The 45,336-nt window shown below is 74.6% G+C and carries 39 protein-coding genes; 19 read left to right on the plus strand and 20 right to left on the minus strand.

What is annotated here, in order from left to right; all coding sequences use genetic code 11:
* Nucleotides 1-281: 281 nt before the first annotated feature.
* The 3 genes from ACZ407_RS33965 to ACZ407_RS33975 all read right to left on the minus strand — a co-directional run bounded on the left by ACZ407_RS33965 (nt 282) and on the right by ACZ407_RS33975 (nt 3,488).
* Nucleotides 282-1,892, minus strand: coding sequence for a transporter (locus ACZ407_RS33965; protein ID WP_468135215.1), 1,611 nt, complete (start codon nt 1,890-1,892; stop codon nt 282-284).
* Entirely contained in the window at nt 1,889-2,710 is an 822-nt protein-coding gene (locus ACZ407_RS33970; RefSeq protein WP_468135217.1) for an ABC transporter ATP-binding protein, read from the minus strand. Before ACZ407_RS33970 ends, ACZ407_RS33965 begins: the two co-directional genes overlap by 4 nt.
* A gap of 112 nt (nt 2,711-2,822) precedes the next feature.
* Nucleotides 2,823-3,488: a bifunctional DNA primase/polymerase gene (locus ACZ407_RS33975; RefSeq protein ID WP_468135219.1), complete on the minus strand. Its 666-nt coding sequence runs from the start codon at nt 3,486-3,488 to the stop codon at nt 2,823-2,825.
* A 314-nt stretch (nt 3,489-3,802) separates the two neighbouring features.
* On the opposite strand from ACZ407_RS33975, the gene ACZ407_RS33980 reads away from it, so the two are divergent.
* On the plus strand, nt 3,803-5,185 hold the full coding sequence (locus ACZ407_RS33980) for a transcriptional regulator (protein ID WP_468135220.1): 1,383 nt from the start codon (nt 3,803-3,805) through the stop codon (nt 5,183-5,185).
* A 604-nt stretch (nt 5,186-5,789) separates the two neighbouring features.
* On the plus strand, nt 5,790-7,592 hold the full coding sequence (locus ACZ407_RS33985) for a hypothetical protein (protein WP_468135221.1): 1,803 nt from the start codon (nt 5,790-5,792) through the stop codon (nt 7,590-7,592).
* 55 nt (nt 7,593-7,647) lie between these two features.
* Here ACZ407_RS33985 and ACZ407_RS33990 read toward each other — a convergent pair whose 3' ends face one another.
* A complete protein-coding gene (locus ACZ407_RS33990; protein WP_468135223.1) occupies nt 7,648-8,991 on the minus strand; it encodes an ABC transporter substrate-binding protein in 1,344 nt (447 codons plus the stop codon).
* 179 nt (nt 8,992-9,170) lie between these two features.
* Here ACZ407_RS33990 and ACZ407_RS33995 point away from each other — a divergent pair, with 179 nt between their 5' ends.
* Nucleotides 9,171-9,614 (plus strand): SCO4402 family protein, encoded by a 444-nt coding sequence (locus ACZ407_RS33995; protein WP_468135285.1) that lies wholly within the window; start codon nt 9,171-9,173, stop codon nt 9,612-9,614.
* A 191-nt stretch (nt 9,615-9,805) separates the two neighbouring features.
* The gene (purU, locus tag ACZ407_RS34000) at nt 9,806-10,681 is read left to right on the plus strand and encodes a formyltetrahydrofolate deformylase (RefSeq protein WP_468135225.1); all 876 of its coding nucleotides are present in this window, start codon (nt 9,806-9,808) and stop codon (nt 10,679-10,681) included.
* A gap of 54 nt (nt 10,682-10,735) precedes the next feature.
* On the opposite strand, the gene ACZ407_RS34005 is transcribed toward purU, so the two are convergent.
* Nucleotides 10,736-12,115: a maleylpyruvate isomerase N-terminal domain-containing protein gene (locus ACZ407_RS34005; protein WP_468135227.1), complete on the minus strand. Its 1,380-nt coding sequence runs from the start codon at nt 12,113-12,115 to the stop codon at nt 10,736-10,738.
* Nucleotides 12,112-12,675 (minus strand): sigma-70 family RNA polymerase sigma factor, encoded by a 564-nt coding sequence (locus tag ACZ407_RS34010; protein WP_468135229.1) that lies wholly within the window; start codon nt 12,673-12,675, stop codon nt 12,112-12,114. The genes ACZ407_RS34005 and ACZ407_RS34010 overlap by 4 nt, the downstream gene beginning before the upstream one ends.
* Nucleotides 12,676-12,957: 282 nt before the next feature.
* On the opposite strand from ACZ407_RS34010, the gene ACZ407_RS34015 reads away from it, so the two are divergent.
* The gene (locus ACZ407_RS34015; RefSeq protein WP_468135231.1) at nt 12,958-13,482 is read left to right on the plus strand and encodes an EF-hand domain-containing protein; all 525 of its coding nucleotides are present in this window, start codon (nt 12,958-12,960) and stop codon (nt 13,480-13,482) included.
* A gap of 54 nt (nt 13,483-13,536) precedes the next feature.
* Here ACZ407_RS34015 and ACZ407_RS34020 read toward each other — a convergent pair whose 3' ends face one another.
* Nucleotides 13,537-15,084, minus strand: a complete 1,548-nt coding sequence (locus ACZ407_RS34020) for a class I adenylate-forming enzyme family protein (protein WP_468135233.1) — start codon at nt 15,082-15,084, stop codon at nt 13,537-13,539.
* A 147-nt stretch (nt 15,085-15,231) separates the two neighbouring features.
* On the opposite strand from ACZ407_RS34020, the gene ACZ407_RS34025 reads away from it, so the two are divergent.
* The 4 genes from ACZ407_RS34025 to ACZ407_RS34040 all read left to right on the plus strand — a co-directional run bounded on the left by ACZ407_RS34025 (nt 15,232) and on the right by ACZ407_RS34040 (nt 19,350).
* Nucleotides 15,232-16,446, plus strand: a complete 1,215-nt coding sequence (locus ACZ407_RS34025; protein WP_468135235.1) for an amidohydrolase family protein — start codon at nt 15,232-15,234, stop codon at nt 16,444-16,446.
* Nucleotides 16,446-17,606, plus strand: a complete 1,161-nt coding sequence (locus tag ACZ407_RS34030; protein ID WP_468135237.1) for an acyl-CoA dehydrogenase — start codon at nt 16,446-16,448, stop codon at nt 17,604-17,606. Before ACZ407_RS34025 ends, ACZ407_RS34030 begins: the two co-directional genes overlap by 1 nt.
* Before the next feature lies 1 nt (nt 17,607).
* Nucleotides 17,608-18,612, plus strand: coding sequence for an acyl-CoA dehydrogenase family protein (locus ACZ407_RS34035; RefSeq protein WP_468135239.1), 1,005 nt, complete (start codon nt 17,608-17,610; stop codon nt 18,610-18,612).
* A 309-nt stretch (nt 18,613-18,921) separates the two neighbouring features.
* A complete protein-coding gene (locus ACZ407_RS34040) occupies nt 18,922-19,350 on the plus strand; it encodes an ATP-binding protein (RefSeq protein ID WP_468135241.1) in 429 nt (142 codons plus the stop codon).
* A 165-nt stretch (nt 19,351-19,515) separates the two neighbouring features.
* On the opposite strand, the gene ACZ407_RS34045 is transcribed toward ACZ407_RS34040, so the two are convergent.
* The 4 genes from ACZ407_RS34045 to ACZ407_RS34060 form a co-directional block, all read right to left on the minus strand.
* Nucleotides 19,516-19,953, minus strand: a complete 438-nt coding sequence (locus tag ACZ407_RS34045) for a PIN domain-containing protein (protein ID WP_468135243.1) — start codon at nt 19,951-19,953, stop codon at nt 19,516-19,518.
* Nucleotides 19,950-20,219, minus strand: a complete 270-nt coding sequence (locus ACZ407_RS34050) for a ribbon-helix-helix domain-containing protein (protein WP_468135245.1) — start codon at nt 20,217-20,219, stop codon at nt 19,950-19,952. Before ACZ407_RS34050 ends, ACZ407_RS34045 begins: the two co-directional genes overlap by 4 nt.
* Nucleotides 20,220-20,303: 84 nt before the next feature.
* Nucleotides 20,304-21,149, minus strand: a complete 846-nt coding sequence (locus ACZ407_RS34055) for a MerR family transcriptional regulator (protein ID WP_468135247.1) — start codon at nt 21,147-21,149, stop codon at nt 20,304-20,306.
* A 56-nt stretch (nt 21,150-21,205) separates the two neighbouring features.
* A complete protein-coding gene (locus tag ACZ407_RS34060) occupies nt 21,206-22,135 on the minus strand; it encodes a cyclase family protein (RefSeq protein ID WP_468135249.1) in 930 nt (309 codons plus the stop codon).
* A gap of 84 nt (nt 22,136-22,219) precedes the next feature.
* On the opposite strand from ACZ407_RS34060, the gene ACZ407_RS34065 reads away from it, so the two are divergent.
* From ACZ407_RS34065 to ACZ407_RS34075, 3 genes are read left to right on the plus strand one after another with little or no spacing between them, the layout of a single operon-like run.
* A complete protein-coding gene (locus ACZ407_RS34065) occupies nt 22,220-23,131 on the plus strand; it encodes an SDR family oxidoreductase (protein ID WP_468135251.1) in 912 nt (303 codons plus the stop codon).
* Between the two features lie 29 nt (nt 23,132-23,160).
* Nucleotides 23,161-24,495: an acyl-CoA dehydrogenase family protein gene (locus ACZ407_RS34070; protein WP_468135253.1), complete on the plus strand. Its 1,335-nt coding sequence runs from the start codon at nt 23,161-23,163 to the stop codon at nt 24,493-24,495.
* On the plus strand, nt 24,492-25,559 hold the full coding sequence (locus tag ACZ407_RS34075; protein ID WP_468135255.1) for a Zn-dependent alcohol dehydrogenase: 1,068 nt from the start codon (nt 24,492-24,494) through the stop codon (nt 25,557-25,559). Before ACZ407_RS34070 ends, ACZ407_RS34075 begins: the two co-directional genes overlap by 4 nt.
* A 60-nt stretch (nt 25,560-25,619) precedes the next feature.
* Here the strand turns inward: ACZ407_RS34075 and ACZ407_RS34080 are convergent, their stop codons facing one another.
* Both ACZ407_RS34080 and ACZ407_RS34085 read right to left on the minus strand, forming a co-directional pair.
* Entirely contained in the window at nt 25,620-26,225 is a 606-nt protein-coding gene (locus ACZ407_RS34080; protein WP_468135257.1) for a GNAT family N-acetyltransferase, read from the minus strand.
* 62 nt (nt 26,226-26,287) lie between these two features.
* Entirely contained in the window at nt 26,288-26,917 is a 630-nt protein-coding gene (locus ACZ407_RS34085) for a flavin reductase family protein (RefSeq protein WP_468135259.1), read from the minus strand.
* Nucleotides 26,918-27,021: 104 nt separating this feature from the next.
* Here ACZ407_RS34085 and ACZ407_RS34090 point away from each other — a divergent pair, with 104 nt between their 5' ends.
* Nucleotides 27,022-27,990 carry a hypothetical protein gene (locus ACZ407_RS34090; RefSeq protein WP_468135261.1) on the plus strand — a complete coding sequence of 323 codons (969 nt, stop codon included), beginning with the start codon at nt 27,022-27,024 and terminating at the stop codon, nt 27,988-27,990.
* Between the two features lie 41 nt (nt 27,991-28,031).
* Here the strand turns inward: ACZ407_RS34090 and ACZ407_RS34095 are convergent, their stop codons facing one another.
* From ACZ407_RS34095 to ACZ407_RS34110, 4 genes are all read right to left on the minus strand, one after another.
* Nucleotides 28,032-28,925, minus strand: a complete 894-nt coding sequence (locus ACZ407_RS34095; RefSeq protein WP_468135263.1) for an enoyl-CoA hydratase/isomerase family protein — start codon at nt 28,923-28,925, stop codon at nt 28,032-28,034.
* A gap of 392 nt (nt 28,926-29,317) precedes the next feature.
* Complete coding sequence (locus ACZ407_RS34100; protein WP_468135265.1) at nt 29,318-31,555, minus strand: acetate--CoA ligase family protein; 2,238 nt, start codon at nt 31,553-31,555, stop codon at nt 29,318-29,320.
* Between the two features lie 182 nt (nt 31,556-31,737).
* Complete coding sequence (locus ACZ407_RS34105) at nt 31,738-32,802, minus strand: cobalamin-independent methionine synthase II family protein (RefSeq protein ID WP_468135267.1); 1,065 nt, start codon at nt 32,800-32,802, stop codon at nt 31,738-31,740.
* Nucleotides 32,803-33,438: 636 nt separating this feature from the next.
* Nucleotides 33,439-34,617 (minus strand): flavin-containing monooxygenase, encoded by a 1,179-nt coding sequence (locus ACZ407_RS34110; protein ID WP_468135287.1) that lies wholly within the window; start codon nt 34,615-34,617, stop codon nt 33,439-33,441.
* Between the two features lie 256 nt (nt 34,618-34,873).
* Between ACZ407_RS34110 and ACZ407_RS34115 the strand changes: the two genes are divergently transcribed.
* Nucleotides 34,874-35,326, plus strand: coding sequence for a DoxX family protein (locus ACZ407_RS34115; protein ID WP_468135269.1), 453 nt, complete (start codon nt 34,874-34,876; stop codon nt 35,324-35,326).
* 53 nt (nt 35,327-35,379) lie between these two features.
* Nucleotides 35,380-35,826, plus strand: coding sequence for a Zn-ribbon domain-containing OB-fold protein (locus tag ACZ407_RS34120; RefSeq protein ID WP_468135289.1), 447 nt, complete (start codon nt 35,380-35,382; stop codon nt 35,824-35,826).
* Between the two features lie 304 nt (nt 35,827-36,130).
* Here ACZ407_RS34120 and ACZ407_RS34125 read toward each other — a convergent pair whose 3' ends face one another.
* Together ACZ407_RS34125 and ACZ407_RS34130 are read right to left on the minus strand one after the other, a co-directional pair.
* Entirely contained in the window at nt 36,131-36,802 is a 672-nt protein-coding gene (locus tag ACZ407_RS34125; protein WP_468135271.1) for a pyridoxine/pyridoxamine 5'-phosphate oxidase, read from the minus strand.
* A gap of 102 nt (nt 36,803-36,904) precedes the next feature.
* The gene (locus ACZ407_RS34130) at nt 36,905-38,143 is read right to left on the minus strand and encodes a thiolase C-terminal domain-containing protein (protein WP_468135273.1); all 1,239 of its coding nucleotides are present in this window, start codon (nt 38,141-38,143) and stop codon (nt 36,905-36,907) included.
* 144 nt (nt 38,144-38,287) lie between these two features.
* On the opposite strand from ACZ407_RS34130, the gene ACZ407_RS34135 reads away from it, so the two are divergent.
* The gene (locus ACZ407_RS34135; protein WP_468135275.1) at nt 38,288-39,514 is read left to right on the plus strand and encodes an acyl-CoA dehydrogenase family protein; all 1,227 of its coding nucleotides are present in this window, start codon (nt 38,288-38,290) and stop codon (nt 39,512-39,514) included.
* A complete protein-coding gene (locus ACZ407_RS34140) occupies nt 39,514-39,987 on the plus strand; it encodes a nitroreductase family deazaflavin-dependent oxidoreductase (RefSeq protein ID WP_468135277.1) in 474 nt (157 codons plus the stop codon). Before ACZ407_RS34135 ends, ACZ407_RS34140 begins: the two co-directional genes overlap by 1 nt.
* 162 nt (nt 39,988-40,149) lie before the next feature.
* Here the strand turns inward: ACZ407_RS34140 and ACZ407_RS34145 are convergent, their stop codons facing one another.
* A complete protein-coding gene (locus ACZ407_RS34145) occupies nt 40,150-40,797 on the minus strand; it encodes a TetR family transcriptional regulator (protein WP_468135279.1) in 648 nt (215 codons plus the stop codon).
* A gap of 796 nt (nt 40,798-41,593) precedes the next feature.
* Between ACZ407_RS34145 and kbpA the strand changes: the two genes are divergently transcribed.
* Together kbpA and afsK are read left to right on the plus strand one after the other, a co-directional pair.
* Nucleotides 41,594-42,373, plus strand: a complete 780-nt coding sequence (gene kbpA / locus ACZ407_RS34150) for an AfsK-binding protein KbpA (RefSeq protein ID WP_468135281.1) — start codon at nt 41,594-41,596, stop codon at nt 42,371-42,373.
* Nucleotides 42,374-42,713: 340 nt separating this feature from the next.
* Nucleotides 42,714-45,224 carry a protein serine/threonine kinase AfsK gene (gene afsK / locus ACZ407_RS34155; protein ID WP_468135283.1) on the plus strand — a complete coding sequence of 837 codons (2,511 nt, stop codon included), beginning with the start codon at nt 42,714-42,716 and terminating at the stop codon, nt 45,222-45,224.
* Nucleotides 45,225-45,336 lie beyond the last annotated feature (112 nt).

Raw genomic sequence — 45,336 nt, forward strand, 5'->3', positions numbered from 1 at the left:
ACTACTCTCTTCCAACCTCGCAGGGATCCGGGCTGGGCCCTTCGGGGGCTCCGCCCCCGCACCCCCGCGCCTCAAACGCCGGCGAGGCTGGAATGTGCCCCCGCGGCTCAAGCGTCGGCGGGGCTTGGGTTGGGGGCTCCGCCCCCGGGCCCCCGCGCCTCAAACGCCGGCGGGGCTGGAATGTGCCCCCCGGCCCCCGCGCCTCAAGCGCCGGCGGGGGTGGAGTGGGGGGACTGCCCCCGGGCCCCGGGCCCCCGCGCCGTTGGGGCGGGGGCCGGGTGTCAGCCCTTGCTGACGGCGGTCAGGATTTCGGGGAGGCGCCGGGCCACGGCCGGGGCCGCCAGTCGTACGCCCGCCCATGCGACGAGCAGGCCCCAGCCGATGCCCAGCGGCAGGACCAGCCACAGCAGTGCATGATGCCCCGCCACGTGCATCCAGACCGTCAGGACGATCAGCGGAGCGCTCAGTGCGGCCGAGGCCACCATGCCGCCGAAGATGCTCAGCCAGGCCAGCCCGCCCTGCCCGGCCGCCACGTTCTTGAACGCGCCGTCCTGCGGGATCGAGTACGGGAACCGCGCCGAGGCGACCGCACCCGTGCACAGCATCCCGCCGAGCAGCCCCAGGGACAGTCCGACGGTCTCCGGCAGCGCCGCCCAGTTGCCGACCAGCGCCGCCGTGACCACCGTGACCACGACCGTGTAGGGGACGGTGATCACGGCCAGGGCCAGGGCCCGCGCCCGCAGCTCCAGGTAGGCGTCCCGCGTGCCGGAGATCGTCTGCGCGACCATCCAGAACGCCGAGGTGTCCTGCCCGAACTGGTTGTACATCTGCACGCCGAGCATCCCCGCACCCATGCACGCCAGGTACACCGACCCGGTGCCCTGGAGGGCGTTGAACACCGGCACGATCGCGCCCACGGCCAGCGAGGTCACCCAGGCCGCCTTCGTCTTCGGGTCCCGCCACACGTACCGCAGGGTCCGGTGCATCGCCGCGCCCGTCCGCCCGCCGGGCAGCAGCCGGGCCCAGCCGGAGTCCTGCCGCTCCTGCGCCGAGCGCGCCTCCTCGGCGGCGGCGATCGTGGACCCGTCCGGGGTCACCATCAGCTTCGTCAGCGACCGCTGCCAGGCCCACAGCAGCCCCGCCACGCCGAGCCCCGTCAGCAGCAGCTGCGCGGCCGCCGTCCCGTACGCACCCCGGCCCGCCGAGTCCACGGCCCCGAGCGCGGTGGCCGGCGGCAGCCAGCGCACCACGGCCGCGGCCGGTTCCAGGGACTCCAGGCCGCCCTCGCGGGCCAACTGCTGCCAGCCGAAGTTCACGAACTGCGCGCCGACCGCGATCAGCAGCCCGCTCAGCACGGCCAGATCGCGGCCCTTGCGGCTGGACAGCAGCCGGACGTTGGCGGTGGCCACCGCCCGCGCCAGGGCCACGCAGCCCGCCATCAGCAGCGGCACCGCCAGCACCCCGGCAGCGATGCCCGCGGGCCCGTGCGCGACCGCCACCACCGCGCCCACGGCGAGGCACAGGGTGAAGAACGGCCCGATGCCGATCAGCGAGGAGGTGAGCAGCGCGCCGACCAGCGGCCTCGGCCGCAGCGGCAGCATCACCAGCCGCGAGGGGTCGAGGGTCTCGTCCCCGGCGGCGAAGAACAGCGGCATGACCGCCCAGCCCAGGGCCAGCACCCCGGCCAGCAGGACCGTGACGGTGCCCGCGTGCGCGTTCCCGCGCAGCAGGACCAGTCCGAGCAGCTGGAGCAGCGCGAACAGGCCCACGAAGACAAGGGTGGCGACGAACGCCGCCCGCCGCTTCGAGGACTGCTTCAGCCCGTTGCGCAGCAGGGACAGCTTGAGGCGGACGAAGACCGGCGTCAGCTGCGCCGTGGTCGGGGAGCTCACCGGGCCGCCCCGCCGCCCAGCCAGTCCAGCGCCTCGCCCGCGTTGCGGCCCTGGGCGCCGACGAGTTCCAGGAAGGCGTCCTGCAGGGAGGGGGCCTCGCCGCGGACCTCGTCCAGCGGACCCGCGGCCCGGATCCGGCCGCCGGCCAGCACGGCCACCCAGTCGCAGAGCGACTCCACGAGCTCCATCACGTGCGAGGAGAAGACGACCGTGGCCCCCGACGCGGTGTAACGTTCCAGCACCCCGCGGATGGTCTGCGCCGACACCGGGTCCACGCCCTCGAACGGCTCGTCCAGGAACAGCACTTCGGGATTGTGCAGCAGGGCCGCCGCCAGCCCGATCTTCTTGCGCATGCCCGTCGAGTAGTCCACGACCAGCTTGTGCTGGGAGCCGGCCAGGTCGAGCACGTCCAGCAGCTGGGTGGCCCGCTTGTCGGTCTCCTCGCCCGGAAGCCCCCGCAAGCGGCCCATGTAGCCGAGGAGTTCGCGCCCCGACAGCCGCTCGAAGAGGCGCAGCCCCTCCGGCAGCACTCCGATCCGCGCCTTCACGTTCACCGGATCGGTCCACACGTCGTGACCGGCCACCTCGATCGTCCCCTGATCGGGCCGCAGAAGGCCGGTCACCATCGACAGGGTGGTGGTCTTCCCCGCGCCGTTCGGGCCGACCAGGCCGATGAACTTGCCCGCGGGCAGCTCCAGATCGATTCCGGCCACGGCCACCTGCTCGCCGAACCGCTTCCAGAGCCCCGCTATCCGTACGGCTGCGGGCGGCGCCGGTCGCGCCCCGCCCGCTTCGGCCGCAAATACCTGGTCAGGCACTGTGCGCCCACCTCTCGTGCGTTTCCCCGTTGGTCCCGCCCACCCTACGAGGGACCACGCGGTGCGCAGAAGGAGCGAACGGTCCCGGCCGCGCGCCGGGGCGCCCGCGCCCTCAGGCGCGCCGGGCCCGGGCCGCCACGGCCTCCCTGCCGCACGCGTACGCAAGGGGGTTGATGAGTTCCTCCGCGTCCGGCAGCCAGCGGTTCGCGGGGGTGGGCCGCCGCGCCCACTGCACCGCGCCCCGGCCCCCGAACCGGGTGGGCGGAGCCGGCACCCAGTCGCCCTCGCCGCGCGCCTTCAGGTCGATGGCCGAGGGCACCCAGCCGAGCTTGCGCACCAGGTCCGGGACCTTCGCCCCGGCCCCCGGCAGGACGAAGAACAGCATCCGGCGGTCCGGGGTGAGGGCGACCGGGCCGAGCGTCAGCTCCATCCGCTCCATCCGGGCCAGCGCCAGGAACCCGGCCGACTCGGGCACGTCGATGACGTCGAAGGTGCGGCCGGTGGGCAGCAGGATCGACGACTTGGGCTGCCGCTGCCAGGCCCGCCTGACCTGCACCGCGCTGCCCGTCGCCTGGGCCGCCCAGTCGTCGCGCGCCGGGTGGGCGCCGGGAGCCGCGCACTCCGGCTTCCCGCAGGAGCACAGCTCCCTGCCGTCGCCGGGCTCCAGCCAGGTGCCGGGGAACACGTCCCAGTGCCGCTCTTCCGCATACCGCACGGCTTGGTCCAGCAGCTGCTCGCCGCGCTGCTTGGGGATGGGTGCGGCTTCCGTGACTCCCATGGTCTCTTCCACGCCCTTCACAACTCCCCCCGCCACCTGGGGTTACGGGGACGGCGCCAGGCGGGGCGCACGACCACCGCTGCATCGATCCTGCACGCGGGGCGCACCGGTGCACGGGCGGGGGCGCGCGGGCGAGGAGGCTCCGGGGAGTGGGTAGCGAGACCCGTGAATGCACGGCTGAAACCCGACAACATCCCACAACCCCAGGCAAGCGAGCGCAAGAGCGCCACGTTCCGGGCAACTTCCGCATTCTCCGCATTCAGCCGGGCAGTGATCCTTCGAACGATCACCCGTGGCCTCAGGGGGTTTCTTCCATGGCAGCCAGGCCTCTCGTCGCCCGCCAGCCGAACGAACGGCTGCAGGCACTCATCCAGGAAGCCGGGTGCTCCAACGCCGGACTCGCCCGCCGCGTGAACATGTGCGGCGCCGAACACGGCCTGGATCTCCGCTACGACAAGACGTCCGTGGCCCGCTGGCTCCGCGGCCAGCAGCCGCGCGGCCGGGCCCCCGGCATCATCGCCGAGGCCCTCGGCCGCAAACTCGGCCGCACCGTCACCATCGACGAGATCGGCATGGCCAACGGCAAGAACCTGGCCTCCGGGGTCGGACTCCAGTTCTCCCCGACCGTGCTGGGCGCCATCGAGCAGGTCTGCGAGCTGTGGCGCAGCGACGTGGGCCGCCGCGACTTCCTCACCGGCTCCACCGTCGCCGCCTCCGCGCTGGTCGAGCCCAGCCGGGACTGGCTGATCACCCAGGCCGACGCGCAGGTGGCGCGGACCGCCGGCTCCCGGGTCGGGCTCTCCGACGTGGAGGCGGTACGGGCCACCACGGACGCCCTCACCGACCTCGACCACCGCTTCGGCAGCGGGCACGTGCGGCCGGTGGTCGTCCACTACCTCAACAGCGTGGTGTCGGGGCTGCTCGGCGGCTCGTACCGGGAGCCGGTCGGGAGAGCGCTGTTCGCGGCCGTGGCCCGGCTCACCGAGCTCGCCGGGTACATGGCGGTGGACACCGGGCAGCCCGGGCTCGCCCAGCGCTACTACATCCAGGCGCTGCGGCTGGCCCAGGCCGCGGGGGACCGGGCGTACGGGGGGTACGTGCTCGCCGCGTCGATGAGCCACCTCGCGGCCGAGCTGGGCAATCCGCGCGAGATCGCACAGCTGGCGCGGGCCGCGCAGGAGGGGGCCCGCGGGCAGGTCACCCCGCGGGTGCAGGCGATGTTCTTCGCGGCCGAGGCGCGCGGGCACGCGCTGCTGGGGGACGCGCGGGCCACGCAGGTGCTGGCCGGGCGGGCGCTGTCGGCGCTGGAGCGGGCCGAGCCGGAGTCCGGGGACGACCCGGTGTGGATCCGGCACTTCGACACGGCGTACCTGGCGGACGAGCTGGCGCACTGCCACCGGGACCTCGGGCAGGCGGAGGCGGCCGGGAAGCGGGCCCAGGAGGCGTTGCGGGCGCTGCCCGAGACGAAGGCGCGGCGGCGGGCCATCGGGCTGCTGCTGCTGGCGGCCTCGCAGGTGCAGCAGCGGGAGGTGGAGGAGGCGTGCCAGACGGGGGCGCGGGCGGTGGAGCTGCTCGGGACGCTGCGGACGAACCGGGGGGCGGAGTATCTGGACGACTTCCGGCAGCGGCTGGCTCCCTACCGGGAGGAGGCGGCCGTGCGGGAGTTCACGGCCCGGCTGGACCTGCAACCGGCCTGACCTCCCCGGGGCTCCGCCCCGTGGACCCCGCGCCTCAATCGCCGGCGGGGCTGGGTTTGTCCGGGGCGGGGCTCTGCGCTCCAGCGTCGGGGGCTGGGCTTGCCCGGTGGGCGGGTGCGGGGGTCGGTGGTTTTCGGGGCTCCGCCCCGGACCCCGCGCCTCAATCGCCGGCGGGGCTGGATTGGCCCGGGGCGGGGCTCTGCGCTCCAGTGTCGGCGGGCTGGATTTGCCCGGTGGGCGGGTGCGGGGGTCGGTGGTTTTCGGGGCTCCGCCCCGGACCCCGCGCCTCAAACGCCGGCGGGGCTGGATTGGCCCGGCCCTGGGTCCTGCGCCCCGGCGTCGGCGGGGCTGGATTTGCCCGGTCCTGGGTCCCGCCCCGGCGTCGGCGGGGCTGGATTTGCCCGGTCCTGGGTCCCGCCCCGGCGCCGGCGGGGCGGGATGGGCCCGGCTGGGGCCCTGCGCTGCAGCGACGTATCGGGGCGTATGTCGGTTCATCGGAAATGTTCCGGCGCGCCTGCTTGAGTTTGATCATGGGTGCGTGGTTCCCCCGCAGGGGGACCCGGTAGCGTGAACCGACGATTCCCCAGGCGGAGAAGGAGTCCCGGTGACGCAGAGCGGACAGGGGGGCGAACCGCAGTATCCGGCGGCGCAGCCCCCGCGCGAGGGCATCGTGCTGCCCGCCGACGGGTCCGGTCCCTGGACTCCGGGTGCGCCGGATGCGCAGCCTGCGGCACCCGCGGGCGGGCAGCCGTGGGGCGGCGAGTGGGGGCCGGGCCGGCCGCCGGAGCCGGCGCCCGGCTACGGGTACCCGCAGGAGCCGGCCCCCGGCTACGGATATCCGCCGCAGGCGCCCGGCGTGCCCCCGCAGCCCGGTTACGGGTACCCGCCGCAGCCCGAGTACCTCCAGGCGCCCTCCGGCACCCCCGGCTACCAGGACCCGTACGCGCAGCAGGCCGACCCGTACGCGCAGCCGCACGGCGGCGGGTACGCGGGGGCGCCGGCCGACCCGTACGCACCGCAGCAGGCGGAGCGGTACGGGCAGCAGCCGTTCCCCGGCCCGGGAGGCGCCGCCGAGGCCGTCCCGCCCGTCCCGCCGTACCCGGGCGCGGGTGGGGATGCCGAGGCGACGGCCTACATACCGCCGTTCCCGGCGCAGGCGGCGGGCACCGACGCGGAGGCGACCGCGCTGATCCCGCCGTACCAGGGCGCGGGTGCGGATGCCGAGGCGACCGCGTACATACCGCCGTTCCCGGCGCAGGCGGCGGGTGCGGACGCGGAGGCGACCGCGCTCATTCCGCCGTACCCGAGCACGGGTCCGGGTCCGGGTCCGGGTCCGGGCGCGGGTGCGGATGCCGAGGCGACGGCCTTCATCCCGCCGGTGCCGCACGGGCCCGGCGCGGGCCCCGATGCCGAGGCCACCGCCTTCATTCCGCCGGTGCCGGCCGGCCCGGGGGCGGGGGCGGGGGCGGACAGTGAGCCGACCGCCTTCATTCCGCCGGTGCCCGCCGGGCCCGCGGGCCCCCCGCGGCCGCCGGCCGACTTCGACGGGCTGTTCCGCAACGACGACGCGGCCGGATCCACCGCCCCGCTCCCGAAGATCGAGGAGCCGGTCGCCCCGCCGCGGCCGCAGCCCGGCCGCAGACAGGGCCCGCCGGCCGGGTTCGCCCCGCAGCCGGCGCCGCCCGGTTTCCACCAGCAGCCTCCCGGCCCGCCCGGGCACCCGCAGCACCCCGTGCAGCAGCAGCCGTACCCCGAGCCCGAGCCGCGCCGCACCTCCACCGGGCTGATCATCGCCGGAGTGGTGGGCCTGGCCGTGGTGGGCCTGGGCGTGGGTGCGCTGCTCGGCGGGGAGAAGGGCTCGAACAGCCCCACCCAGTCCTCGGTGGTCTCCGAGTCCTCCACCCCGACCACCGGCGGCTCCGAACCGGCCGGGGAGAAGCCCGTGGACCCGGCGAAGGGCCAGGCCGAGCAGCTCGACAAGCTGCTCGCCGACAGCAACGACAGCCGGGCCGCGGTGATCCGCTCGGTCGAGGACATCAAGGGCTGCGACAACCTGGAGCAGGCCGCGGACGACCTGCGCGACGCCGCCCGCCAGCGCGAGGAGATGGTCACCCGCCTCGACGAGCTCCAGATCGACAAGCTCCCCGACCACGACCGGCTGTCGGGCCACCTGAAGAAGGCCTGGCAGGCCTCCGCCGAGGCCGACAACCACTACGCGGAGTGGGCCGAGCAGCTCGACGGCCGCAAGAAGCTCTGCAAGGGCGGCAAGGCCCGGAGCACCGACCACGCGGTCCAGGGCAACAAGGCGAGCGGCGAGGCCAGCCAGGCCAAGCAGTCCGCCTCCGTGCTGTGGAACCGGATCGCGACCAAGTACGACCTGACCAAGCGCGACCGCAGCCAGCTCTGAAGCCCTCGGGGCCGCGGCGCGCGCCGCGGCCCCGAGGAGTCCGCAGGGCCGGGCCTCAGCTGGAGGTCGGGGCCGACTCCAGGGTGGCCGTCATGTCCATCGCGCCCTCGCCCTGCGCGACCAGCACCCCGCCCTGCACCTGCTGGAAGGTCACCCGGCCGTTGACGATGCGCGGGAAGCCGCCCACCGCCCGCATGTCCTGGTAGCGCCACCGCAGGTCGGGGGTGAGGCCCCCGGTCTTGATCCCGTCGGCGCGGTCCAGGGCGCGCGCCACCTTCCGGGCGGTGATCTCCTCGTCGCCCAGCGCCTTCACGATCTCCGCGAAGACGGTGTACGCGATCCAGGTGGTCTGGGTGCCGGTGTCGGACGGGTCCACCCGGTCGTCGCCGAACGCCTCCTTGCTGATCACCTTCCGCATGGGCTCCCACAGCGGGTCCGAGGCGACCGGGTACCAGCCGGTGACGTACGCGCCCTCGAAGGGGCCGTCCTTGCCGCCGGTGCGGTTGACCAGGCCCTGGCTGATGCTTCCGAGCACGGAGGCGATCTTCACCCGGGTGCCGTCGTCCTCCACGCGCCGGAAGGAGTCGAAGAAGGTCTCGGTGTGCTCGCCCAGGGCGGCCGTCACACAGCTCCGGCCGCTGCCGGCCCCGGCCCCGCCGGCCGAGGCGAGCCGGCCCGCCGCGTGCCCGCCGGCGCCCGCCGCCGCGAGGGCCCGGCGGGCCGCCTCGCTGTAGTCGGTCGCGTCGTCGGCGGCCCGTACGTCGGCGGCCTGCACGTCCTCGCGGCCCTTGGCGGACTTCAGCCCGGCGTTGATCAGCAGCGGGAGGGTGTCCCCGGGCAGGGTGTCGGGGCGGACCAGCGCGACCTTCGCGCAGATCCGGCCCAGCTGGTGGCCGGTGCCGGCGAGCAGCGCGGGCTGGCCGCCGTTGACGGGGTAGGACAGGGAGCTCTGGAACTCCTCGGCGGAGGCCCCGTAGCCGCCGATGAAGGGGATGCCCGCGGTCTCCAGCGGGGCGAAGTAGGCGCGGCCGTGCTGGCTGTACGAGCCGACGACCGCGACCGCGTCCTCCTCGACCGCCTTGCGGGCGCAGTCGGCGGCCCCCTTGGGGGTGTTCTCCTCGTTGCAGGTCAGCACCCGCAGCTTGTGGCCGTTGATCCCGCCGCGCGCGTTCACCCAGCGGGCGTACGCCTTGGCCATGGCGGGCATGCCGGGCATGTTGGTGGCCTTGGTGCCTTCCGGCGCCCAGGTCATGACGGTGAGGGGCTCCCCGGATCCCCCCGCGTTCCCGGGGAGCGCCCCGCATCCCCCGATCAGGGACGCGCCCACCGCCGTACACAGGGCCAAGCGGGCCGCGGATGCGATCGAGCGAGAGGGAAGCGTGCGTCGCCTGTCGGTCATGTGCATGCACAATTCCGCCCCCTCGGTAACACCGCAGTGATGTCCACTCAACGTTCGGTGACATCAAGGTGAACTACGGGGGTGTCAAGATCCCCGTATGGGGGAACGTACGATCGTCAACCGTGACATTCGTCCAAGCTTCGAAGAACTCTTCCCGTCGCGGCCGCCGCTCCTCCACCATGGGCGGCATGCCGCTCAACGACATGCCCTGGTGGCGCTGGCGCTCCAACGTGCGCTCGGCGCTCCACATGCTTTCCGACCCGGTCTTCCACGAGGAGTGCTGGCTGGCGGGCCTCGAAGGCTACGGGGACGTCACCGACGCGGTGTACCGCCTCGTCGAGGACACCTGGCTGGACAGCTGGTCCGCCGAGAAGTACGTCGGCACGATATTCCGCGACTCGCAGGAGGCCGCGCTCGTCGACGTGGCCGTCCTGCGGGTGCTGCGGATCCTGCACCAGGTCGGCCCGGACGCCCCCGTCTCCGCCTACCTCGACCACCACGGCTGGCCCGAGGCGGTCCGCGCCGCCCGCGACGCCCACGTCCGCCTGTCGGTGGCCGACGGCGAGGACCCGGACACCCGGCCCTGCTCCCTCGCCGACCTCCGGACGCTGACCTCCGCCTAGCCTCCGTCCGGCTTCCGGGCATCCGTCCGGCCTCCGTCCGGCATCCCGACGGCGATCCGGCATCCGTCCCGCCTCCGTCCCGCCATCGGACGGCTACCGCCCGGCCGCCGGCCGTCCACGGTGCGAGACGGTGCCCGCTCAGGCGGCGCACGGCTCCGAGGGGGCCGTGCAGTGTGCAAGTCTGTGGTGTCATGAGCGATGCCCAAGCCACCAGTGCGCCCCAGCAGTACGTCCTGACCCTGTCCTGCCCGGACAAGGCGGGGATCGTGCACGCCGTGTCCAGCTACCTGTTCATGACCGGGTGCAACATCGAGGACAGCCAGCAGTTCGGAGACCGTGACACGGGTCTCTTCTTCATGCGGGTGCACTTCGAGGCCGAGCCGCCGGTGACCGTCGAGAAGCTGCGCGCCAGCTTCGCCGCGATCGGCGACTCCTTCCGGATGGACTGGCAGATCCACCGCTCCGACGAGCGCATGCGGATCGTGCTGATGGTGTCCAAGTTCGGGCACTGCCTCAACGACCTGCTGTTCCGCTCGCGGATCGGGGCCCTGCCGGTGGAGATCGCCGCGGTGGTCTCCAACCACACGGACTTCGCCGAGCTGGTCGGCTCGTACGACATCCCCTTCCACCACATCCCGGTGACGAAGGACAACAAGCCCGAGGCGGAGGCGCAGCTCCTGGAGCTGGTGCGTGCCGAGAACATCGAACTGGTCGTGCTCGCCCGCTACATGCAGGTGCTCTCCGACGACCTGTGCAAGGAGCTGAGCGGCCGGATCATCAACATCCACCACTCCTTCCTGCCGAGCTTCAAGGGCGCGAAGCCGTACCACCAGGCGCATGCCCGCGGGGTGAAGCTGATCGGCGCCACCGCGCACTACGTGACCGCCGACCTCGACGAGGGCCCGATCATCGAGCAGGAGGTCGAGCGGGTCGGCCACGAGGTCACCCCCGACCAGCTGGTGGCCATCGGCCGGGACGTGGAGTGCCAGGCGCTGGCCCGCGCGGTGAAGTGGCACAGCGAGCACCGGGTGCTGCTCAACGGCTCCCGCACGGTCGTCTTCGCCTGATTCCCGGGCCGGACGCGGCCGGACGCGGCGGGCGGGGGCCCGGGCGGGCCCCGCTCACAGCCGGCTGAGGGAGGCCGCCGCGAACAGCACCTCGCGGATGGCCTCCCGGTCCCCGTGCTGTCCGGCCGCGGCCTCCTCCGGGGCGATGTGCCCGGCGGCGAGCCGGCAGAACTCCGCGGCGTCGAGCGCGATCTCCGCCACGGTGTGCTCGGCCGAGGTGGCGGCTCCCGGGGAGTCCAGGGCGATGTCCCAGGACCCGCGGCCGGCCCCCTCGATCTCCAGGCGCAGGGTGCGGCCCGGGGCGCCCGCCACGGCCAGCCCCTGCACGGGGGCCGCGAGCCCGGCCCGCCGCCGTCCGGCCAGCACGCCCGGGAGCAGCCGTGCCGCGAGGTCGATCATGCTGTGCATGTGGGCGCCCGAGGGCGGGTCGTACGGGTAGTCCACCGCGTCGGCGATGTCCACGGCGTGCACCCAGCACTCGAAGGCCCGCTCCAGGAAGGCGTCCGCGAGCGGCAGGGCGACCGCCCCGTAGTCCACGGCCAGTGCGTCCGCGCCGCCGCCCGCGAAGGACACCGTGCGCAGCAGGGTGTGGCCCTGCTCCCGCCACGGCTCGCGGACCCGGCGCCCGGCCGGGTGGGGCGCGGCGGCCCAGTACCGCTCGGTGCGCGCCTCCGGTCCCACGGCCCCGTGGTCCGGGCCCAGCGGGTCGTCCAGTCCGAGGGCGGCGGCGATCATGCCGTCCACGGCGAGCAGGTGGCCGATCACCCCGGCCACGGTGGTCCGGCGGCTCTGCGGCCCCTCGTCGGCGAACCACTTGAGCCGCACCGGCGCCTGCCACTCGGCGTCGCCGAAGTCCTGGAGCAGGGCGTCCAGGCGCGCGGTCTCCGCGTCGTACGGGGCCGCCCACGTCGGCACCGGGATCCGGGCGGGCCGCCGTACGAGGCAGCCCTCCAGCACGCGGGAGCGCAGCAGCGGGTCCAGGTCGAGGTTCTCGTCCGGGTGCAGCAGGGCCACCGCCTCCCGCAGCCGCAGGGCCTCCTCGGCGCAGGGGGCGCACTCGGTGAGGTGGTCCTCGACGGCCCGGGTCTCCTCCGCCGAGCACGCCGCCAGCGCCCACGCGCCGAGCAGGGACTTCAGCACGGCGTGCGAGCGCGGGGCGGCGGGCTCCGGGGCGTCCCCGGGCGGGGTGGCACCGGACTCCGGGTCCGGGGTGGCCGGGCCGGCGGCGTACGGGTCCGGGGCGTACGGGTCCTGCGGCCCGGGCCCCGCCGCCGGCGGGAGGTACGGGTCCGGCTCCGCGTCCGGCTCCAGGGTGGGCGGGTCGTACAGGTCGAGGTCGTCCGCCGCCCCGCGCTGTCCCGGTATCCGCGGGGCCACCGGGTCGCCGCGGTCCTCGCCCTCGCCGGGACGCCGTGCGCCGCCGGAGCCGTTCATCGGGCGGTTCCGTACCCGGGCGGGGAGCCGCCCTCGCCGGCGGGCGCGTACGCCGTGGACAGCAGCTGGAGGCCGAGCCGCAGCCGGCGCCGCGCCTCGTCCTCCGTCACGCCGAGGTCGGCCGCGGTCTGCCGGTAGTCGCGCCGCTGGAAGTACGCGAGATCGAGCGCGGCCCGCAGCGGGGCCGGCATGGACGTGACGATGTAGTCCGCGCGGGCGGCCGCCGAGGCCATGCGCACCTTCTGCTCCAGTTCCTCGCGGGAGCCGCGGCCGTACTCGGTCTGCCGCAGCCGGGCCACTGCCTGCCCCTGCGTTATCCGGGCCACCCACGAACGCAGGGAGCCCTGTTTGGGGTCGTAGGCGTCGGGGTGCTCCCAGATGTACCCGAAAACCTCGCGGGTGATCCGGTCCGCGGCCCGTTCGTCGCTCAGCACCCGGTAGGCCAGCCCGTGCACGAGCGAGGCGAAGCGGTCGTACAGCTCGCCGAGCGCGGCCGCCTCGCCGCGGGCGAGCCGCTGCTGCATGCGGCGGTCCCAGCGCGGTGGTGCGTCCTTCGCCATGGCGGCCCCCAGCCCTGTGTCGACCACTCGAATGTAATGGCCAACTGCCTTTTGGGGCCGAGTTTGTCCGAACCGGCCCCGGACCGGAGGCTTCCGTGTTAAAGCCCCCGCGTGCGCGCGGAACCGCAGGTCGGAGCGACGCGCCCCGGCGCGCGCCCCGTGCGCGGGTCGGGTGCGGCCACTTGCCCGCACCCTTCGCTTAACGTCCAGGCCATCGAGGCCGTACGCTGCCGCCTGTCTTGAACTGCACCCCACCGCACATGTGAAGGCGGAACGCCGAATATGGACAGCGCAGAGTACGAGCGCAAGATCGCCGCCCGATTCGCCACCTTCGACCAGGACGGCAACGGCTATATCGACCGGGAGGACTTCAGTGCGGCCGCCCGTGCCGTGCTGGCCGAATTCGGTACCACCGCGCGCTCCGACAAGGGCCAGGCCGTGTTCATCGGCGCCGAGGCCTTCTGGCAGGGAATGGCCGGGATCGCGGACGTGGACGGCGACCAGCGCGTCACCCGCGAGGAGTTCGTGACCGGGGCCGTCAAGCGGCTGCGGGACAACCCGGTGCGCTTCGCCGAGATCGCCCGCCCCTTCCTGCACGCCGTGCTCGCCGTCGCCGACGAGGACGGGGCCGGGGCGGCCACCCCGGCGGCCGCGGCCCGGGTGCTGCGCGTGCTGGGCACCCCGGAGGAGCTGGCGGTCCGGGTGGCCGCCGGGCTCGACGCCGACGGGGACGGCCGGATCTCCGAGGAGGAGATCCTGACCGCCTTCGCCGGGTACTGCGGGGTGGAGCCGCCGGACTCCGTCTGAGCCGGTCACGGCCCGGACCGGGGCAGGCCTCCCGGCCCGGGCCCGGCCGTGCGCTCAGGCATAGCGCTCGCGCAGCTTGTACTTGAGCACCTTGCGCAGGGTCTCGTTGCGCGGGAGGGCCTCGACCAGCTCCAGCTGCTCCGGCAGCTTGTGGGTGGCGAGGCCCGCCGCGCGCAGGTGCGCGGTGACCGCGGGCAGGGTCAGGGGCTCGGCCCCCGGGGGCTGTTCGACCACCGCGCAGACCCGTTCCCCGCGGTCGGGGTCGGGCAGTCCGATGACGGCGGCGTCGCCCACCCCGGGCAGCCGGTGCAGCAGGTCCTCGATCTCCTTCGCGGAGACGTTCTCGCCCTTGCGGATGATGACGTCCTTGCTGCGGCCGGTCAGCACCAGGTGCCCGTCGGCGGTGAGGTGCCCGAGGTCGCCGGTGATCAGGTAGCCCTCGGCGTCGAAGGCCTCCGCGGTCTGCGCGGGGTCGAGGTAGCCCCGGCAGACGGCCTCCCCGCGCAGCCGCACCTCCCCGTCGGTGCCGGGGGGCAGCGGGCTGCCGTCGGGGGCGGTGATGCGCACGGACATTCCGGCGGGCGGGCGGCCCTCGGTGGTGGCGAGCTGCTCCGGGGTGTCGTCCGGGGAGCCCATGGTGATCATCGGGACCTCGGTCATGCCGTAGCCGTGGGTCAGCGCGCAGCCCAGTTCGCGGACCACGGCGTGGTAGACCTCCGGCGGTTTGGGCGCGCCGCCGCCCGCGAGCAGCCGCAGGGTGGGGATCAGGGGGCGCTGCGGGTCCTTGCGCTGTTCGGCGAGGAACATCGAGTAGAAGGCGGTGGACCCGCCGGCGACGGTGACCCCGTGCCGCCGGTAGCCCTCCAGGGCCGCGGGCAGGGCGAACTTCTCGAACAGGACCGCAGGGAACCCGTAGAGCAGCAGCATCACGAGGTAGTCCGGCCCGCCTATGTGCGCGTACGGGAAGGCGATCGAGCCCACGTCGGCGGCGGTCAGGTGCAGGGCGTGGGCGAGGCAGGAGCCGCCGGCGATGAGCGAGCGGTCGGTGTGCAGGACGCCCTTGGGGTCGGACGTGGTCCCCGAGGTCCAGTAGATCCACCGGACGGCGGTGCCGTCGGCGGGGGGCGGGGGCAGCAGTCCCGGGTCGCCCTCGGGCAGGTCCTCGTACGCCTCGAAGACCCCGCGGGCGCCGAGCCGGCGGGCCATCGCGGTGTGGTCGAAGCCGCGCCACTCGCCGGGCACGGCGAAGTGCTCCGCCTTGGACTCGCGCAGGGCGAAGCCGGTCTCGCGGTCCCGGTAGAAGGGGATCACCGGGGACTGCACGGCCCCGAGCCGGGCCAGGGCCAGGGAGAGCAGCACGGTCTCGATGCGGGTGGGCAGCTGCCAGGCGACGACCGTGCCGGGCCGCACGCCCCGGGCGTACAGCCCGGCGGCGGTCCGTTCGGAGCGCTCGGCCAGCTGCCCGAAGGAGAGGGTGCGGCCGGTGCCGTCCTCGATGAGCACGGGGGCGTCCGGGGTCAGTGCGGCCCGGCGCGCGACCAGGTCCCAGAGGGTGCGGGACCGGCCCAGTTCCTTCGCGGTGTCCGTCGCGGTGTCCGCCATGCCCAGCCTCCAGAGCCGCCCTCGACCGAGATGTCTGACGGGTAGTCAGATCAACTGGAGAGGGTAGGGCGCGGGCGCTTGTCGGTCCAGGGGTCCCGGGGCTAGCTTGTTTCTGACGATCCATCAGAAACGGTGTGAGGGGACCTCATGGAACTGCCTCGGATCATCAGCGTCGACGACCACGTGATCGAACCGGCGCACCTCTTCGAGACCTGGCTCCCCGCGAAGTACCGCGACCGGGGACCGCAGCCGCTCACCGCCGGCATCGGAGAGCTCGCGTACACCGGCGGCAAGTACCGGATCACGATGGACCCGGACGGCCCGCCCGCCGACTGGTGGATCTACGAGGACCTCAGGTTCCCGTACAAGCGCAACATCGCCGCCGTCGGCTTCGACCGCGACGACATGACCCTGGAGGGCATCACCCGCGCCGAGATGCGGCGCGGCTGCTGGGACCCGGCGGCGCGGCTGGCCGACATGGACCTCAACCACGTCGAGGCCTCCCTGTGCTTCCCGACCTTCCCCCGCTTCTGCGGCCAGACCTTCGCCGAGGCCAAGGACAAGGAGGTCGCCCTCGCCTGCGTGCGCGCGTACAACGACTGGATGGTCGAGGAGTGGTGCGGGGACAGCGGGGGCCGGCTCATCCCGCTGTGCATCGTCCCGCTCTGGGACATCGGCCTCGCGGTCGCCGAGATCCGGCGCAACGCGGAGCGCGGGGTGCGCGCGGTCACCTTCTCGGAGATCCCCACCCACCTCGGGCTGCCCTCGATCCACTCCGGCTACTGGGACCCGTTCTTCGCGGCCTGCCAGGAGACCGGAACCGTCGTGAACATGCACATCGGGTCCTCCTCCCAGATGCCCGCGGCCTCCCCGGACGCCCCGCCCGCCGTGCAGGCCTCGCTGAGCTTCAACAACGCCATGGCCTCGATGATGGACTTCCTCTTCAGCGGGGTGCTGGTGAAGTTCCCGCAGCTCAAGCTGGCCTACAGCGAGGGCCAGATGGGGTGGATCCCGTACGCCCTGGAGCGCGCGGACGACGTGTGGGAGGAGCACCGGGCCTGGGGCGGGGTCCGCGGGCTGATCCCCGAGCCCCCGTCCACGTACTACTACCGGCAGATCTTCTGCTGCTTCTTCCGCGACAAGCACGGCATCGCCTCGCTCGACGTGGTCGGCCGCGACAACGCCACCTTCGAGACCGACTACCCGCACGTGGACTCGACCTTCCCGCACACCAAGGAGGTCGCCCTCGACCACGTGAAGGGCCTCGACGAGGAGACCGTCTACAAGCTGATGCGCGGCAACGCCATCCGCATGCTCGGCCTGGACCTCGACCGGGACCGCCGGGCCGGCGGGGCGCGCTAGTGGACCTCGCCCCCACCGAAGAGGAGCAGGAGTTCCGGGCCCGGCTGCGCGCCTGGCTCGGCAAGGTGCTGCCCGAGCTGCCGCCCCGGCCCTCCCCGGACGACTGGCCGGGCCGCCGCGCGTACGACCTCGGCTGGCAGCGCCGGCTGTACGAGGCCGGGTACGCGGGGCTGCACTGGCCCGTGCACGCGGGCGGGCAGGGTGCCACCCCCGCGCGGCACCTGATCTTCCTGGAGGAGACCGAGCGGGCCGGGGCCCCGTACGTGGGCGCGAACTTCGTCGGCCTGCTGCACGCCGGGCCCACCATCGCCGCCGAGGGCACCGCGGAGCAGCGGGCCCGCTGGCTGCCGCCCGTCCTGCGCGGGGAGGAGGTCTGGTGCCAGGGCTTCAGCGAACCCGGCGCCGGCTCCGACCTCGCCGCCCTGCGCACCCGCGCGGTCCGCGACGGGGACGACTACGTGGTCAGCGGCTCGAAGATCTGGACCTCGCACGCGGAGGTCGCCGACTGGTGCGAACTGCTCGTGCGGACCGATCCGCAGGCCCCCAAGCACCGCGGGATCAGCTGGCTGGCCCTGCCCATGGACGCGCCCGGGGTGACCGTGCGGCCGCTGCGGACGCTGGCCGGGTCGGCGGAGTTCGCCGAGGTGTTCCTCGACGAGGTGCGGGTGCCCGCGGCCAACCGGGTGGGCGCCGAGAACGACGGCTGGCGGGTCACCATGGTCACCCTCTCCTTCGAACGCGGCACCGCCTTCGTCGGCGAGGTCGTCGCCTGCCGCCGCACCCTGCGCGAACTCGCCCGGGAGGCCCGGCGCAACGGCCGCTGGGACGATCCCGTGCTGCGCCGCCGGCTGGGCAGGCTGCACGGGGAGTTCGGGGCGCTGTGGCGGCTCACCCAGTGGAACGTCAGCGAGGCCCAGGCCTCGTCCGGCGGCGTCCCCGGCACCGGCGGCTCGGTCTTCAAACTGCGCTACTCCCACGCCCGGCAGGAGCTGTACGACACGGCGGCCGAGGTGCTGGGCGCGGGGGCGCTGGAGGCGGACCGGGAGTGGGTGGCCGACCGGCTCTCCTCGCTCTCCTACACGATCGCGGCGGGCACCTCGCAAATCCAGCAGAACATCGTGGCCGAGCGGATACTCGGCCTGCCGAAGGGCGGGCGGTGACGTGGACTTCCGGATGACACAGGACCAGCGGGACCTGCGCGCGGGGATGCGGGAGCTGCTCGCGGCCCGGTACGGGCGGGAGGAGCTGCGGGCCTCGGTGACCTCGGCGGAGTCCGGGTCCGGGCCGGTCGTGGACCGGGCGCTGTGGCGGGAGCTGGGCGAGGCCGGGTTCTTCGCGCTGCGGCTGCCGGAGGCGCAGGGCGGGGTCGGGCTGGGGCTCGCCGAGGCCGTGCTCGTCTTCGAGGAGGCCGGGCGGGCCCTGCTGCCGGGCCCGCTGGTGGCCACCCACCTGGCGGCCGGGACGGTGCCGGGGGCGGCGGCGGGCGAGGCGGTGGTGACGGCCGCGGACCTCGGCGGCGGGCTGGTGCCGTACCTGGCGGAGGCGGACGCGGTGCTGGGGGCGGGGGAGGGGCCGGGTGCGGGTGCGGGTGCCGTCGCCGGGGGTGCCGGGGAGCCGGTGCGGTCGGTGGATCCGCTGACCCCGCTGTACCGGGCCGCGCCGGGGGCCGCCGTACCGCCCGCGGCGGGGTCGGCGCACCGGGCGGAGGGGGAGCTGCTGACGGCCGCCCTCCAGGCCGGGAGCGCGGCGCGGACCTGCGAACTGGCCGTGCGGTACGCGAAGGAGCGCGAGCAGTTCGGGCAGCCCGTGGGGGCCTTCCAGGCGGTCAAGCACCTGTGCGCGCAGATGCTGGTCCGCGCGGAGCTGGCCCGCACGGCGGTCTACGCGGCGGCGGTGACCGCGGACCCGCACGAGACCGCCGCGGCCAAGCTGCTGGCGGACGAGGCGGCGGAACGCAACGCCCGGGACTGCCTCCAGGTGCACGGCGGCATGGGCTTCACCTGGGAGGCGGACGTCCACCTGCACCTCAAGCGGGCCTGGCTGCGCGCCGGGCAGTGGCGCACGGCGGCCGGGGCGGAGGAACTGCTCGCCGAGGGGCTGCTCGCGGAGGCGGAGGCGGAAGCGGGGGCGCGGGCGGCAGCGGGGACCGGGATGGGCGGGCGCTGAGGGAGTCACGGGTGGGACGCCGCGGGACGCGTGTCCGATTACAGAGAGTTGATATATGTTTGTGTCCTTCGTCCGACTCGTTACACACGGGAGTCGGGTGCCGGCTCCGGTACGCTCCGAGGGATGCGAGCGGTCGAGCGGCGAGGGCGTCGCACAGTATGCACCACGCCCACGGCTTCGCGCTGGAATATGCCCGAAGCGCTTGTTGTGGTGACTGTATGTCAACCATGCTGCTCCGCAAGGGGATCACGGTCCGTGATCCCGTTCCGTCGTGAGGCGAAGTGTCCGCCGGTTCGGATGGTGTGAGCGGTGCAGGTGCTTCAGGTTCAGCTGGAGGTCGGTCCGGATCCCGCCGAAGTGGGCCGGGCACGCAGATGGGCGCGTTCCCGGCTGGCCGGCTGCGGCATAGGAGCGGACGAGCCGCTCACCGACACGCTGATCCTGCTCATCTCGGAACTCGTCACCAACGCCGTCGTGCACACCGGCTGCCCGGCGGTGCTCCGCATGCTGTTCGGCGGACCCGGGGTGCGGGTCGAGGTGATGGACGCGAGCGACTGCCCGCCGTCCCGCCGGCACGCGGAGGACTCCGAGACGAGCGGCCGCGGCCTGGAGCTGGTGGACGGCCTGGCGGACCGCTGGGGTTGGCAGCGCGAGGGCGCCGGCAAGCGGATCTGGTGCGAGATCGACCGCGACGAGAAGGCCGCGGAACCGGCCCCGCCCGCCCGCATGTACCTCTAACGAGGAGTTGACGGACCGTCATGCGTTGATCACCCTGGAGTGGAGCGACGCGTCGCGAGGGGACGCCAAGGGTTGACCTTGACGAGTGCGGGTCGTGGGGTGGCGGCTGCCGTGCCGTGCTCGGGGCGCGCACGAACGCACGCCGCCACCCGCAGGTTCAGGGGCTCAGAGGTCGTCGGGCAGCAGGCGGAACGCCTTGTGCATGCTCAGCGGGGAAATGGCGCGGAAGTCCCGCCGGTCGAGGGTCAGGATCGCGGCGGTGTCGTAGTCGCGCGCCAGGACGACGTTCACGGCGTCTGTGAGGTCCAGGTTCAGGTCTGCGTAGTGGGCCCGGACGATCTGGGCTTCTTCGAGCGTGGACACCGTCACCGGGGCGACTTCGGCCCGGCCCGCGCGCATCCGGCGGCACAGGTCGTCGACGGCCTCCACCGCGGCCCCGCGGCCGAGCTGCCGGGTTGCCAGGTGGTCGAGTTCACTGAGGATCACCGGTGAAACGATCAGGACGCTCGCACGGTCCAGCGCCTCGCGTGCGCCGGGCCCGCAGGGATGGCCGTCCTCCAGGGCCGCGAGCAGTCCCGAGGTGTCGGCGACCAGGACGATCACGCGGCGTCGCCCTTCGTCGCCCTGTACCGGCTCGCCTTCTCCTCCCACATGTCGTGGCGCGCCTTCGCGGTATCGGTGGCTTCACCGGTGAGCGGGGGGTACGTCCGGCTGAAGAACGGTTCGTTCCACACCCGGCGCGCGAGGGCTGCCCGGTGGATGGCCTGGCGGATGATCTCTGCCTCGGAGACGCCTTCCCTGGCGGCCGCCTCCTTGATGACCTGGAGGTCCTCCGCGTCGACGTAGACCGTCGTGCGCTTGAGAGTCATGCACATATGGTACCGCATATGTCATTGCTGCCAGTGATCAATCGGTTACGTGCCGGAGCGGTGCCCCGCCGGGCGGTGCCGGGGTCAGGTGGTCAGGGGGACCGTGACGTCGCAGGCCGGGTCGTGGGGGCCGACGGTGGACCAGTCGGCGAAGTAGACCTCGCGGGGGGCCGCGGTGGGGGTGCGGCCCTGCTGCCGGGCCCATTGGTAGACCGCCTCGTAGGCCGAGAGGATCTGCGGGTGGCCGACCTCCGCCTTGGTGAGACGCGCGTACGCCTCCGTACGGGACGGCTCGCGGCGGGCCGGTACGGGCAGGGCGGACGGGTCGAGGGCGGGGTCGACCGGGACGCACATCTCGACCGGGCCGTCCCCGTCCTCGTCCACCTCGCCGTGGTAGACGACGAACGGGTGTCCGTACGGCCCGCCGTGGGCGTCGGCGACGGCCGAGAGCCGGGCCCAGGCGGCCGGGATCCAGACCGGGAGTTCCTCCGGGGTGATGTGCCGCTGTTCGGTGAGCACCAGCTGCTCGGGCTGCCCCCGCTCGTGGATCTCGTACATGTCCAGGCTCCCTTCGCCGTCCGTCAGTTGGTTGCGGAGGTGGGCCGCCAGGGCGCGCTGGGCCGCGATGCGCCGTTCCACGCCTTCCCAGTACGCGGCGACCAGCGCGGCCGCCTCGGGGGCCGGTGCGGCGAGCACCGCCGCGACCTCGGCCAGCGGCATGTCCAGCGCGCGCAGCCGTGCGATCAGGCGGGCCGGTGCGAGCCGTCCCTCGGCGTAGAAGCGGTAGCCGGTGACCGGGTCCACGTGGTCCGGGGGCAGCAGGCCCTGGCGGTCGTACAGCCGCAGGGCCTTCTGCGAGAGCCGGGCCCGCCGGGCGAACACGCCGATGGCGAGCAGGTCCGGCGCCTCCGTCGGTGCGGTTTCCTCCATGGCCGACACGCTCCCGTCTTCCCCAGGGGGAAGGTCAACCCGCCGGCGGCGGCCGCTTACAGGACCGCCACCGGGGCCACCGGGGTGCCCGTGCCGCCCACGAAGGGTTCGGGCATGGCCGAGAGGAGGAAGCTGTAGCGGGAATCTTCTGCACAGGCTGTGGACAACATTTCCAGGTTCCAGTTCTGGCCCTGGTGCATGCCCATCTCCACCAGGTCGAGGGCGTGGACGGGCAGCCACAGATTCTCGATCTCCGGCGGGAAGATCTCAAACGTCAGCGTGTCGTTCGCGACCGCCGCCACGTCGCGGGCGTGGAACCACTCGGGCGCGTGCACCGACAGGCCCGGGGAGGGGAAGCCGTAGCCGTGCCGGTCGCCCGCCAGGTAGACCTGGACCTGGCCGGTGCGGACCAGCACCACGTCCCCGGCGCGCACCCGCACCCGTCCGAACTCCTCCGCCTCGGCCAGGTCCGCCGGGGTCACCGCGTGCCCGCCGGGCAGCCGGTCGAGGCCCTTCGCGCGGGCCACGTCGAGCAGCACCCCGCGGGAGACGATCGGCGCCGCCTTGTCGATGCCGCTGAACTCGGCGCGGCCGTGCGGGGTGATCGAGGAGGCGGGGCGGCCGTTGTAGATGCGGCCCGAGTGGGAGACGTGGGTGAGGGCGTCCCAATGGGTGCCCGCCTGCAGGCCCATGGTCACCGCGTCGTCGCTGCAGGCCACCGTGCCCGGGCCGAACAGCTCCTGGTTGATCTGCACCATCGTGTGCAGCGGGTTGATCCGGCCCGGGATCAGGCCCGCCTGCACCCCGTCCTCCTTGAGCGGGAGCGCGAGGGGGATGCGGCGCCCGGTGCGGACCTCCGCGGCGGCCGCCCGTACGACGTCCCCGGTGATCAGGTTGAGGGTGCCGATCTCGTCCTCGGCGCCCCAGCGCCCCCAGTTGTTCACGCGCTTGGCGATCTCGTGGAACTCGGCCGGCAGTGCGGACACGGTGCCTCCTGAGGTCTTGTGCTCGCGGACCCGATGGGCCATAAAATCTAACGGTCCGTCAGAAACCGCGGGAAGGGGCCGGACGTGGGGAACTTCTTGGCAGGCAAGGTCGTCGCCGTCACCGGCGCGGGCCGGGGCATCGGCCGTGCCGTCGCGCTCGCCGCCGCCGCCGAGGGCGCCAGGGTCGTCGTCAACGACTACGGCGTGGGCATCGAGGGCGGCGCACCCACGAGCGAGGTGGCCGAGGCCGTGGTCAAGGAGATCGCCGCGGCCGGCGGACAGGCCGTGGCCGTCGCCGACGACATCTCCACCATGGCGGCCGGCCGGCGCATCGTGGACACCGCGCTCGCCGAGTACGGGCGCATCGACGGGGTGGTCTGCGTGGCCGGCATCCTGCGCGAGCGGATGCTGTTCAACATGTCCGAGGAGGAGTGGGACCCGGTGGTCGCCACCCACCTCAAGGGCACCTTCACCGTCTTCCGCGCCGCCTCGGCCGTCATGCGCAAGCAGGGCTCCGGCACCCTCATCGGCTTCACCAGCGGCAACCACCAGGGCTCGGTGGCCCAGGCCAACTACAGCGCCGCCAAGGGCGGGATCATCTCGCTCGTCCGCAGCGCGGCCCTCGGCCTGCACAAGTACGGGGTCACGGCCAACGCCGTCGCCCCCGTGGCCCGTACCCGGATGTCCGCCAACGTGCCCATGGAGCTCAAGGAGATCGGCGAGCCCGAGGACGTGGCCGCGCTGGTCACGTACCTGCTCAGCGACCGCGCGAAGGCCGAGGGCATCACCGGGCAGGTCTACACCGTCGCCGGCCCCAAGATCGCCGTCTGGGCCCAGCCGCGCGAGCTGCGCGCCGGGTACGCGGAGGGCCCCTGGACCCCCGAGAAGATCGCCGACTTCCTGCCGGGGACGGTCGGCACCGACCCGATGCCGATGCTCGTGCAGCTGGAGGCCATGGCGAAGGCGGCGGCCGCCAAGGACCGGCCCAACGCCTGACGGCGGACGCGCAGGGGGAGGGGGAACGCGTGGACTTCAGGTTCGGCGACGCGGACGAGGAGTTCCGGCGGCGGGCGCGCGACTGGCTGACCGGGCACCTGGCCGGCCCGTACGCGGCGGCCGCCGGACTCGGCGGCCCCGGCAGCGAGCACGAGGGCGTCGCGGAACGGCGCGACTGGGAACGCGAACTGGGCCGCGGCGGCTGGATCGGCCTGGGCTGGGACGCGCCGCCGGGTGCGTACGGGCAGCAGGCCGCCTCGCTGACGCAGCAGGTGGTGTGGGCGGAGGAGTACGCGCGGATCCGCGCCCCCGGCCGGGTCGGGCACATCGGCGAGAACCTGCTCGCGCCCACCCTGCTCGCGTACGGCACCCAGGAGCAGCGGGACCGCTTCCTGCCGCCGATCGCGCGCGGGGAGGAGCTGTGGTGCCAGGGGTACAGCGAGCCGGGGGCCGGCTCGGACCTGGCGGGGGTGCGGACGGTCGCGGTGCGGGAGGCGGCGGGCGGTGGTGGCGCCGGACGCGGTGCGGGCGGGCCCGGGGGAGGCTCCGGCGGGGGTGCGGGCCGGACCGCGGGCCGGGGTGCAGGCCGGGGCCGGTGGCGGGTCACCGGGCAGAAGATCTGGACCTCCCTGGCCCGCGAGGCCGACTGGTGCTTCGTCCTCGCCCGCACCGCACCCGGCTCCCGCCGGCACCACGGGCTGTCCTTCCTCCTGGTCCCCATGGACCAGCCCGGCGGGCGGGTGGAGGTCCGGCCGATCCGGCAGATGTCCGGGACGAGCGAGTTCAACGAGGTCTTCTTCGACGGGGCGGTGGCCGAGGAGCTCGTCGGCGGCGAGGGCAACGGCTGGCAGGTGGCCATGGGACTGCTCGCCCTGGAGCGCGGCGTGTCCACCCTCGTCCAGCAGATCGGCTTCGCGGCCGAGCTGGAGCGCGTCATCGCCTCGTACGTGCAGCAGTCCGCGCGGCGGTCGCCCGCCGCGGGCCGGGACCCGGGCCCCGGCCCGGACCCGGACGGCGTGCTGCGCGAGCGGCTGGTCCGGCAGTGGGCCGAGCTGCACACCATGCGCTGGAACGCCCTGCGCACCCTGGGCAGCGCCGGGGACCCGGGCGCGCCCAGCGTGGCCAAGCTGCTCTGGGGCGGCTGGCACCGGCGGCTCGGCGAGCTCGCGGTGGCCGTCCGCGGGGCGGCCGCGGCCGCCGGGGTGCGGGACTGGGCGCCGGACCTGCCGTACGAGCAGGGGCTGGCGGAGGACCAGCGGCTGTTCCTGTTCACCCGCGCCGACACGATCTACGGCGGCTCGGACGAGATCCAGCGGAACATCATCGCCGAGCGGGTGCTCGGCCTGCCGAAGGAGTCGCGGTGAGAGGTGTCGTGTTCGACGGAAAGCAGGCCCGGGTGGTCGACGACCTGGAGGTGCGCGATCCCGGACCGGGCGAGGTGCTGGTCGCGATCGCCGCGGCCGGGCTGTGCCACAGCGACCTGTCGGTGATCGACGGGACCATCCCGTTCCCGCCGCCGGTGGTGCTCGGGCACGAGGGTGCGGGCGTGGTGGAGGCGGTGGGCGACGGGGTGACGCACGTGGCGCCCGGGGACCACGTGGCCCTGTCCACCCTGGCCAACTGCGGGGCCTGCGCGGAGTGCGACCGGGGGCGGCCGACGATGTGCCGCAAGGCCATCGGGATGCCGGGGCAGCCGTTCCGGCGGGGCGGGCAGCCGGTGTTCCAGTTCGCGTCGAACTCGGCCTTCGCGGAGAAGACCGTGGTCAAGGCCGTGCAGGCGGTGAAGATCCCTGCGGACATCCCGCTCACCAGCGCCGCGCTCATCGGCTGCGGGGTGCTGACCGGGGTGGGTGCCGTACTCAACCGGGCGCGGGTGGACCGCGGGGAGTCGGTCGTGGTCATCGGCACCGGAGGCATCGGCCTCAACGTGCTCCAGGGCGCGCGGATCGCCGGCGCCACGAGGATCGTGGCCGTGGACGCGAACCCGGCGAAGGAGGCGGTGGCGCGGCGGTTCGGGGCCACGCACTTCGTGGACGCCTCGGCGGTGGCCGACACCGCGGCGGCGGTCCGGGAGGTCCTGCCGACGGGCGCGGACCACGCCTTCGAGTGCGTGGGCAACGTCAAGCTCATCCGCCAGGCCGTCGACCTGCTGGACCGGCACGGCCAGGCGGTGCTGCTGGGCGTGCCGGGCTTCCAGGAGGAGGCGAGCTTCCAGGTCTCGTCGATGTACCTCGACAAGTCCATCCTCGGCTGCCGGTACGGGTCCTCCCGGCCGCAGCGGGACATCGCCCTGTACGCGGAGCTGTACCGGGAGGGCCGGCTCCTGCTCGACGAACTCGTCACGGAGACCTACCCGGTCGAGGACTTCGCCAAGGCGGCGGACGACGCGCACCAGGGGAGGGTGGCGCGGGGGGTGCTGACGTTCTGACCGTCCGCGCCCGGATCGCCCTCCGCGCCTGCCCGGTGGCGCCGGGGCGGTCCGGGCCGGCTACGGGTGGCCGCGGTGCCGGGACCACTCCGGTGCGAGGACGGACATGACCGTGGCGTCGATCCGTTCGCCCTCCCAGAGCAGGGCGTCCCGGAGCGTGCCCTCCGCGCGGAACCCGGCCTTCTCGTAGACGCGGCGGGCCCGCGGGTTGAAGGCGTACACCTCCAGCGAGATGCGGTGCAGCCGCGCCGTCTCGAAGCCGTGGCCGACGATCAGCCGGGTGGCCTCGGTGCCCAGGCCGCGGCCGTGCGCGGCCGGGACGAAGACGATGCGGAAGCTGCAGCTCTCGTTGTCGGGGTCCCACTCGTTGAGCACGGCCTCCCCGACGACCTCGCCGGTGGCCCGCTCCACCACGGCGAGGTCGAGGCGGTCGTCGTGGTCCGCCCGCGAGCCGTACCAGGCGCGCAGTGCGGCCTCGTCGTACGCCTCGCCGGGGTGGCTGCCGGTCAGCCGCGAGACCTCGGCATCGTGGAAGAGGGGCAGCAGGGCGGGCACGTCGTCCGCCGTGACCGGCCGCAGCAGGACCCGGTCCCCGTGCAGGGTGGGCTTGTGCCGGAACGGGGGGACGGGGGGACCGCTGTCGTGCGGGTGGTCGTGATCAGCCATGCCTGAAGTGTGTCGGCCGCGCTGACCTGCTGTCTTGTGGATATACGGGGGTGTCCCGCCGGTCAGTCGGTGGTGAAGCGGCCGAACCTGCCGCGGTGGAAGAGGAGCGGCTCGCCCTCGCCCGTGGCGCCCATGGCCTCGACCCGGCCGACCACGATCAGGTGGTCGCCGCCGGTGTGCACGGCGTGGATGCGGCAGTCGATCCAGGCGGGGACCGCGGCGAGCTGCGGGGAGCCGGTCGCGGGGGACGGGGTGTGGGACACCCCGGCGAACTTGTCGGCCCCGCTGACGGCGAAGGAGCGGCACAGTTCGCCCTGGTCGGCGCCGAGCACGTTCACGCAGAAGACCCCGGCCCGGGCGATGCGCGGCCAGGTGGTCGAGGTGCGGGCGACCATGAACGTCACCAGGGGCGGGGCGAGGGAGAGGGAGGCGAACGACTGGCAGGCGAAGCCCGCCGGTCCCTCGTCCGGAGCGGCCCCGGGGGCGGTGATGACCGTGACCCCGCTCGCGAAGTTGCCCAGCACGGCCCGGAACTCGGCGGGCCCGACCGGCGCCCGCTCGTCCTCGCCCACGGCCCGCAGATGCGGCCGGGGCAGTGGCTCCACCGGACCCGCGGAGGTGGGGGAGCCGGCGGACCTGAGGTATCGGACGACGGTGGCCGCCATCCCTGCGTGTCCCATCACACTTCGCATTGAAGCTGACGGTTCGTCAGATGGGAAGGGGTGGGCGGGGTCTCCGACGGGGCGGGTGTACGGTTCACCTTGTTGAACGCGTTCAAATGGTGCGGAGGGTTCTCGTGGACGTTCCCGGGGGGCATGAGAACGGACCCCGGGCGGGTGCGGGCCGGCCCTCCGGCGCCGCGCGGGGGTGGTGGGGCGCGGCGGCTCCCGGGGCCGAGGCGGTGGCCGCGGCGCAGTGGCTGCTGGCGGGCATCGCCTGGTTCATCTCGGCCCCCACCCGGGACGACTACGGACTCGGGTCCGGCGGGGCGCCCGCCGCGCTGTTCCTGTGCTGCTGCCTGCCGGTGGCGCCGGTCCTGCTCGGCTTCGCGCAGGCCCTGCTGCTGAACGGGCCCGCGGCCCTGCTGGCACGGGCCGCGCGCCGCCGGGCGGGCCTGCGCCGGGCCTTCGGCGAGCCGGCCGCGCTCCTGCTGCTCTCCGCACTGCCGGGGTGGGTGCTCGCGCGCCTCGGCGGTTTCCCGTTCGCCGGCGGCCTCGCGTTCCCCGGCGGCTGGGCGGCGGTGGCGGCGAGCGGTCTGCTGCCGATGCTCCTGGGGGAGCGCTTCCGGCGGCGGGGCACGCCCGAGCGGCAGCGGTGGGGGGCCGTGGCGGCGGGAGCCGGCGGGGCGGCCGCGGTGCTCTTCACCGTCGGGGCGGTCGGCGCGGGCGGCTTCCTCGCACCGTACGAGCCCCCGCGGCTCGGGCGCGCCGCGTACACCGGGCAGTGGGCCGGAGACGGCGGGGCATCGGTCGAGCTCCGTCCGGACGGCCGGGCCGTGGCGACCCGCCTCGCGTACCAGGGGGACGACTTCGAGGAGGCCCGGTGCTCGGGCACGGGCACGTGGACCTTCCGCCCGGCGGTCCGCGGGCAGCAGAACGGGGGCGGGGGCGGTGACGGGGCCCGGCGGGAAGGGGTGGACCTCCGTGTGCCGGGCTGCCCGGGCATCGGCGGCCTGTCGGTGGCCGGCACCCGCTCGGCGCCCGAGGTCTTCTACTACGCGGGTGATCCGGACGGGGGCGGGCTGTTCATCCTGCGCCGGGGATGACGGCGGGTCCGGCACGGGGGCCGGGCGGGTGGCCGGCCGGGTCAGCGGCCCTGGAACTTCGGGGGGCGGCGGGCGGTGAAGGCGGCGATGCCCTCGTCGGCGTCGGCGGTGCCCATGTTGAGCTCCTGCGAGACGGCCTCGGCGGCCAGGGAGGTGGCCCGGTCGCTGTCCAGGGAGGCGTTCACCAGGGCCTTGGTCAGGGCCAGGGCGCGGGTGGGGCCCTGGGCGAGGCGTTCGGCCCAGGCGCGGGCCTCGGCGGGCAGGTCCTCGTCGGGGACGACCCGGTTGACGAGGCCGAGGGCCGCGGCCTCGGCGGCGGGGAGGGCGTCGCCGAAGAACATCAGCTCCTTGGCCTTCTGGGGGCCCACCAGGCGGGGCAGCAGGTACGCGCCCCCGCCGTCGGGCACGAGGCCGCGCCGCACGAAGACCTCGATGAAACGGGCGGACTCCGCGGCGAGCACGAGGTCGCAGGCGAGGGCGAGGTGGGCCCCGATGCCGGCGGCGGTCCCGTTGACTGCGGCGATGACGGGCTTCTCGCAGTCCATCACTGCGGTGATGAGGCGCTGGGCGCCGGACCGGATGAGGCGGGTGATGTCGCCGGGGGTGCGGGCGGGGGCGTCCGTGCCGGGCCGGTCGCCCGTGCCGGGCGGGGTGCCCGTGCGGGGCGGGGTGCCCGTGCCGGGCCGGTCGCCCGTGCGGGGCGGGGTGCCCGTGCCGGGCGGGCTGGTCGTCGGTCTGCGGAGGTCCGCGCCGGCGCAGAAGCCGCGGCCGGTGGCCGTGAGGACGACGGCGCGGACCTCCGGGTCGGCGGTGGCCTCGTCGAGGAGGGCGATGATGCGTTCGCGCTGGTCCCAGGTGAGGGCGTTCATGGCCTCGGGGCGGTTCAGGGTGATCCAGGAGACGGAGTTCTCCAGGCGGTGCCGGATCTCGTCCATGCGGCTCCATTCCTTCCGTGTCGTCGGTGCCCGCCCCACGAACCCGGCCGGCGCCGGGCCCCGGGCTCCGCCCGGACCCGCTCCTCAAGCGCCGGAGGGGCTGGGAGGTACCCCCTGGCGGGGCTGGTTTTTGCCGGGCCGTGTGGGCCTGTAGCGCGTGTTGCCCATGGTGCGGGCCCAACTCCAGCCCCTGGGACGGAGCCTCAAGGCATCCCGGCTGGCGCCGGGCACCGGGCTCCGCCCGGACCCGCTCCTCAAGCGCCGGAGGGGCTGGGAGGTACCCCCTGGAGGGGCTGGTTTTGCCGGGCCGTGTCGGCCTCTTGAGCGGGTTGCCCTCCGGGCTGGGGAGGAGCGGGGTTCGGGGCGGAGCCCCGGGACGGCGGCGGTGGGGGTCAGCGGCAGATGGCGAGGGCGTCCAAGGCGACCGCCCCCTGCCCCCTCGGGAGGACCATCAGCGGGTTGATGTCCAGCTCGGAGAGCGCCCCGTCCAGCTCCAGGGCCATCCGCTGGACCCGCAGGACCACCTCCACCAGCGCGTCGACATCCGCCGCCGGCGCCCCCCGTACGCCCTCCAGCAGCGCCCGCCCCCGCAGCTCGCGCAGCATCGTGCGGGCCGCGTCCTCGCCGAACGGGGGCACCCGTACCGCCGTGTCGTGCAGGACCTCGACCAGGACCCCGCCCAGCCCGACCGTCACCGTCGGGCCGAAGAGCTCGTCCTGGGTGACGCCCACGACCATCTCCACCCCCCGCTCGATCATCTGGCAGACGAGGATCCCGTCGAGCGGGACGTTCTCGTACCGCGCGATGTCCGTCAGCTCCCGGTACGCGTCGCGGATCTGGCTCGCGGAGGTCAGGCCGACCTTGACCAGACCCAGTTCGGTCTTGTGCCCGAGCTGCGGCCCGGACGCCTTCATCACCACCGGGTAGCCGACCAGCCCGGCCGCCCGTACCGCCGCCGCCGCGCTCGTCACCAGCTGCTCGCGCGGCACCCGGATCCCGTACGCCCGCAGCAGCTGCTTCGCCGCGTGCTCGCTGAGCTGCTGGCCGGGCCGCATCAGCGCCTGGGCCTTGCGGAACGAGGGGGAGGGGGTGCGCGGGGCCTCGTCGAAGGGGGAGCGGTAGTGGGCGGTGAAGCGGTGGTGGTCCAGGTAGGCGCGCACGGCCGTGATGCAGTTGGCGAACGTACGGAAGGTGGCCACCCGGGAGGAGCCGAGGAGGGTGGTGCGGTACGCCTCCTCGGTGCCGACCGGCGACCCCCACACCACGCACACCAGCTTGTCGGTCGCCTCGGCGGCGTCCACCAGGTCCTGGGCCAGCCGGTCGCTCATCGGCGGGAACGGCCCGGTGATCGGGCAGATCAGCACGCCCACGGCGGGGTCGGCCAGGATCGAGTCGATGATCTTGCGGCCGCGCCAGTCGCCGACCGGGTGGCCGCCGTTGTCGACCGGGTTGGCCACGTTCAGGTACTCCGGGATCCACTGGTGCAGCTCCTGCTGCCGGGCCTCGGAGAGCGTGGGCAGGGTCAGCCCCGCCTCGGTGGCCAGGTCGGAGAAGTGCGCCCCGGTGCCCCCGGATATGGAGTACACCACCACCCCCTCGGCCTGGGGCCGGCGCGCGCGGGCGAGCAGGGCGGCCGTGTCCTGGAGCTCGTCGAGGCCGTCCACCCGGATCACCCCGAACTGCCGCATGGCCGCGTCGACCACCGTGTCCGCACCGGTCATCTTGCCGGTGTGGGAGGCGGCCGTACGGGCTCCGGTCTCGGTGCGCCCGACCTTGACGGCGACCACCGGCACGCCTTTGCGGGCGGCGTGGTCGGCGGCGAGCAGGAAGGACCGGCCGTCCTTGAGCCCCTCGACGTAGCAGGCGATCGCGCCCACCTCGGGGCGGCCGGCGAAGTACGAGAGGAAGTCGGCGGTTTCGAGGTCGGCCTCGTTGCCGGTGGGCGCCCAGTGGGAGAGCCGGATGCCGAGTTCCTGGAGGCTGTAGACGGGCCGGCCCTGGTGCCCGGACTGGGTGATCAGGGCGATGGCCGGGCCTTCGAGGTCCTCGCGGAACTCCTCGAAGGCGTTGAGGTTGGTGTTCGGGCCGAGCAGGCGCAGCCCGGAGCGTTTGACGGCGGCCGCGAGGCGGGCCTGCGCGGCGGCTCCGGCCTCGCCGGTCTCGGCGAACCCGGCGGCGAAGGCCACCGCGAACCGGGTCTTGGTGTCGGCGAGTTCCTCGATCACCGGCACCGGGTCCGCGACGAGGAGGACGGCGAGGTCCACCTCTTCCGGGAGCTCCTTGACGGAACGGAAGCAGGGCAGGCCGAAGACGGTCTCCCGGGTGGGGTGCACGGGGTGCAGGCGGGCGCCGACGCGTTCGGACCACTCGATGAGCCGCCGGGTGATGCCGGTGTTGGGTCTGCCGTCGGCATCGGAGGCGCCGACCACGGCCACCGAGCCGGGGCGGAAGAAGCGGTCCAGGTCGGGGACCTCGGCACGCAGCGGCCGGCCGCTGACGTCGAGGTCGGCCTCCGCGCCGGCGGCCGCGGGGCCCGCCGTGGAGTGGACGGCCCTGCGGGGCTGTTCGCCGCAGGCCTCGACGCGTGCGCGGAAGTCGGTGGTGAGGGTGCCGTGCGTAGATCCAAGCATCGTTCCGCCCGCTCCTGCTCGATGACCCCAATGAACTGACGCATAGTCAGATTACTGAACTGACGTCATGTCAGGAACAGGGCGGGCGAAACGATCTCGGGAGGGGTGGGGGTGGTGGTGCCGGCCGGGGGTGGCGGCCCCCGGCCTTGTGGGCGGGCGGCGGGCGCCCGCGGGGGCGGGCGTCAGGCGCCGAGGGCCTCCGCGGCGAGCTCCGTGCCCCGGACCCGGGCGGCGATCTTCGCGAACGCCGTCTCGCGGGAGGTGGAGGCGTCGTCCGCGAAGGGCGCGAACCCGCAGTCGTCGCAGGTGCCCAGCTGGTCCACGGGGATGTGCCGGGCGGCGGCGAGCACCCGGTCGCGGACCTGCTCCGGGGTCTCCACCACCGGGTCGATCGGGTCCGTCACGCCGACGAACACCCGTACGCCGGCGGGCAGGTGCGCGCCGATGACGGCGAGGACCCGCTCCGGGTCGGCCTCGCTCGCGAGCTGCACGTAGAAGTTGCCCGCCTTCAGCCGGAAGAGCTTCGGCAGCAGCTCGGTGTAGTCCACGTCCGCGCTGTGGGTGGAGTCCTGGTCCCCGCCGGGGCAGGTGTGCACGCCGATACGGGCCCGCTCGGCGTCGCTGAAGCGGCCCAGGACCTCGTTGTTGAGCTCGACGAACTGGTCGAGGAGACCGCCGCTCGGGTCCAGCTTCAGGGAGAGCCGGCCCTCGGTGAAGTCGAGCTGCACGACGTGGGCGCCGGCGTCCAGGCAGGCGCGGATGTCGGCCTCGGCCTCGTTCGCGAGGTCGGCGAGGAAGGCCTCGCGGGAGTAGCCGTCGATGCCGTCGGCCGGGTAGAGCAGGCTGAGGGCGGACGGGGCGATCACGGCCTGCTTGACCGGCAGGTCGGTCTGCTGCCGGGCCTCGCGCAGGTAGCCGTCGGCGCGGGTGGCGTAGCGGAACGGGCCTGCGGTGAGGGCCGGGAGCTGCCGGGTGTGGCCGTCGGCGAAGGGGATGACGGCGCCCTCGGGGCTCAGGGTGGTGAGCCCGGCCACCGGGTACGTGGCGAAGCTGGGCTTGGACTGCTCGCCGTCCACCAGGACGGGGCTGCCGAGCTTGGCGAGCTGGGCCAGGGTCTCGGCCGCGGCCTGAGCCTGCAGCTCGGCCAACTCGCTGTCGGACAAGGTGCCTTCCGCGTGCCGGGCGAGTGCCTGCTGAAGGGCGGCGGGGCGCGGGATGCTGCCGATCGGCTCAGTGGGGATGCTCATGCGGCGGACCCTAGGAGGTGGGGCGGGGGGCGGCAACCGGGTGTTTGCGGCGGGATGTCGTCCCCGTGTACGGGGTGGCTCCGGGGGGTGGGGTGTCTGCGCAGGTCAGGTGGGGTGCGGGGGTGGGCCTGCGGGGTCCGCTTGGCGGGGGCGGGGAGGGGCGGGGGCGGAGATCGGCCGGATTCCGCGCCAGATTGTCGTGTTCGGGAGGTGGGGGGACGGCGGGTGTGCTACTGCCGCGGGTCGCGGGGCCGCCGTCGGACCCTGCGGGGCCTCTTCCCCACCCCGCCCCTTCCCGAACCGGGGCTCCGCCCCGGACCCCGCGCCTCAAACTCCCCCAGCACCAGGCGGCTGGGAGGTACCCCCTGGCGGGGCTGGAGGTTGCTCGGCGGGGCTGGAGGTTGCTCGGCGGGGCTGAAAAGCCCGGGGTTCTGCCCCGGACCCCGCGCCTCAAACGCCGGCGGGGCTGGAATGCCCGGGGCTCCGCCCCGGACCCCGCGCCTCAAGCTCCCCCAGCCCCAGGGGGCTGGGAGGTACCCCCTGGCGGGGCTGGAGGTTGTCCGGTGGGGCTGGAGGTTGTCCGGTGGGGCTGGAAGGCCCGGGGTTCTGCCCCGTGCCCCGGAAGCGGGCGGCGGGTCAGGAGTCGGTGCGGGATATCGCGCGGGCGATGCGTTCCGCGTCGTGGGACAGTTCGCGGAGGTTTCCGCTGATCGGATTCGTGAAGCCCGTGAAGTACAGCCCCGGCGTCTGCCCCGCCGGCCGCCCTCCGCGCGGCCGACCCCGGCCGTCCAGTACGTCGAGGTGCCCGACCAGGCCTTCGAGCCCCCGCCGGTACCCGGTCGCCGCGATCACCGCCTCCGGCGTGATCCGGCTCCCGTCCGCGAGGACGACCTCCGCGCCGTCGAAGGACTCGACGGCCGCGACCGGTTCGACCCGCCCCTTGCGCACCGCGTCGATCAGGCCGACGTCCTGCACCGGGATGGCCCCCTCCTTGACCCTGCTGTACAGGCCCGTGTCCGGGCGGGGCAGCCCGTACGCCGTCAGGTCCGGCACCGAGACCCGGGCCACGATCCGCCCGAGCCGGTCCACGAGCCGGACGGGCAGCCGCCGCACCAGGATGGCGGTGCGCTGGGCCGGCCAGCCGGCGGTGGTGCGGCGCACGATGTGCGGGGCGGTCCGCACGGCGAGGCGGACCCGCGCGGCCCCGCCCTCGGCGAGGTCGGCGGCGATCTCGGCGCCGGTGTTGCCGGCGCCGACGACGAGCACGTCCCGGCCCTCGTACGGCCCGGGGTTGCGGTAGCGGCCCGCGTGCAGCAGCTCGCCCGGGTACGCGTCCCGGCCGGGCCAGTCGGGGAGGTGCGCGGTGTGGTTGTAGCCGGTGGCGACGACCACGGCGCGGGCGGCGAGCCGGCGCCCGCCGTCGGCCTCCAGGATCCAGCGCGCGCCGGCGGGGGCGGCGGGGCCCTCCGCCCGTACGATCCGGTGCACCTCGACCCCGGTGACCAGCTCCAGCTCGTGGTACTCCGCGTACTTCTCCAGGTAGCGCACCACGTTGTCCCGGGAGACCCAGCGGCCGAAGCGGCGCGGTATGCGCAGGCCGGGCAGGGCGGAGAGGCGGCGGGTGGTGTGCAGGTGCAGCCGGTCGTAGTGGCCGCGCCAGGAGGCGGCGACGTCCGGGGCCTTCTCGACGACGACGGCGCGTATGCCGCGTGCGCGCAGGGCTGCGGCGGCCGCGAGACCGCCGGGGCCGGCGCCGATCACGTACACGGGGGGTGCGGCGTTCCCGTCGGCCTCGCGGATGTGCGGGGCTCCCATCGGCTGTGTGATCGCCGCGATCTCCGGCGTGGCCGTACGGTCCGAGCTTTCCACCATGGGGGGTGAGCGTATCGGCACGCAGCGTTGATGGGTCTCGGTCAAGAAGGGATCCGGTTGCGAATGGATCACGGCCGTGCGGCGGGGGTGCCCGCCCCGGCCGCGTACCGCTTCCGTCGGGCCCTTGCGCTGCCGCGGCGGATCCGCTGAACTGGCGGTTACCTGACGCATCGTCAGATCATGGGGAGGTGGGTGCCTGATGCAGACCGTCTGGCTCGGCGGGGCCGAATGGCTCGCGGTGCTCCGGATCGGCCTCGGGCTGTGGTGGCTGGAGAGCTGGCGGCACAAGGACAAGAAGGGCTGGTTCGAGCGCGGTACGGGCATCGCGTGGGCGGCCGACGTGGCGGGCAGGCACCGCTGGCCGTTCGTGCGGACCGGCTTCGCCAAGGTCGTGCAGCCGCGGCCGAAGCTGATGGCGTACGTGGTCGTGTACGCCGAACTCGCCCTCGGGCTGGGGCTGGTCGCGGGCTTCCTGACGCCGGTGGCCCTCGTCGGCGGGCTGCTGCTGAACCTGCTGTACCTCGTGCTGATGATCCACGACTGGGCGGAGCAGGGGCAGAACGCGATGATGGCGCTGATCTCGTTCGTCGCGCTGTTCGCGATGAGCTGGCAGGCCTGGTCCCTTGACCGGGCGATCGGGCTCTTCCTGTGAGCGGGGGGTCTGCGGGCGGGGCCCGCGAGGCCGTGCCTGCCGCCGCCCCTGCCGTGCCTGCCGCCACCCCTGCCGTGCCGGCTGCCGTGCCTGCCGTGCGGTACGACCTGCCGGAGGCGGATGCCTTCACCCGTCCCTACTGGGAGGCGGCGGCAGCGGGGCGGCTGCTGCTGAGGCGTTGCGGGGGGTGTGGGCGGGCGCACCACTACCCGCGCGAGTTCTGCCCGTACTGCTGGGGCGAGGAGGTCGCGTGGGAGGAGGCGAGCGGGCGCGCGACGCTCTACACGTGGTCCGTGGTGCACCGGAACGATCTGCCGCCCTTCGGGGCGCGGGTGCCGTACGTGGCGGCCGTCGTGGACCTGGAGGAGGGGCCGCGGATGATGACCGAGGTGGTGGAGGCGGGGGAGGGCGCGCTGCGGGTGGGCATGGCCCTGGAGGTGACGTTCCGGCGGGAGGCGGGGCCGGACGGGGCCGCGGTCCCGGTCTTCCGCCCGTCCTGACGCCCGTCCGCCGCTGCTCGGGCCCCGGTCTTCCCTCCGTCCTGACGCCCGTCCGCCGCTGTCCGGGTCCCGGTCTTCCGCCCGTCCTGACGCCCGTCCGCCGCTGTCCGGGTCCCGGTCTTCCGCCCGTCCTGACGCCCGTCCGCCGCTGCTCGGGTCCCGGTCTTGCGCCCGTCCTGACGCCCGTCCGCCGCTGCTCGGGCCCCGGTCCTCAAGGGGCGGCGGGGCGAAATCCAGCCCGTCCGGCGAGGCTGGACCGGGGTCCGGGGCGGAGCCCCGGGATGCTCCGCCGCGGAGCCCCGGGTCACGGCCAGAGGAGGCCCCGGGTCCAGGCGGAGCCCTCCGTACGGGCGTAGCGCAGCCGGACGTGGCGCCGGGCCGGGTCGCCCTGGAAGAACTCCGCCTCGTCCGGCGCGAGGACGTACCGGGTCCAGGTCGGCGAGACTGCATCCGGCTCGGCCCCGGCCCGTTCCCACGCCGCGTCCGCCGCCCGGGCCAGCGCCCCCGCATCGGCGAGCGGCTCGCTCTGGTGGCCGGTGAGGGCGGCCGCGAGGGCGCCGCGCGTGCGGGCGGCCAGGTCGGCCCGGCTCTCCTCCGCGGAGCAGGCCGCAACCGTTCCGCGCACGCGGACCTGGCGCCCCAGCGCCGGCCAGTAGAAGCAGACCGCGGCCTCCGCCCGCTCCGCGAGCTGGCGCCCCTTCGCACTGGTGGCGTGCGAGGCGAAGTACCAGCCGCGCGCGTCGGCGTCGTGCAGCATCACCACCCGCACGTCGGGCCGACCGTCGGCCCCCGCCGTGGCCAGGGTCATGGTGTGCGGCTCGGCCTGCCCGGCGGCCACGGCGTCGAGGAACCACCGGTGGAACAGTCCCACCGGCTCCTCGGGCACCGCCCCGGCATCGAAGCCGGGCAGCTCCCCGTCCCACACCCGCTGCGCGTGCAGGGCCTTGGTGAAGTCTTCGTGCGTGATCGGCTCCATGCGGATCACCCTAGGGGCACGCCCCCACCCCCGCCCCTCTCGGCGGCTCCCGCCCCCGCCCCTCTCGGCGGCTCCCGCCCCGCCCCTCTCGGCGGCCCCCGCTCACCCCCGACCCAGGACCACCGTCCCCGAGGAGCAGAACCAGCCCCCCGTACCCGAGGCCACCGCCACCTCCGGCAGCCCGCCACCGTGTTTGCGGACCTGCATCGCGCCCGCCTCCCCGCGCAGCTGGCGGACCGCCTGGACGAGGAGGAAGAGGCCGCGCATGCCGGGGTGGCAGGCGGAGAGGCCGCCGCCGTCGGTGTTGACCGGCAGTTCGCCGTCGCGCAGCAGGCGGCCCTTCTCCACGAACGCGCCGCCCTCGCCCTTGGCGCAGAACCCGAGGTCCTCCAGGGTCACCAGCGTCATGTAGGTGAAGGCGTCGTAGATCTCCGCGAGGTCCACGTCCGCCGGGGTGAGACCGGCCCGGGCGAAGGCGAGGCGGCCCGAGACGGCGGCCGGGGAGACCGTGAAGTCCTCCCACTCCGACATGGTCGTGTGCGAGACCGCGGTCCCCGAGCCGAGGATCCACACCGGCGCCTTCGCGGTGTCCGGTACGTGGTCCTCGGCGGCGAGCAGCACCGCGCAGCCGCCGTCGGAGCGGATGCAGCAGTGCAGCTTGGTGAAGGGGTCGGCGATCATCTCCCCGCCGAGGACCTCGTCCACGGTGATCGGGGTGCGGAACATCGCGTCCGGGTTGGCGGCGGCGTTCGCGCGGGCCTGCACGGCGACCGAGGCGAGCTGCTCCAGGGTGGTCCCGTACTCGTGCATGTGGCGGCGGGCGGCCATCGCGTACTTGGCGATCAGGGTGTGCCCGTACGGGACCTCGAACTGGAGCGGGCCGCGGGCCCCGAACGAGAGGTTCGAGGTGCGCCGCCGGGCCTTGATGTCGGCGCGGGCGGTGGAGCCGTAGACGAGGAGGACGGCGTTCGCGTGGCCCGCGGCGATCGCGTCGGCGGCGTGGGCGGCCATGACCTCCCAGGTGGAGCCGCCGACGGCGGTGGAATCCACCCACGTGGGACGCAGCCCGAGGTATTCGGCGACCTCCACCGGGGCCAGGGTGCCGAGGCCCGCGGAGGCGAACCCGTCGATCGCCGAGCGCGGCAGGCCGGAGTCGGCGAGGGCGCGGCGGGCGGCCTGGGCGTGCAGGGCGTACGGGGTGGCCTCCTCGACCCGGCCGCAGTCGGAGAGGGCCACGCCGACGACCGCGACCCTGCGCCGCCGGCCCCCGGAGGTGCCGCCGGGGGTGGCGGAGAGGCGGGGGCCGGCCGGGTCCGAGGGGTTCGCTGAGTACGAGGACATGAATCTGACGGTATATCAGATGTCTTTGCGCGTACACGGTTCGGGCCCTGCCCCGCCCGGCGCATCCGGCGGTGCCGGGCTCTGTGCATCTGCTGTGGTGCGGCCTAACATGACGGCCCGTCAGATACGGGAGGAGCCCCGCCGATGGATGCCGCCTTCACTGCGGAACAGGACGAGATCCGCCGCACCCTGCGCGAACTGCTCGCCAAACGCTGCGGCCCGGACGAGGTCAGATCCGCCGTGCGCACCGGGCCCGGCTACGACCGCGGACTCTGGCAGCAGCTGTCCGAACGGCTCGGGCTGCCCGGGCTCGCCCTTCCGGAGGAGTACGGCGGGGTCGGCTGCGGGTTCGCGGAACTGGCGCTGGCCTGCGAGGAGACCGGCCGGGCCCTGCTGCCCGCCCCGCTGCTCGGCACCGCCGTGCTCGCGGCCCCGCTGATCACGGCCCTGGGGACGGAGGCCCAGCGGGCGGCCCTGCTGCCGGAACTCGCCGCGGGCCGCCTCACGGCCACGCTCGTCGTCCCCGGCACCGCCCTGGCCACCGCCCTCGCCCTGACCGCCGACAACCGCCCCGGCCGCTGGGCCGGCGACGGCCGCGCGGGCGGCATCCAGGCCCGGCGCACGGAGGGCGCGGCGGGGTGGCGGCTCTACGGGGAGGCGGCGCAGGTGCTCGACGGGCACAGCGCGGGGCTGCTGCTCGTCGCCGCGCACGCGGGCGGTTTCGCGCGCAGCCGGACCCTGCTGTTCCTGGTCCGCGCGGAGGCCCCCGGCCTGGTCCGGACCCGGCAGGCCACGCTGGACGAGACCCGCCCGCAGGCGCGCGTACAGCTGCGCGACACCCCGGCCGAGCTGCTCGGGGAGGACGAGGACGCCGACGTGTACGGGGCCCTCGCCGCCGCCGGGTGCACCGCGGCGGCCGCGCTGGCGGCCGAGGCGGCGGGCGCGGCCGGGCAGGCCCTCGACCGGACGGTCGAGTACGTGAAGACCCGCGAGCAGTTCGGCCGGGCCGTGGGCTCCTTCCAGGCGGTCAAACACCGGCTGGCCGACCTCTACGTACAGGTGCAGGCGGCCCGCTCGGCGGCCTACTACGCCGCCTGGGACCCCTCCCAGGGCGCCCTGGCCCTCGCCCAGGCCCTGGAGGCCCTGCGGCTCGCCGCCGCCGAGGCGGTGCAGCTGCACGGCGGGATCGGCTTCACGTGGGAGCACGAGGCCCACCTGTACTTCAAGCGGGCGGCCGCCGACGAGCTGCTGTTCGGCCCGGTCCACCGGCTGCGCGCACACGCCGCCGACCGGGCCGGCCTGTTCGCCCCGCCGGCCCCCGGCGGTTCCGCCCCTGTCGTTCCCGTCGGCGAAGAGAGAGTGGTGGCCTGATGGCTCCCGGAGTCCGTCTGATGCAGAAGGTGTCCTCCACCCTGCTGTTCGCGAAGATCGCCCCGCATTTCATCCCGGCGATGGACCGTACGGTGCACCGGCTGACCCGCGGGAAGGTGATGCTGAGCGCGCAGATGCTGCCCGGGGTGATCCTGACCGCCCGGGGGGCCAGGAGCGGGGAGCTGCGGACCACCCCGCTGGCGTGCATGCCGGAGGAGCCGACCGGCACGTGGCTGCTCATCGGCTCCAACTTCGGCCGCCCGGGACACCCCGCGTGGACCGCCAACCTGATCAAGAACCCCGATGCCGAGGTGAGTTGGAAGGGCCGGGACATTCCCGTACGGGCCCGCCTGCTGGAGGGGGAGGAGCGGGCCGAGGCCTGGCGGGCGGTGCTGCGCTTCTGGCCGCCGTACGCGACGTACCAGGCGCGGATCGACCGCGAGATCAGGCTGTTCCGGCTGGAACGGCGCTGAGGTTCCGCCCGCGGGACCGGCGGGACCGGGTGCCCCGTGTACTCCGCGGGTGCTCCCGGGGCTCCGGATGCACGACGGCGGCGGACCCCCAAGTGGTCCGCCGCCGCGCAGACAGGATGTGCCGGGTGGCCGTCCGAGGACTCGCCCCCCGTGGACGCCCGGCTACTTCGTCGGCTTCTTGCCCGTGATGCCGAGGTGGACGAGGAGCGCGAGATTGGGCTTGAGCTCGGCCTGCTTCACGCCCCAGGTCTGGAAGCCCTTCTGGTGCGAGGCGACGGCGGCGAGCATCGCGACGAGGGATCCGGCCATGGCGGCCGCACTGACGTCCTTGTCGACCTTGCCCTTCGCCTGGAGCTCCTTCACCGATTCCGTAAGGGAGTTGGTGACGGAGTTCAGGATCTTCATGCGGATCTTGTAGAACCGCTTGTCTCCTTCGGCGGCGCCGAGGTCCACGACGCGCAGGATGGCGTCGTTGGCGCGCCAGAAGTCCAGGAAGCCCTCGACCAGTTCCTCGGCCGCCTGCCAGCCGGACTTGCCGACCCAGGACCGGCCCTCGACGAGGGAGGTCAACTGGGCGCCTGCGGTCGCCATTTCCTCGGCGATCTCCAGTACTGCGCCCTCCACGTCGGGGAAGTACTGGTAGAAGGTCGCCGGGGAGGTACCGGCCTTACGGGCGACGTCGATCACCTTGACGTCGCGGTATGGCGAGGAGCTGAGCATCTCGCTGAGGCAGTCGAGCAGCTTCTGCCGCGTCGCCTGTCCGCGTCGACCGGCCACGCGGCCGTCGACGGTGCGTACTTGTCCTGTCATGCCGTCAGCTTACCGAGGGGTGATCGGCGCGCGATTCGGCCGCCTGCAAATGGGGTCCCCCGGGGCTTCCGTCCCCGAATCCCCCCGCACCTCAAGCGCCGGCGGGGCTGCATTTCGGCCGGGCGCTGCCGCCCCGCGCGGCCCGCGGGACGCGCTGGAGGGTGCGGCCCGGGGGTGCTTTCGGGGCTCCGCCCCCGGGCCCCGCGCCTCAAGCGCCGGCGGGGCTGTATGCGGCTCGGCGGGGTGTGGGAGGTGCGGCTCGGGGGGCGGTTTCGGGGGCTCCGCCCCCGGGCCCCCGCGCCTCAATCGCCGGCGGGGCTGGATTGGGCGGTCTGTCGCCCGGGAGGGTGCGGCCCGCGGGCCGCACGCGCAGGGCAGCAGGGGGTAATTCCAGCCTCGTCGGCGTTTGAGGCGCGGGGTGCGGGGCGGAGCCCCGAAGCCACCCTGCGGGCCGCACGCGCAGGGCAGCGGAGGTAAATCCAGCCGCGCCGGCGTTTGAGGCGCGGGGGCCCGGGGGCGGAGCCCCCGGAGCCGACCTGCGGGGCGCGCCCGGAGGCAGGGGGAGGGGCACCTCGCAGCCCGGGGACTCGGGGCGGAGACCCGGAAGGGTGGGGTGGTACCCGAACGGGTCTGTCAACAGGTTGTGGACAACATGGCGCGCGGGCCCGCCAGGGCAGGGCCCGCCCCCGGCCGGAGGCCGCCCGCGGCCGGCACCGCCGCGCGCCCGCCCGCCCCCGGCCTTAGCGTGGCAGCACCGGCGCTCCGCGCCGCCACGCGCAGCGGAAGGACCGACCCCATGGCCGTATTCGCAGAGGGCACCCCCTGCTGGGTGGATGCCGCGCTGCCCGACCTGGAGGCGGGCAAGCGGTTCTACGGGGAGCTCTTCGAGTGGACCTTCGGCGAGAGCGCCGGGTCCGAGTACGGGCACTACACGCAGGCGTACAGCGAGGGCCGCAACGTGGCCGCCCTCGCCCCCAAGCCCGACGGCCGCATGCCCACCGTCTGGAACGTCTACCTCGCCTCGCACGACGCCCGCGCCACCGCGGCCCGCATCCGCGAGGCCGGCGGGCAGATGATCATGGAGCCGATGCCGGTCGGCGCCTTCGGCACGGCCGCGATGGCGGCCGACCCCGGCGGGGCCGTGTTCGGCCTGTGGCAGCCCGGCACGCACCACGGTTTCGAGCAGCTCGGCAAGCCGTTCTCGTACTGCTGGACCGAGGTCTACACCCGGGCCCGCGACGAGGTGGACACCTTCTACGCCCGGGTCTTCGGCTACCTCGCCGAGGAGCGCGACGACGCCGGGGTCGAGTACCGGGCCTGGTCCCCGCCCGGCACCGAGCCCGGCCCCGACACGGCCATCGTCGGCCGCAGCGTGATCACGGACGCCTTCCCGGCCGCGCTGCCCGCGCACTTCCTCGTCTACTTCGCCGTGCCCGACTGCGACACCTCCGCCGCGACCGTGCGGCGGCTGGGCGGCCGCGTCACCGCGGAGCCCTTCGACACCCCGCACGGGCGGATCGCGGTGGTCGCCGACAATCAGGGCGCGGCCTTCGCCCTGCTCTCCGCACCCCGGTAGGCGTACGGCGGCACACCGCGCCGCGACAGGGCGCAGCGGCCGGGCCCTGCCACCCGCCCTGCGGCCGGGCCCTGCCACCGGGCCCTGCGACCCGGCCCCATGGGCGGAACCTCTCCGTCCGCCCGGCCCGGGCCGGGCCTCCGCCGCCCCTGACGTGGGGGGGACTGTCCGAGGTGTCCGGATCGCGGTGAGACACCCCGATCCGCCCCCGGGTTCGACCGGGACGCCCCGGACAGACAGAATCAGGGTGCGCACCGTCATGCGGTGCCCAGTGGTGAGACGCTGCACGGGGCTGGAGAAACGGGCCCTTCAACAGCCCGTACGGGGAGGTGGCAGGCGAGTGGTGGAGCAGCTGACGCAGCACGACCCGAGACGGATCGGCCCGTTCGAGGTGCTCGGCCGGCTGGGCGCCGGCGGCATGGGCCTGGTCTATCTCGCGCGCTCGGCTTCCGGCCGGCGGGTGGCGATCAAAACGGTGCGCACCGAGCTCGCCGAGGACCAGCTCTTCCGGGTCAGGTTCACGCGCGAGGTCGAGGCCGCGCGCGCCGTCAGCGGCTTCTACACGGCCGCCGTGGTGGACGCCGACCCGCGGGCCGCCGTGCCGTGGCTGGCGACCGCGTACGTGCCGGCGCCCTCCCTGGAGGAGATCGTCAACGAGTGCGGGCCGATGCCCGCCCAGGCCGTACGGTGGCTCGCCGCGGGCATCGCGGAGGCCCTCCAGTCCATCCACGGGGCCGGGCTGGTCCACCGCGACCTGAAGCCGTCGAACGTCCTCGTCGTCGAGGACGGTCCGCGCGTCATCGACTTCGGCATCGCGAGCGGGGTCTCCAACACCCGGCTGACCATGACCAACGTGGCCGTCGGCACCCCCGCGTACATGTCCCCCGAACAGGCGAAGGACTCGCGCAGCGTCAAGGGCGCCAGCGACGTCTTCTCCCTCGGCTCCACGCTCGTCTTCGCCGCCACCGGCCACCCGCCGTACCACGGGGCCAACCCGGTGGAGACGGTGTTCATGCTGCTGCGCGAGGGCCCGAACCTGGAGGGCCTGCCGCAGGAGCTGCGCCCGCTGATCGAGTCCTGCATGCAGATGGACGCGACCAAGCGGCCCACCCCGGCCGACCTCCAGGCCCAGCTGGCCCCGCACCTCTTCGCCGCGGGCGACGACAGCGGCACCGCCTCGGCCTGGCTGCCCGCGCGGGCCACCGCCATGATCGAGCAGCGGCGGGCGGGCGGACAGCGCACCACCGCGCCGGGCGGCCCCGGAGCCCCCGGCGGTCCCGGAGCGGCAGGCGGCGCGGCGGGCGGCCCGGCCACGCACCGGCGCGGCCGGGCCGCGACCCCGCCGCGCGGCTCCCAGTCCGGCTGGGCCGACCCGCGGACCGGCCAGGCCGCGCCCCCGATGCCCGCGCACCCGCCCGCGACCGGCCCGGCGCCGGTCCCGGTCCCGGGCCGCGGTCCGGACCACGGCCCCGGCCGGGTCCCCTCCACCGTCCCCCCGGGCCCCTCCGGCGGCTCCGCGACCCCGTCCGGCGAGCCGGTACGGCTGGCCGGAGCGGCGGTGCCGATCGGGCCCGGCCCGCGGGCCGGGCGCTCCTCCGCCGCGGCTGCGGCCGCGGTGGCCGATGCGGGTGCGGCCACCGGTTGGGTCCGGCCGCCCGGCGGGGCGGTCGCCCCGGCGGCCACCCCGGCCCCCGTGCCGAGCCCCGGCCCGGCCCCGGACAGCGGCCGCTGGCGGCCGTGGCGGTTCCGCATGTCGAACGAGGTGTGGGGCACCCCGACCGTCGCCGGCGACCTGCTGTACGTGACCTCCTTCGAGGTGCACGCCCTGGACGTGGCCACCGGCCGCCGCCAGTTCAAGACCCGTGACGTGGCCTGGTCCATGGCGGTCGCGGACGGCCGCATCCACGCCTCCGACGGCCCCTCGCTGTACGCCCTCGACGCCTCCGACGGCGGCGAGCGCTGGCGGCTCCAGACGGATGCCTGGGTGTACGCGCTCAAGGCCGACCGGGGCACGGTGGTCACCGCCACCCGCGGCGGCGGGGTACAGGCCTGGGAGGCCTCCTCCGGCCAGAAGCTGTGGGAGACGAACGGGGTCCAGACGGACTTCGAGACCCCCGAGGCCGCCCCGGTCGTCCACGACGGCTCGGTGTACGTCTGGCAGGACGCCCGGCTGCGCTCGCTGGACGCCCGTACCGGCCTGGAGGAGTGGTCGTACCCGGTGGGCGATGCGGCCGCCTGCGGGAACGTGCCGGTGCGGGTGCTGCCCGCCCCGGACGGCAACACGTACGTCGCGGCCGGCACCCGGGTGCTGTCCGTGGACCGGGCCTCCGGCCGGGTCCGCTGGCACTTCGAGGCCCCCGCGGTCTTCCTCTCCCCGCCGGCCTTCGCGCCCGGCGCGGCGGTCACGGGCGGCGGGGTCTACCTCGCGGACTACCTGGGCACGGTGTACGCGCTGGACGCGGCGACCGGGCGGGACCGCTGGCGGATCGCGACCGAGCCGCGGCAGTCGGCCGAACCGGTCCTGATCGCCGCCGGGAACGTGCACCTCGGCGCGGGCAGCGCGCTCTACACCCTGGACGCGGTGACCGGCACGCCGAAGTGGCGGTTCGCGGCGGGCGGGGAGATCACGGGCGCGCCCGCGGTGGCCGAGGGGCGGGTCCACTTCGGCTCGGCGGACCACTGCCTGTACACGCTCGACGCGGCGGGGGGTCAGCTGCGCTGGAAGCTGAAGACCGGCGGGGAGATCGCGGGGTCTCCGGTCGCGAAGTCCGGCGTGGTCTTCGCGTGCAGCAAGGACCGGTGCGTGTACGCCCTCGACGCGGCCAAGGGCACGGGCACCCGCACGTCCTGACCACCCCCGGCCCCCGACCCGGCAAAGTCCAGCCCCTCCGGCGATTGAGGAGCGGGTCCGGGCGGAGCCCGGTGCCCGGCGCCAGCCGGGTTGCCGGGGGGGGGGGGGGGGG

The organism is Streptomyces sp. NPDC030809 (assembly GCF_055572195.1).

Bases quoted from the DNA above. Each gene is read 5' to 3' on its own strand.
- ACZ407_RS34110 (WP_468135287.1), bottom strand. From the start codon at position 34,617: ATGGGAGCCCCGCACATCCGCGAGGCCGACGGGAACGCCGCACCCCCC.
- ACZ407_RS34095 (WP_468135263.1), bottom strand. From the start codon at position 28,925: ATGGACGAGATCCGGCACCGCCTGGAGAACTCCGTCTCCTGGATCACC.
- ACZ407_RS34100 (WP_468135265.1), bottom strand. From the start codon at position 31,555: ATGCTTGGATCTACGCACGGCACCCTCACCACCGACTTCCGCGCACGC.
- ACZ407_RS34125 (WP_468135271.1), bottom strand. From the start codon at position 36,802: ATGGAGCCGATCACGCACGAAGACTTCACCAAGGCCCTGCACGCGCAG.
- ACZ407_RS34010 (WP_468135229.1), bottom strand. From the start codon at position 12,675: ATGGCGAAGGACGCACCACCGCGCTGGGACCGCCGCATGCAGCAGCGG.
- ACZ407_RS34080 (WP_468135257.1), bottom strand. From the start codon at position 26,225: ATGGCTGATCACGACCACCCGCACGACAGCGGTCCCCCCGTCCCCCCG.
- ACZ407_RS34115 (WP_468135269.1), top strand. From the start codon at position 34,874: ATGCAGACCGTCTGGCTCGGCGGGGCCGAATGGCTCGCGGTGCTCCGG.
- kbpA (WP_468135281.1), top strand. From the start codon at position 41,594: ATGGCCGTATTCGCAGAGGGCACCCCCTGCTGGGTGGATGCCGCGCTG.
- ACZ407_RS34140 (WP_468135277.1), top strand. From the start codon at position 39,514: ATGGCTCCCGGAGTCCGTCTGATGCAGAAGGTGTCCTCCACCCTGCTG.
- ACZ407_RS34025 (WP_468135235.1), top strand. From the start codon at position 15,232: ATGGAACTGCCTCGGATCATCAGCGTCGACGACCACGTGATCGAACCG.
- ACZ407_RS34015 (WP_468135231.1), top strand. From the start codon at position 12,958: ATGGACAGCGCAGAGTACGAGCGCAAGATCGCCGCCCGATTCGCCACC.
- ACZ407_RS34050 (WP_468135245.1), bottom strand. From the start codon at position 20,219: ATGACTCTCAAGCGCACGACGGTCTACGTCGACGCGGAGGACCTCCAG.
- ACZ407_RS34130 (WP_468135273.1), bottom strand. From the start codon at position 38,143: ATGTCCTCGTACTCAGCGAACCCCTCGGACCCGGCCGGCCCCCGCCTC.
- ACZ407_RS34005 (WP_468135227.1), bottom strand. From the start codon at position 12,115: ATGAACGGCTCCGGCGGCGCACGGCGTCCCGGCGAGGGCGAGGACCGC.
- ACZ407_RS34145 (WP_468135279.1), bottom strand. From the start codon at position 40,797: ATGACAGGACAAGTACGCACCGTCGACGGCCGCGTGGCCGGTCGACGC.
- ACZ407_RS33975 (WP_468135219.1), bottom strand. From the start codon at position 3,488: ATGGGAGTCACGGAAGCCGCACCCATCCCCAAGCAGCGCGGCGAGCAG.
- ACZ407_RS34085 (WP_468135259.1), bottom strand. From the start codon at position 26,917: ATGCGAAGTGTGATGGGACACGCAGGGATGGCGGCCACCGTCGTCCGA.
- ACZ407_RS34105 (WP_468135267.1), bottom strand. From the start codon at position 32,802: ATGAGCATCCCCACTGAGCCGATCGGCAGCATCCCGCGCCCCGCCGCC.
- purU (WP_468135225.1), top strand. From the start codon at position 9,806: ATGAGCGATGCCCAAGCCACCAGTGCGCCCCAGCAGTACGTCCTGACC.
- ACZ407_RS34020 (WP_468135233.1), bottom strand. From the start codon at position 15,084: ATGGCGGACACCGCGACGGACACCGCGAAGGAACTGGGCCGGTCCCGC.
- ACZ407_RS33980 (WP_468135220.1), top strand. From the start codon at position 3,803: ATGGCAGCCAGGCCTCTCGTCGCCCGCCAGCCGAACGAACGGCTGCAG.
- ACZ407_RS33995 (WP_468135285.1), top strand. From the start codon at position 9,171: ATGGGCGGCATGCCGCTCAACGACATGCCCTGGTGGCGCTGGCGCTCC.
- ACZ407_RS34055 (WP_468135247.1), bottom strand. From the start codon at position 21,149: ATGGAGGAAACCGCACCGACGGAGGCGCCGGACCTGCTCGCCATCGGC.
- ACZ407_RS34135 (WP_468135275.1), top strand. From the start codon at position 38,288: ATGGATGCCGCCTTCACTGCGGAACAGGACGAGATCCGCCGCACCCTG.
- ACZ407_RS33990 (WP_468135223.1), bottom strand. From the start codon at position 8,991: ATGACCGACAGGCGACGCACGCTTCCCTCTCGCTCGATCGCATCCGCG.